This is a genomic window from Streptomyces sp. NPDC005496, assembly GCF_042872045.1.
Classification (GTDB): domain Bacteria; phylum Actinomycetota; class Actinomycetes; order Streptomycetales; family Streptomycetaceae; genus Streptomyces.
Genome location: NZ_JBIAJQ010000005.1, coordinates 112,534 through 170,204, shown reverse-complemented (window position 1 = coordinate 170,204; position 57,671 = coordinate 112,534). Strand labels below are relative to the sequence as shown.

At 71.4% G+C, this 57,671-nt stretch carries 43 protein-coding genes and 3 pseudogenes (2 of these 46 only partly in view); 31 read left to right on the top strand and 15 right to left on the bottom strand.

Annotated elements, in window-relative coordinates; translation table 11 throughout:
* A protein-coding gene (locus ACFYQQ_RS16800; RefSeq protein WP_355794705.1) for a GatB/YqeY domain-containing protein crosses the window boundary here: on the top strand, window positions 1-456 show its 3' portion. Its footprint begins 9 nt before the window's first position; 456 of the gene's 465 nt are visible here — the last part of the coding sequence; its start codon lies beyond the left edge, outside the window; its stop codon occupies window positions 454-456.
* Window positions 457-765: 309 nt separating this feature from the next.
* Here ACFYQQ_RS16800 and ACFYQQ_RS16795 read toward each other — a convergent pair whose 3' ends face one another.
* Window positions 766-3,063: a transglycosylase domain-containing protein gene (locus ACFYQQ_RS16795; RefSeq protein ID WP_356163798.1), complete on the bottom strand. Its 2,298-nt coding sequence runs from the start codon at window positions 3,061-3,063 to the stop codon at window positions 766-768.
* Between the two features lie 408 nt (window positions 3,064-3,471).
* Between ACFYQQ_RS16795 and wblA the strand changes: the two genes are divergently transcribed.
* A complete protein-coding gene (gene wblA, locus ACFYQQ_RS16790; protein WP_059133594.1) occupies window positions 3,472-3,810 on the top strand; it encodes a transcriptional regulator WblA in 339 nt (112 codons plus the stop codon).
* Between the two features lie 260 nt (window positions 3,811-4,070).
* On the opposite strand, the gene ACFYQQ_RS16785 is transcribed toward wblA, so the two are convergent.
* Window positions 4,071-5,573 carry an ArsA family ATPase gene (locus ACFYQQ_RS16785; RefSeq protein ID WP_355788815.1) on the bottom strand — a complete coding sequence of 501 codons (1,503 nt, stop codon included), beginning with the start codon at window positions 5,571-5,573 and terminating at the stop codon, window positions 4,071-4,073.
* A complete protein-coding gene (locus ACFYQQ_RS16780) occupies window positions 5,570-6,547 on the bottom strand; it encodes an ArsA-related P-loop ATPase (protein ID WP_356163799.1) in 978 nt (325 codons plus the stop codon). The genes ACFYQQ_RS16785 and ACFYQQ_RS16780 overlap by 4 nt, the downstream gene beginning before the upstream one ends.
* A gap of 72 nt (window positions 6,548-6,619) precedes the next feature.
* Here ACFYQQ_RS16780 and ACFYQQ_RS16775 point away from each other — a divergent pair, with 72 nt between their 5' ends.
* The 4 genes from ACFYQQ_RS16775 (at window position 6,620) to ACFYQQ_RS16760 (ending at window position 9,042) form a co-directional block, all read left to right on the top strand.
* On the top strand, window positions 6,620-6,781 hold the full coding sequence (locus ACFYQQ_RS16775) for a DUF4177 domain-containing protein (protein ID WP_010986011.1): 162 nt from the start codon (window positions 6,620-6,622) through the stop codon (window positions 6,779-6,781).
* Window positions 6,778-7,245, top strand: coding sequence for a RidA family protein (locus ACFYQQ_RS16770; protein ID WP_355791573.1), 468 nt, complete (start codon window positions 6,778-6,780; stop codon window positions 7,243-7,245). Before ACFYQQ_RS16775 ends, ACFYQQ_RS16770 begins: the two co-directional genes overlap by 4 nt.
* A 100-nt stretch (window positions 7,246-7,345) precedes the next feature.
* The gene (locus tag ACFYQQ_RS16765; protein ID WP_355791570.1) at window positions 7,346-8,215 is read left to right on the top strand and encodes an NUDIX hydrolase; all 870 of its coding nucleotides are present in this window, start codon (window positions 7,346-7,348) and stop codon (window positions 8,213-8,215) included.
* On the top strand, window positions 8,212-9,042 hold the full coding sequence (locus ACFYQQ_RS16760) for an MBL fold metallo-hydrolase (RefSeq protein ID WP_355791567.1): 831 nt from the start codon (window positions 8,212-8,214) through the stop codon (window positions 9,040-9,042). Before ACFYQQ_RS16765 ends, ACFYQQ_RS16760 begins: the two co-directional genes overlap by 4 nt.
* A gap of 17 nt (window positions 9,043-9,059) precedes the next feature.
* Here the strand turns inward: ACFYQQ_RS16760 and ACFYQQ_RS16755 are convergent, their stop codons facing one another.
* Together ACFYQQ_RS16755 and ACFYQQ_RS16750 are read right to left on the bottom strand one after the other, a co-directional pair.
* Window positions 9,060-9,878, bottom strand: a complete 819-nt coding sequence (locus tag ACFYQQ_RS16755) for a nucleotidyltransferase domain-containing protein (RefSeq protein ID WP_356163800.1) — start codon at window positions 9,876-9,878, stop codon at window positions 9,060-9,062.
* A gap of 120 nt (window positions 9,879-9,998) precedes the next feature.
* Window positions 9,999-10,673 carry a Crp/Fnr family transcriptional regulator gene (locus ACFYQQ_RS16750; RefSeq protein ID WP_016642758.1) on the bottom strand — a complete coding sequence of 225 codons (675 nt, stop codon included), beginning with the start codon at window positions 10,671-10,673 and terminating at the stop codon, window positions 9,999-10,001.
* 425 nt (window positions 10,674-11,098) lie between these two features.
* On the opposite strand from ACFYQQ_RS16750, the gene nth reads away from it, so the two are divergent.
* The 3 genes from nth (at window position 11,099) to ACFYQQ_RS16735 (ending at window position 14,118) form a co-directional block, all read left to right on the top strand.
* Window positions 11,099-12,094 carry an endonuclease III gene (gene nth / locus ACFYQQ_RS16745; protein WP_355788185.1) on the top strand — a complete coding sequence of 332 codons (996 nt, stop codon included), beginning with the start codon at window positions 11,099-11,101 and terminating at the stop codon, window positions 12,092-12,094.
* Window positions 12,095-12,227: 133 nt separating this feature from the next.
* Window positions 12,228-12,905, top strand: coding sequence for a CoA pyrophosphatase (locus ACFYQQ_RS16740; RefSeq protein ID WP_355788200.1), 678 nt, complete (start codon window positions 12,228-12,230; stop codon window positions 12,903-12,905).
* Between the two features lie 13 nt (window positions 12,906-12,918).
* A complete protein-coding gene (locus ACFYQQ_RS16735; protein WP_355788188.1) occupies window positions 12,919-14,118 on the top strand; it encodes a MarP family serine protease in 1,200 nt (399 codons plus the stop codon).
* 82 nt (window positions 14,119-14,200) lie between these two features.
* On the opposite strand, the gene ACFYQQ_RS16730 is transcribed toward ACFYQQ_RS16735, so the two are convergent.
* The 6 genes from ACFYQQ_RS16730 to ACFYQQ_RS16705 all read right to left on the bottom strand — a co-directional run bounded on the left by ACFYQQ_RS16730 (window position 14,201) and on the right by ACFYQQ_RS16705 (window position 22,480).
* Window positions 14,201-14,380 (bottom strand): hypothetical protein, encoded by a 180-nt coding sequence (locus tag ACFYQQ_RS16730; protein ID WP_355788191.1) that lies wholly within the window; start codon window positions 14,378-14,380, stop codon window positions 14,201-14,203.
* Between the two features lie 153 nt (window positions 14,381-14,533).
* Complete coding sequence (locus tag ACFYQQ_RS16725) at window positions 14,534-15,484, bottom strand: alpha/beta hydrolase (protein ID WP_355788194.1); 951 nt, start codon at window positions 15,482-15,484, stop codon at window positions 14,534-14,536.
* On the bottom strand, window positions 15,481-15,969 hold the full coding sequence (locus tag ACFYQQ_RS16720) for a phage holin family protein (protein ID WP_355788197.1): 489 nt from the start codon (window positions 15,967-15,969) through the stop codon (window positions 15,481-15,483). Before ACFYQQ_RS16720 ends, ACFYQQ_RS16725 begins: the two co-directional genes overlap by 4 nt.
* A gap of 43 nt (window positions 15,970-16,012) precedes the next feature.
* Entirely contained in the window at window positions 16,013-17,464 is a 1,452-nt protein-coding gene (gene nhaA / locus ACFYQQ_RS16715) for a Na+/H+ antiporter NhaA (protein ID WP_356163801.1), read from the bottom strand.
* A gap of 212 nt (window positions 17,465-17,676) precedes the next feature.
* Entirely contained in the window at window positions 17,677-19,677 is a 2,001-nt protein-coding gene (gene acs / locus ACFYQQ_RS16710; protein WP_355779574.1) for an acetate--CoA ligase, read from the bottom strand.
* Between the two features lie 403 nt (window positions 19,678-20,080).
* Complete coding sequence (locus tag ACFYQQ_RS16705) at window positions 20,081-22,480, bottom strand: bifunctional SulP family inorganic anion transporter/carbonic anhydrase (RefSeq protein ID WP_355779570.1); 2,400 nt, start codon at window positions 22,478-22,480, stop codon at window positions 20,081-20,083.
* Between the two features lie 339 nt (window positions 22,481-22,819).
* Between ACFYQQ_RS16705 and ACFYQQ_RS16700 the strand changes: the two genes are divergently transcribed.
* Window positions 22,820-24,091, top strand: coding sequence for a hypothetical protein (locus tag ACFYQQ_RS16700; RefSeq protein WP_355779567.1), 1,272 nt, complete (start codon window positions 22,820-22,822; stop codon window positions 24,089-24,091).
* Between the two features lie 3 nt (window positions 24,092-24,094).
* Here ACFYQQ_RS16700 and ACFYQQ_RS16695 read toward each other — a convergent pair whose 3' ends face one another.
* Window positions 24,095-25,096 (bottom strand): ATP-binding protein, encoded by a 1,002-nt coding sequence (locus ACFYQQ_RS16695; RefSeq protein ID WP_355779564.1) that lies wholly within the window; start codon window positions 25,094-25,096, stop codon window positions 24,095-24,097.
* Window positions 25,097-25,196: 100 nt separating this feature from the next.
* Here ACFYQQ_RS16695 and ACFYQQ_RS16690 point away from each other — a divergent pair, with 100 nt between their 5' ends.
* Window positions 25,197-26,021 (top strand): oxidoreductase, encoded by an 825-nt coding sequence (locus ACFYQQ_RS16690; RefSeq protein WP_355779561.1) that lies wholly within the window; start codon window positions 25,197-25,199, stop codon window positions 26,019-26,021.
* A 420-nt stretch (window positions 26,022-26,441) separates the two neighbouring features.
* Here ACFYQQ_RS16690 and ACFYQQ_RS16685 read toward each other — a convergent pair whose 3' ends face one another.
* Window positions 26,442-27,275, bottom strand: a complete 834-nt coding sequence (locus ACFYQQ_RS16685) for an HAD family hydrolase (protein WP_355779558.1) — start codon at window positions 27,273-27,275, stop codon at window positions 26,442-26,444.
* A gap of 572 nt (window positions 27,276-27,847) precedes the next feature.
* Here ACFYQQ_RS16685 and ssd point away from each other — a divergent pair.
* The 4 genes and pseudogenes from ssd (at window position 27,848) to ACFYQQ_RS16665 (ending at window position 33,847) form a co-directional block, all read left to right on the top strand.
* Window positions 27,848-28,942, top strand: a complete 1,095-nt coding sequence (gene ssd / locus ACFYQQ_RS16680) for a septum site-determining protein Ssd (RefSeq protein ID WP_355779556.1) — start codon at window positions 27,848-27,850, stop codon at window positions 28,940-28,942.
* A gap of 149 nt (window positions 28,943-29,091) precedes the next feature.
* Window positions 29,092-30,069: pseudogene (locus tag ACFYQQ_RS16675) on the top strand (TadA family conjugal transfer-associated ATPase); the annotation flags it as partial.
* A gap of 194 nt (window positions 30,070-30,263) precedes the next feature.
* Window positions 30,264-31,421: a site-specific integrase gene (locus ACFYQQ_RS16670; RefSeq protein WP_355779553.1), complete on the top strand. Its 1,158-nt coding sequence runs from the start codon at window positions 30,264-30,266 to the stop codon at window positions 31,419-31,421.
* Window positions 31,418-33,847, top strand: coding sequence for a site-specific integrase (locus tag ACFYQQ_RS16665; RefSeq protein WP_355779550.1), 2,430 nt, complete (start codon window positions 31,418-31,420; stop codon window positions 33,845-33,847). The genes ACFYQQ_RS16670 and ACFYQQ_RS16665 overlap by 4 nt, the downstream gene beginning before the upstream one ends.
* Before the next feature lie 62 nt (window positions 33,848-33,909).
* Here the strand turns inward: ACFYQQ_RS16665 and ACFYQQ_RS16660 are convergent, their stop codons facing one another.
* Entirely contained in the window at window positions 33,910-34,632 is a 723-nt protein-coding gene (locus tag ACFYQQ_RS16660) for a TIGR02391 family protein (RefSeq protein ID WP_355779547.1), read from the bottom strand.
* Between the two features lie 53 nt (window positions 34,633-34,685).
* Here ACFYQQ_RS16660 and ACFYQQ_RS16655 point away from each other — a divergent pair.
* The 6 genes and pseudogenes from ACFYQQ_RS16655 to ACFYQQ_RS16630 form a co-directional block, all read left to right on the top strand.
* Window positions 34,686-34,997 (top strand): annotated as a pseudogene (locus tag ACFYQQ_RS16655) (secretion protein); the annotation flags it as partial.
* 34 nt (window positions 34,998-35,031) lie between these two features.
* Window positions 35,032-35,910 carry a type II secretion system F family protein gene (locus ACFYQQ_RS16650; RefSeq protein WP_355779545.1) on the top strand — a complete coding sequence of 293 codons (879 nt, stop codon included), beginning with the start codon at window positions 35,032-35,034 and terminating at the stop codon, window positions 35,908-35,910.
* Window positions 35,907-36,689, top strand: coding sequence for a type II secretion system F family protein (locus tag ACFYQQ_RS16645; RefSeq protein WP_356163805.1), 783 nt, complete (start codon window positions 35,907-35,909; stop codon window positions 36,687-36,689). The genes ACFYQQ_RS16650 and ACFYQQ_RS16645 overlap by 4 nt, the downstream gene beginning before the upstream one ends.
* A 50-nt stretch (window positions 36,690-36,739) precedes the next feature.
* The gene (locus ACFYQQ_RS16640) at window positions 36,740-37,015 is read left to right on the top strand and encodes a DUF4244 domain-containing protein (RefSeq protein WP_388904807.1); all 276 of its coding nucleotides are present in this window, start codon (window positions 36,740-36,742) and stop codon (window positions 37,013-37,015) included.
* Between the two features lie 124 nt (window positions 37,016-37,139).
* Window positions 37,140-37,535 (top strand): TadE family type IV pilus minor pilin, encoded by a 396-nt coding sequence (locus tag ACFYQQ_RS16635; protein ID WP_355794678.1) that lies wholly within the window; start codon window positions 37,140-37,142, stop codon window positions 37,533-37,535.
* Between the two features lie 649 nt (window positions 37,536-38,184).
* Window positions 38,185-38,556 (top strand): annotated as a pseudogene (locus ACFYQQ_RS16630) (Rv3654c family TadE-like protein); the annotation flags it as partial.
* A gap of 46 nt (window positions 38,557-38,602) precedes the next feature.
* Here the strand turns inward: ACFYQQ_RS16630 and ACFYQQ_RS16625 are convergent.
* The gene (locus ACFYQQ_RS16625; protein WP_356238014.1) at window positions 38,603-41,203 is read right to left on the bottom strand and encodes a DEAD/DEAH box helicase; all 2,601 of its coding nucleotides are present in this window, start codon (window positions 41,201-41,203) and stop codon (window positions 38,603-38,605) included.
* Between the two features lie 81 nt (window positions 41,204-41,284).
* Here ACFYQQ_RS16625 and bldG point away from each other — a divergent pair, with 81 nt between their 5' ends.
* The 10 genes from bldG to ACFYQQ_RS16575 form a co-directional block, all read left to right on the top strand.
* Window positions 41,285-41,626, top strand: a complete 342-nt coding sequence (gene bldG / locus ACFYQQ_RS16620; protein ID WP_010986038.1) for an anti-sigma factor antagonist BldG — start codon at window positions 41,285-41,287, stop codon at window positions 41,624-41,626.
* Between the two features lie 129 nt (window positions 41,627-41,755).
* A complete protein-coding gene (locus tag ACFYQQ_RS16615) occupies window positions 41,756-42,199 on the top strand; it encodes an ATP-binding protein (RefSeq protein WP_355786702.1) in 444 nt (147 codons plus the stop codon).
* Between the two features lie 315 nt (window positions 42,200-42,514).
* A complete protein-coding gene (locus ACFYQQ_RS16610) occupies window positions 42,515-44,923 on the top strand; it encodes a sodium-translocating pyrophosphatase (protein ID WP_355786705.1) in 2,409 nt (802 codons plus the stop codon).
* 205 nt (window positions 44,924-45,128) lie between these two features.
* Window positions 45,129-45,719: a small secreted protein gene (locus ACFYQQ_RS16605; RefSeq protein ID WP_355786708.1), complete on the top strand. Its 591-nt coding sequence runs from the start codon at window positions 45,129-45,131 to the stop codon at window positions 45,717-45,719.
* 346 nt (window positions 45,720-46,065) lie between these two features.
* A complete protein-coding gene (locus tag ACFYQQ_RS16600) occupies window positions 46,066-47,583 on the top strand; it encodes a methyltransferase (RefSeq protein ID WP_355780762.1) in 1,518 nt (505 codons plus the stop codon).
* Between the two features lie 528 nt (window positions 47,584-48,111).
* Window positions 48,112-48,309 carry a hypothetical protein gene (locus ACFYQQ_RS16595; RefSeq protein ID WP_355780759.1) on the top strand — a complete coding sequence of 66 codons (198 nt, stop codon included), beginning with the start codon at window positions 48,112-48,114 and terminating at the stop codon, window positions 48,307-48,309.
* 259 nt (window positions 48,310-48,568) lie between these two features.
* On the top strand, window positions 48,569-51,382 hold the full coding sequence (gene topA / locus ACFYQQ_RS16590; RefSeq protein WP_355780756.1) for a type I DNA topoisomerase: 2,814 nt from the start codon (window positions 48,569-48,571) through the stop codon (window positions 51,380-51,382).
* A gap of 144 nt (window positions 51,383-51,526) precedes the next feature.
* Window positions 51,527-54,832 (top strand): dTMP kinase, encoded by a 3,306-nt coding sequence (tmk, locus tag ACFYQQ_RS16585; protein ID WP_388904806.1) that lies wholly within the window; start codon window positions 51,527-51,529, stop codon window positions 54,830-54,832.
* Window positions 54,833-55,148: 316 nt separating this feature from the next.
* Window positions 55,149-56,354 (top strand): DNA polymerase III subunit delta', encoded by a 1,206-nt coding sequence (locus tag ACFYQQ_RS16580; RefSeq protein ID WP_356238010.1) that lies wholly within the window; start codon window positions 55,149-55,151, stop codon window positions 56,352-56,354.
* Window positions 56,355-56,563: 209 nt separating this feature from the next.
* A protein-coding gene (locus ACFYQQ_RS16575) for an alpha/beta hydrolase (RefSeq protein ID WP_355790839.1) crosses the window boundary here: on the top strand, window positions 56,564-57,671 show its 5' portion. It continues 569 nt past the right edge of the window; the window shows 1,108 of its 1,677 coding nt (coding positions 1-1,108); its start codon is at window positions 56,564-56,566; the stop codon falls past the right edge of the window.

The window sequence follows — 57,671 nt, the reverse complement described above, 5'->3', positions numbered from 1 at the left end:
CTCAAGTCGAAGCTGCAGGAAGACCTCAACACCGCCATCAAGGAGCGCGACGAGCTCCGCTCCTCGACGCTCCGGCTGACCCTCGCCGCGATCACCAAGGAGGAGGTCGCGGGCAAGACGAAGCGCGAGCTCTCCGACGACGAGGTGCAGAAGGTGATCACCCGCGAGGCGAAGAAGCGCCGTGAGGCGGCGGACGCCTTCGCTCAGGGCGGGCGTCCCGAGTCGGCCGAGCGGGAGAAGGCGGAGGGCGAGGTCCTCGCCGCGTACCTGCCCAAGCAGCTGTCGGACGAGGAGCTCCAGCAGATCGTCGCCCAGGCGGTCGAGGAGGCCAAGGCGGCCGGTGCCGAGGGCCCGCGTGCCATGGGCCAGGTCATGAAGATCGTGAACCCGAAGGTGGCCGGTCAGGCCGAGGGCGGTCGCGTCGCCGCCGTCGTCAAGCAGCTCCTCGCCGGCTGAACCCCGGCGCCTCGGCTCCCGGACCAGCAGAGGCCCAGTACGCGCGGCCCGGCCACGGACGGAGTCCAGTACCCGAGCCTCGGCCACCGACGGAGTCCAGCCCACGAGCCCCGACTACCGACGGAGTCCGGTACACGAGCCCCGGCTTCAACGGAGCCCAGTACACGAAAAGGTGGGGGCGCCCCCGATCACCAGGGGCGCCCCCACCGCCGTACTCAAGGGGCGCACGACCCCCGACCGCTCGTTCAGCCGCCGAAGCCGAAGCCGAAGCCCAAGTCCGACCCCGGGCCCGCGCCCGAGCGCCCTCAGCTAACCCTTCCGGCCCCCAGGCCCGTTCCCGCCGTTGCCCTGGCCCTGGATGAAGCCCTCGGGGATCGAGAAGGACGGGGTCGGGAAGGTGCCGCCGTCGGTGCCGCCGTCCGTCGTCACGCCGCCGTCGGTGGTCATCCCGCCGTCACCGCCGCCCCCGTTGCCATGCCCGTTGCCGTGGCCCTTTCCGTCGTCGCCGTTTCCGCCGTCGTCGTTGCCCCGGTCGGGCTCGGGGTCCGGGATGTCGATGAGGTTGAAGTTCGGCGCGGGCTTGCCCTGGAGGGCGCCCGTCATCATGTCCCGCCAGATGGGGCCGGGGACCTCACCGCCGTAGACCTTGTCGCGGTAGACGCCGCCGATGGTGATGTTGGTCATCCGGCGCTTGTGGGCCGGGTCGCCGACCCAGACCGCGCCGGCCATGTTCGGCGTGTAGCCGACGAACCAGGCGGCGTAGCGGAAGTCCGTCGTACCGGTCTTGCCCGCGCTGGCGCGCCCGGAGAGCCCGGCCTCGGTACCCGTACCGTCCTCGACCACGCCCTTCAGCAGCGTGCTGATGGTGTCTGCGGTGGTCTCCGACATGGCCCGGGAGCAGGACGACTTGGGCACCCGAAGGGACTTCTTCTCGTCGCCGACGGTCTGGCTGATCGACTCGATCGCGATCGGCGTGCAGTACGTGCCGCGCGAGGCGAAGGTCGCGTACGCGTTCGCCATCGTCAGCGGGGACATCTCCTGCGTGCCGAGCGCGATGGACGGCGCCTGGGCGATCTTGCCGCCGTCGGCGCGGTTCACGCCCATCTTCTTCGCCATGTCGGTCACCGGGCAGATGCCGATGTCGCTGATCAGCTGCACGTAGTAGGTGTTGACCGACTTCGCGGTCGCTTCCTTCATGCCGTACGGGCCGCGCTCCGACTCGTTCTCGTTCGTGAGCTTCTCGTTCTGGAGGTTGGTCCAGTTCTTGCCGCCGCAGACGGAGACCGGGCTCGGGTACTCCATCTCGTACGGCGACGAGTACTGCTGCGTCGCCGACTTGCCGCCCTCGACCGCGGCCGCCGCCACGATCGGCTTGAACGTCGAACCGGGCTGGTAGCCGGCGCCGCCGCCCATCTCCTTGTCCACGGAGAGGTTTATCTGCGTCTCGTGCTTGCCGAAGCCGTACGGACGCGACTGGCCCATCGCGAGGATCTTGCCGGTGCCGGGCTCGACGATGGTGGCGGCGGTGGCCACGTCGTCGCTCTTGTTGACGTGCTCCTTGATCGACGCCTGGGCCGACTGCTGGGCCTGCGGGTCGAGCGTCGTGCGGATCGCCAGGCCGCCCTGGTTCCAGACCTTGGCGCGGGCCTCCTTGGTCTTCCCGAAGACCGGGTCGTTCAGGAAGACCTCGCGCACGTAGTCACAGAAGAAGCCGGCGCCCTTGACCGCGGTGATGCAGCCGTTCTTCGGCTTGCTGACGTGCAGTCCGAGCGGCTTCTTCTTGGCCTTCTCGGCCTCCTGCCGGGTGATGTCGTGCACCTCGGCCATGCGTGTGAGCACGGTGTTGCGCCGCTTGGTGGCCTCCGCCTCGTCGTTGACCGGGTCGTACCGGCTCGGCGACTGGACGATGCCCGCGAGCAGCGCGGACTCCTGGAGGTTCAGCTTCTTGGCGGACTTGGAGAAGTAGCGCTGGGCCGCGGCCTCGACGCCGTAGGCCTGCTCACCGAAGAAGGTGATGTTCAGGTAGTTCTCGAGGATGCGCTTCTTGCCGAGCTTCTCCTCGATCTGGATCGCGTACTTCAGCTCGCGGATCTTGCGGCCGAGCGTCTGCTGCGTGGCCTCGGCGACCTTGGTCGGGTCGTCGCCCGCCTCCTCGACGAAGACGTTCTTCACGTACTGCTGCGTCAGCGTGGAGGCGCCCTGGGCGACCCCGCCGCTCTGCGCGTTCTGGTTCACGGCGCGCAGGATGCCCTTGAGGTCCACGGCGCCGTGCTCGTAGAAGCGCGAGTCCTCGATGGCGACGATCGCCTTCTGCATGTACGGCGAGATGTCCTTGAGGTCGACCACCGTGCGGTCGCGCGAGTAGACCGAGGCGATCTGGCCGCCCTGGTTGTCCAGGATGGTCGTGCGCTGGCTCAGCGGGGGGCGCTTGAGATTGGCCGGGATCTCGTCGAAGCCTTCGACGGAACCCTTGGCCGCGAGACCGAGCGCGCCGGCCGCGGGCAGCGCGATTCCGGCCAGCACGGCTCCCGCGAGCACACTGACACCGAGGAACTTGGCGGCCTGCTGCGATGGGGACAGACCACCGCCCGAGCGCTTCTTTGGCATGAGGGCAGCCTACGTTCTCATTCGCCGGACACGCGTATATGCCTTGGCCTAAGCTGCTCTCAACTGTCACAGCAGCAGGGCCACGTATCAAGTACGTCCGGCGACCCCGAATCGTTCCGGAGGTCTCCCGATTATTTGTGGGGGGCGTGTCCGAATCCGCCTTGTGTGTCATCAGGCGTCCGTTGTGACTCAACTGAACTGTCCCGGTTGGCCGGGAAGCTCACGTATGTCCTCCGCTCACTCCCCCGGGTGATCTGCCGCTTACGCATAGTCCGTTCGGACCATTCAAGATTGGGCCCGAAGGGGGTGTTGCGCTGTGCCCACCTTCCGTAACGTCCTCAACTGGCGGCGGTGAATATGCCGCTGCCGCCGTGGGGGAGCCTCGATTCGGGAGAGGACGGCGCCGGTATGGGCTGGGTAACCGACTGGAGTGCGCAGGCGGCCTGCCGCACTACCGATCCGGATGAACTGTTCGTTCAAGGAGCAGCGCAGAACCGGGCGAAGGCGGTGTGCACCGGATGTCCGGTGCGCACGGAGTGCCTCGCCGACGCGCTGGACAACCGCGTCGAGTTCGGCGTGTGGGGTGGCATGACGGAGCGGGAGCGCCGCGCACTGTTGCGCAGGCGGCCGACCGTGACGTCCTGGCGCCGGCTGCTGGAGACCGCGCGTACGGAGTACGAGCGCGGGGCCGGACTGCTGCCCCTCGACGAGGAAGAGGTGTACGAGAACTACGCGGCGGTGGGCTGAGGGGACCGTCCCTCGGACCCGGACGCCGCCCCCTCGGGGCAGCGGCGGCGGGTCTGTCGAGTCCGTTCCCACCACCCCGCGGCACGAAGGGCGCGTCGCCCGTCGTGCACGCCAGGGGGTTTTGCAGGCGCGGGCGCAGGGCTTCGGGCAGACGCCGGCCCCCGTGCCGCTCGGCCGGGCCTTCGGCCACACGCGCCGCTTCCGGGCGGTGCAGGTCGGCCGGGGGGCCTGGAGGCGTGCGCCGCCGGCCGTGCCTCGTCTCAGACGTCTGCTTCGGGCAGCTCCGGCCGATGGGCCGCGAGCCGGTTCCCGATGTCCCGCAGCCCCGCGAGGTCGTGTACGTCGCCGGGCAGCGCGCCCACTTCGGCCACCGCCACCTCGGGGTGGCGTGCGGTGAAGCGGTCGCGCGTGCGCTGCTCGCGGGAGAGCAGCCGCATGCGCTCGGCGTGCAGCCTCAGCAGGCCTGCGGTGAGTTGTTCGACTGCTCCGTCCGGGGCGGGGGAGCCTGCGGCGGGAGCGGGATTCTGGCCGGCGGGAGTTTCTGAACTGCCGTACGTGTCGGGAGAGTTACGAAGTCCAGCTTTCCCGTCCCCCTGATCCACAATGCCGGTGCCGTCAAGATTTTCTACGGCCGTGGAGTCGCCGCCCTCCGCGACCGCCGGGGCCGCGTCCTGCGTGGTCGCCGGGCCGGTGTCCCGCGTGGTCGTGGCCCCGTCGTCGCCCGCGGCGAAGGAGCCGTCCTCGTCCGCGCCCTCGGGGGCGTGCTCAGCGGCGGCGAGGTCGAGGGTCTCCGCGGCGGCGAGGGCCCGCTCGGCGGACAGCTGGGCCGCGCCGCTGCCGTGCACGCGGTTCAGGACCAGGCCCGCCAGCGGCATGTTCTCGGCGGCCAGGCGCTCCACGAAGTACGCGGCCTCGCGCAGCGCGTCCCGCTCGGGGGCCGCCACCACCAGGAACGCCGTGCCGGGCGCCTGGAGCAGCCGGAACGTGGCGTCCGCGCGCGTGCGGAAGCCGCCGAACATGGTGTCCATGGCCGCCACGAACGTCTGGACGTCCTTGAGCAGCTGACCGCCCAGCACCTTGCCGAGGGTGCCCGTCATCATGGACATCCCGACGTTCAGGAACTTCATCCCCGCGCGTCCGCCGACCTTCGCCGGCGCCATCAGGACCCGGATCAGCTTGCCGTCCAGGAACGAGCCCAGCCGCTTCGGGGCGTCCAGGAAGTCCAGCGCCGAACGCGAGGGCGGCGTGTCGACGACGATCAGGTCCCACTCCTCGCGGGAGCGGAGCTGCCCGAGCTTCTCCATCGCCATGTACTCCTGCGTGCCCGCGAAGCCCGCCGAAAGCGACTGGTAGAAGGGGTTGTTCAGGATCGCGGCCGACCGATCGCGGTCCGCGTGCGCCTCGACGATCTCGTCGAAGGTGCGCTTCATGTCGAGCATCATGGCGTGCAGCTCGCCGTCGCCCTCGACGCCCTTCACGCGGCGGGGGGTGTTGTCCAGGGAGTCGATGCCCATCGACTGGGCGAGCCGGCGGGCCGGGTCGATGGTCAGCACGACCACCTTGCGGCCCCGCTCGGCGGCCCGCAGCCCGAGGGCGGCCGCCGTGGTCGTCTTGCCGACGCCGCCGGAGCCGCAGCACACCACGATGCGGGTCTTCGGGTCGTCGAGCAGCGGGTCGATGTCCAGGACGTGTGCGGAGTCGATCGCGCGGGCCGTTTCGTGTGCGGGGCCGTGGCCCTGGGTGCGTGCCGGGTCCGGACTCATGAGATCCCTTGCTGACGCAGTTCCTTGGCCAGTTCGTAGAGGCCCGCGAGGTCCATGCCCTCGGCGAGCAGCGGCAGTTCGTGCAGGGGCAGGCCGGACTCCTGGAGCACGGCGCGCTGTTCGTGCTCCAGGACGTGCCGCTCGGCGTACTCCTCGGCCTGCTGGAGCAGCGGCTCCACGAGCCGCTCGGCGAGTCCGCCGCGACGGGCGCCGCCGAGCCCGGCCGAGGAGAGCGCCTTGGCGAGGGCGGTGCGCGGGACGGCACCGGCGAACTCCAGGTCGGCCCCGTCCAGTACGGCGGGACGCACCATGTTCACGATGAGCCGGCCCACCGGCAGTCCGGCCGCGCGCAGTTCGGCGATGCCGTCGGCGGTCTCCTGGACGGGCATCTCCTCCAGGAGGGTCACCAGGTGGACGGCCGTCTCGGGGGACTTCAGGACGCGCATGACGGCCTGCGCCTGATTGTGTATCGGGCCGATCTTCGCCAGGCCGGCCACTTCGTCGTTCACGTTCAGGAAGCGGGTGATGCGGCCCGTCGGGGGCGCGTCCATCACCACGTAGTCGTAGGCGAAGCGCCCGCTCTTGTCCTTGCGGCGCACGGCCTCGCAGGCCTTGCCCGTCAGGAGGACGTCCCGGACGCCGGGCGCGACGGTGGTCGCGAAGTCGATGGCGCCGAGTTTCTTGAGGGCGCGTCCCGCGCCGCCGAGTTTGTAGAACATCTGGAGGTAGTCCAGAAGGGCCAGCTCGGCGTCGATGGCCAGTGCGTACACCTCCCCACCGCCGGGAGCGACGGCGATCTTCCGCTCCTCGTAGGGCAGCGCTTCTGTCTCGAAGAGCTGCGCGATGCCCTGTCTGCCCTCGACCTCGACGAGGAGGGCCCGCTTGCCCTCGGTCGCGAGGGCGAGCGCGAGGGCGGCGGCTACCGTGGTCTTGCCGGTACCGCCCTTGCCGCTGACGACCTGGAGCCTGCTCACGTCTTCGAGCCTAACCAGTCCGCGCCCGGGCTACGCGGGAGGCTGTGGATAACAGCGGATACAGTCGGCCACATGACCAAGTGGGAATACGCAACCGTGCCTCTGCTCGTCCATGCCACGAAGCAGATTCTGGACACCTGGGGCGAGGACGGCTGGGAGCTCGTCCAGGTCGTGCCCGGGCCGAACAACCCCGAGCAGCTGGTGGCCTACCTGAAGCGGGAGAGGCAGGCATGAGTGCCGTCGAGTCCAGGCTCCGGGAGCTCGGCCTGACGCTGCCGGCGGTCGTACCGCCGCTGGCCGCCTACCAGCCGGCCGTGCGCTCCGGCGTGTACGTCTACACGGCCGGCCAGCTGCCGATGGTGGACGGCAAGCTTCCGGTGACCGGCAAGGTCGGCGCCGAGGTCACGGCCGAGGAGGCCAAGAACCTGGCGCGAATCTGCGCGCTGAACGCCCTCGCCGCGGTCAAGTCCGTGGCGGGCGACCTGGACCGCGTCGCGCGTGTCGTGAAGGTCGTCGGCTTCGTCGCCTCCGCCTCGGACTTCACCGGCCAGCCGGGTGTCCTGAACGGCGCGAGCGAGCTGCTGGGCGAGGTCCTCGGCGACAAGGGCGTGCACGCCCGCAGCGCGGTCGGCGTGGCGGTCCTGCCGCTGGACGCGCCGGTCGAGGTCGAGATCCAGGTGGAGCTGACCGAGGCGTGACCTGCCGCCCCGGGGCGGGCGTCCGGTCCGGGCGCCACCCCCGGGGGGCGGCCCGACGGCCGCTCTCGAACATCAGCGCGCCACGGGATAGCCTCCCGCCATGGCGAATGGGCAGTGGTACCCACCGGAGTGGCCCGAGCGGATCCGTGCGCTCGCGGACGGCACCCTCACACCGGCCGCCCCGCGACGGGCGGCCACCGTCATGCTGCTCAAGGACACCGAAGGCGCCCCCGTGGTGCACATGCTGCGCAGACGCGCCTCCATGGCCTTCGCCGGGGGCGCGTACGCGTATCCGGGCGGCGGCGTGGACCACCGCGACGACGAGCGCCACATCCGCTGGGCGGGTCCCACGCGCGCGTGGTGGGCGGACCGGCTCGGCGTGGACGACACGTCCGCCCAGGCCGTCGTCTGCGCGGCGGTCCGGGAGACGTACGAGGAGGCCGGTGTCCTGCTCGCCGGGCCCACCCCGGACACCGTGGTCGGCGACACCACGGGCGAGGACTGGGAGGCGGACCGCGCGGCCCTCGTCGCCCGGGACCTGTCCTTCGCCGAGTTCCTGGACCGCAGGGGACTCGTCCTGAGGTCGGACCTGCTCGGCGCCTGGACCCGCTGGATCACCCCCGAGTTCGAGCCGCGCCGCTACGACACCTGGTTCTTCGTCGCCGCCCTCCCGGAGGGGCAGCGCACCCGCAACGCCTCCACGGAGGCCGACCGCACGGTGTGGATCACGCCCGCGGACGCGGCGGCGGGGTACGACAAGGGCGAGCTGCTCATGATGCCGCCGACCATCGCGACGCTGCGTCAGCTGCTCCCGTACGGCACGGCGGCCGAGGCCCTCGCCGCCGCGCCGGACCGCGACCTGACCCCCGTGCTGGCGCGGGCCCGCCTGGAGGGCGACGAGGTGGTCCTGTCCTGGCCGGGGCACGACGAGTTCACCAAGCACATCCCGACCGGTGGAGCCCCCGCATGACGGAAGCAGCAGCCCTTCCCGGACAGCCGCGCGGCGGGGTCCTGTCCGGCCCCGCCACCGAGCGCGCGGTGAACGTCCTGGCCCCCAACGCGTCCGCGATGACCCTGGACGGCACCAACACCTGGCTGCTGTCCGAGCCGGACTCCGACCTCGCGGTCGTCGTCGACCCGGGCCCCCTGGACGAAGGACACCTGCGGAACGTCGTGGACACGGCCCGGCGGGCCGGCAAGCGGATCGCGCTCACGCTGCTCACGCACGGCCATCCGGACCACGCGGAGGGCGCCGCGCGGTTCGCCGGGCTGACCGGCACGAAGGTGCGGGCGCTGGACCCGGCGCTGCGGCTCGGTGACGAGGGGCTCGCCCATGGGGACGTCATCACCGTCGGCGGCCTCGAACTGCGGGTCGTGCCGACGCCCGGGCACACCTCCGACTCGCTGTGCTTCCATCTCCCGGCCGACCGGGCCGTCCTGACCGGGGACACCGTGCTCGGTCGCGGCACGACCCTCGTGGCCCACCCCGACGGCCGCCTGGGGGACTATCTCGACTCCCTGCGGCGGCTGAGGTCCCTGACGGTCGACGACGGCGTCCACACCGTCCTGCCGGGCCACGGGCCCGTCCTGGAGGACGCCCAGGGCGCGGTCGAGTTCTACCTCGCCCACCGGGCCCACCGGCTGGCGCAGGTGGAGACGGCGGTCGAGAACGGCTTCCGTGCACCTGAAGAGGTCGTCGACCACGTGTACGCAGACGTCGACCGCTCGCTGTGGCCGGCGGCGGAGCTGTCGGTACGGGCCCAGCTGGACTACCTCCAGGAGCACGGTCTCATCTGACGTCCCCTCGGGGGTGCTCAGGGCCGGGGCGCTTTGACGCCGTGCACGCGCGCGTACTCCCCGGCCAGCCACGGCCCCAGGTCGTCGGTGTACGCCCGCAGGACGGCGAGGTCCCCGCGCGGCTCGTACCCGAGAAGGGCCGCCTCGCGCATCTGCGGGGCCCGCTCCGGGTGGTACGTGCCGAACGCCTCGGCCATCTCCCGCAGATCGCTCGTCCAGCCGTTCCAGCGCGGCATGACGAGCGTGAAGCCGGTGCGGACCAGACGGCGGGACATCCCCCGCACCAGCGGGCGCAGCGCCTCCTCGCGGTCGCCCGCCTCCCGGACGCGCTCACGCCAGCCGGGCAGCAGCAGCGCGAGGTCGCCGTTGGTCTCCCGGGCGAGCAGGGAATCGGGGCGGTAGCGCGGCAGATGTACGGCGAGATCCGCGCCGAGCAGGGGCGTGCACAGGCAGGCGAGGAACCAGCCGAGGTCGTGCCGCTCCAGATCGCTCACGGCCTGCACGCGGCTCACCAGCAGGGTCCCGGCACCGTCGATCTGGTCGAACTCCCGGTCGAGGGCCGCGTCGAGGAGCCGGGCGTCGGCCCGGTCCGCCTCGGTGGGCTCGTCGCGCAGCACGAGTAGCAGGTCCAGGTCGCTGCGGCCCGGGCGCGCGGTGCCGCGCGGGACGGAGCCGTACAGGTACGCGCTGTCCAGTCGAGCCCCGAAGACGTCGGCCACGCGCGTGCGTGCGGCGGCGACCAGGGGCCGGAAGGCGGGCGGGACCTTCGCGAGCGACCCCTCGCGGGCGATGTACCCCTGGGCGTCGAGCCCCCTGCGCCGCACACGTCCGTCCACGCCCCCACTCTGCCCGACCCCTCGGACGCCCGATCGGCGGAGGGCGGGAACGGGCGGCCACGACGACGACGGGGCCACGCCCGGAGGCGGGACCCCGTCGTCGTACGGCGGAAGAAGGCGTCAGCGCGAGCGCTTCGCGAGGCGCTCCACGTCCAGGAGGATCACGGCGCGGGCCTCCAGCCGGAGCCAGCCGCGGCCGGCGAAGTCGGCGAGTGCCTTGTTGACCGTCTCGCGCGAGGCGCCGACCAGCTGGGCCAGCTCCTCCTGCGTCAGGTCGTGCACGACGTGGATGCCCTCCTCCGACTGCACGCCGAAGCGGCGGGAGAGGTCGAGCAGCGCGCGGGCCACGCGGCCCGGCACGTCCGAGAAGACCAGGTCGGACATCTGGTCGTTGGTCTTGCGCAGGCGCCGGGCGACGGCGCGCAGCAGGGCGGCGGCCACCTCGGGCCGCGCGTTCAGCCAGGGCTGGAGGTCGCCGTGGCCGAGGCCGAGCAGCTTGACCTCGGTGAGCGCGCTGGCCGTGGCCGTACGCGGGCCCGGGTCGAACAGCGACAGCTCGCCGATCAGCTCACCGGGGCCGAGGACGGCCAGCATGTTCTCCCGGCCGTCGGGGGAGGTGCGGTGGAGCTTCACCTTGCCCTCGGTGACCACGTACAGCCGGTCCCCGGGGTCGCCCTCGTGGAACAGAGCGTCACCGCGCGCGAGGGTCACCTCACTCATGGAGGCGCGGAGCTCCGCGGCCTGCTCGTCATCGAGCGCCGCGAAGAGCGGGGCGCGCCGCAGAACGTCGTCCACGAGTTCTCTCCTTGTCGACCTGCTCAGGGGATCTTGCTCCCCCGTGTGCCAGGGGACCGTGTTCCCCATTTTGCCGGGCGGTCCAAACAGTGTGATCAGTCACAAGTCTGCCGCACCGGCGTCCTGGGGAGTGCGGCAGGGGGCCAATTGGGGGCCGATCTTCAGGGTCCGGGGCGGATGTCGGTGCCGGGCTTTAGGCTGGCCGGGTGTCCAAATCGCCGGTGAGAGCACAGGCCAAGGGGGCTGGGCGGGTGGTTGTACGTCGTGATTCCGCTGTGGGCGAACAGGCCACGGACGGAACCGGTAATCCGACAAATGCGGCGGCGTCGGTGCCGGCGCGGTCCGCCGCCGAGACGCCCGCCGCCGCTGCCGGCAGCCCTGCCACCGAGAAGCCAGAGAAGCCCGCGAAGAAGACGAAGGCCACTGTGAAGAAGCCGGCGCCCGCCGAGAAGACCACCGCCCCGACGGGGGCCGCAGCGAAGAAGGCGGCCGCCGAGCCCCGGACCGCCGCCGCGAAGAAGGCGGCCCCCGCCAAGAAGGCGACGAAGGCCGCGAAGGCGCCGGTCGCGAAGACGCCGGCCAAAAAGGCGACCGCCAAGAAGGTCCCGGCCGGCAAGGCGCCCGCCGCCAAGAAGACCCCGCCGCCGGCCAAGCCCGACCCCGCACTCGTCCGCCGGGCCCGCCGCATCAACCGCGAGCTCGCCGAGGTGTACCCGTACGCCCACCCGGAGCTGGACTTCGAGAACGCGTTCCAGCTGGTGATCGCCACCGTGCTGTCCGCGCAGACGACCGACCTGCGGGTGAACCAGACGACCCCGGCGCTCTTCGCGAAGTACCCCACCCCCGAGGACCTGGCCGCCGCCAACCCCGAGGAGGTCGAGGAGATCCTGCGGCCCACCGGGTTCTTCCGGGCCAAGACCAAGTCGGTCATAGGGCTCTCCAAGGCCATTCGGGACGACTTCGGGGGCGAGGTCCCCGGCCGTCTGGAGGACCTGGTCAAGCTGCCCGGAGTCGGCCGCAAGACCGCCTTCGTGGTGCTGGGCAACGCCTTCGGACGGCCCGGGATCACCGTGGACACCCACTTCGGGCGGCTCGTGCGCCGCTGGCAGTGGACCGAGGAGACCGACCCGGACAAGGTCGAGGCGGCGGTCGGCGCCCTCTTCCCGAAGAGCGACTGGACGATGCTCTCGCACCACGTGATCTTCCACGGCCGCCGCATCTGCCACGCCCGCAAGCCCGCCTGCGGCGCCTGCCCCATCGCCCCGCTCTGCCCGGCGTACGGGGAGGGCGAGACGGACCCCGAGAAGGCGAGGAAGCTCCTGAAGTACGAGAAGGGCGGCTTCCCGGGCCAGCGGCTCAAGCCCCCGCAGGCCTACCTGGACGCGGGTGGCATCGCGGCACCGCCCCTGGGCACCGGATGACCTGCGGCGCGGAACGATCCGCGGCCCCGCACGCGTTGAGACCGGCAGAACGGGGGTGGCGATGACGCACGCGAGTCATACGCACCAGGGCCACGACACACACCAGGGCCACAACGCGCGGCACGGACACGGCATGCCCGCCGACCCGATCGCGCTGAGCAAGGACGGCCTGCCCGGCTGGCTGGAGCCGGTGGCGCGCGCCGCGGAGACGGTCAAGCCGCTCCAGCTGAGCCGCTTCCTGCCGCCCGCCGACGGCGCGGGCCGCCAGTCCGCCGTGCTGGTCCTCTTCGGCGAGGGGGAGCGCGGCCCGGAGCTGCTGCTCATGGAGCGCGCCAGCTCGCTGAGATCGCACGCGGGCCAGCCGTCGTTCCCCGGCGGCGCCCTGGACCCGGAGGACGGCGACCCCGAGGGCGACGGCCCGCTGCGGGCCGCGCTGCGCGAGGCCGAGGAGGAGACCGGCCTCGACCCGAGCGGCGTGCAGCTCTTCGGCGTGCTGCCCCGCCTCTACATCCCGGTGAGCCACTTCGTGGTGACACCGGTGCTCGGCTGGTGGCGCCGCCCCACCCCGGTCGACGCGGTCGATCCCGCCGAGACCGCCCGCGTCTTCACGGTCCCCGTGGCGGATCTCACGGACCCCGCCAACCGGGCGACGACGGTTCATCCGAGCGGCCACCGCGGCCCGGCATTCCTGGTCGAATCGGCCCTCGTGTGGGGCTTCACGGCCGGCATCATCGACAGGATCCTGCACTACGCGGGCTGGGAGCTGCCCTGGGACCGGGAGAAGCAGGTCCCGCTCGACTGGCGCGCATGACAGGGTGGCCTCCGTGAATGTGCTGGACATCCTGTTGCTGGTCGCCGCCGTGTGGTTCGCGATCGTGGGCTATCGCCAGGGCTTCGTCGTCGGCATCCTGTCGGTGATCGGCTTCCTGGGCGGCGGGCTCGTCGCGGTCTATCTGCTCCCGGTGGTCTGGGGCGCCATGACCGACGACTCCGAAGTCAGTACGTCGGCGGCCGTCGTGGCGGTGATCGTCGTGATCGTCTGCGCCTCCGTCGGCCAGGCCCTCACCACCCACCTCGGCAACAAGCTGCGCCGGTACATCACCTGGTCGCCCGCCCGCGCCCTGGACGCGACGGGCGGCGCCCTGGTCAACGTGGTGGCGATGCTGCTCGTGGCCTGGCTCATCGGCTCGGCCCTCGCGGGCACGACGCTGCCGACGCTCGGCAAGGAGGTCCGCAACTCCAAGGTGCTGCTGGGCGTCTCGCGGGCGCTGCCCGCCCAGGCGGACACCTGGTTCGCCGACTTCTCCTCGGTCCTCGCGCAGAACGGCTTCCCGCAGGTCTTCAGCCCGTTCGCGAACGAGCCGATCACCGAGGTCCAGCCCCCGGACCCGGCCCTCGCCAAGAGCGCGGTGGCCACCCGCGCGAAGAAGTCCATCGTCAAGGTCATGGGCACCGCGCAGAGTTGCGGGAAGGTCCTCGAAGGCACCGGCTTCGTCTTCGGCGAGCGCCGCGTGATGACCAACGCGCACGTGGTCGGCGGAGTCGACGAGCCCACCGTCCAGATAGGCGGCGAGGGCCGGCGCTACGACGCGACGGTCGTGCTCTACGACTGGGAGCGCGACATCGCCGTACTGGACGTGCCGAACCTGCGCGCGCCGGCCCTGCGGTTCACGTCCGACGACGCGACCAGGGACGACGGTGCGATCGTCGCCGGCTTCCCGCAGAACGGCTCGTACAACGTGCAGCCCGCGCGCGTGCGCGGCCGGCTCACCGCCAACGGCCCGGACATCTACCACCGCGGCACGGTCCGGCGCGACGTCTACTCGCTGTACGCGATCGTCCGCCAGGGCAACTCCGGCGGCCCGCTGCTCACCCCGGACGGCAAGGTGTACGGCGTGGTCTTCGCGAAGTCGCTCGACAACGACGAGACCGGCTACGCGCTCACCGCGGACGAGGTCCGTGAGGATGTCACCAAGGGACGCAGGGCCAACCAGCAGGTCGACAGCGACAGCTGCGCGCTCTGACGCGGAGTCTGTCCGAGGAGGAGCGGTCCGCGGGGTACGGCGAGCCGCCCGGCCGGAAGTGCCCTGACGCCCCGGCGGCGGGTCAGCCGCGGGTGTGACGGAGCCGCGCCGAGACCCAGCGGGCCCGGCGGCGCAGAATGTGCGGGATCCCCAACCTGAGGTCCGTGCCCGGCAGCTGCGGGGCACCCCTCTGGTGGGAGCTCAGGCCCGTGGCCGAGCGACGGGTGCGTGCTGCGTCACTGTAGTCGTGCGTCCAGCCCATACCCCGACGTCTGCCCGGGCCTCATGGTCGGTAACCGCCTCCCGGGCCCCCAATTGGCCTATGCGCGGGGCATTTGGCTGTTCGAAGGACAGGCGTTCGCCGACGGGTGCCGAACGTGTCCAAACGGTCACCGACCGGACGCGCGCGGGGAGTTCACCGGTCGGGTTCGGGGTCCTGCAGCCAGTTGATGAGCTCGGTGGAGAACGCCGTCGGGTCCTCCTCGTGCGGGAAGTGCCCGAGCCCGTCGAACAGCCGCCAGCGGTACGGGGCTTCGACGTACTGCCCGGAACCGGCCGCGCTGCGCGTGCGCATCACGGGGTCCAGCGAACCGTGCAGATGCAGCGTCGGCACCCGCAGCGGCCGCTTCATCCGCCGGTTGAACTGGATACCGTCCGGACGGGCCATCGAGCGCACCATCCAGCGGTACGGTTCGATCGCGCAGTGCGCCGTCGAGGGGATGCACATGGCACGCCGGTACGCGTCCACGGCCTCGTCCTCCGGCGGGCGCGGCCCCGACCATTCGCGCATCAGACGGCCCACCAGAGCGGCGTCGTCGGCCACGAGTTGGCGCTCGGGGACCCAGGGCCGCTGGAACCCCCAGATGTAGGAACCCGCGGCCGTCTGCCTGACGTCCGAGAGCATCGCCGACCGCCAGCGCCGGGGGTGCGGCATCGAGGACACCGCGAGCCGGCGGACGAGCTTGGGCCGCATCACGGCCGCCGTCCACGCCAGGTAGCCGCCGAGGTCGTGGCCGACCAGCGCGGCGTCGGGCTCGCCCAGGGAACGGACGACGCCGGTGATGTCGAGCGCCAGGTTCGCCGGGTCGTAACCGCGCGGGGTGCGGTCGCTGCCGCCGACTCCCCGCAGGTCCATGGCGACGGCGCGGAAGCCCGCGTCGGCGAGGGCGACCATCTGGTGGCGCCAGGCCCACCAGAACTGCGGGAAGCCGTGCAGCAGCAGGACCAGCGGCCCGTCACCGAGCTCCGCGATGTGGAAGCGCGCGCCGTTGGCCGCGACGTCCCGGTGGACGACCTCTTTCCCGCCGGGCACGTCGAGTCGTACGGCCGAGGCGGGTTGAGCCGAAGGTGTGGCGGGGTCCGTCATGAGGATGAGCGTGCCACAGCCTCGATGGCCTCCGGGACACGCTGCTGCGCCGCCACCTCACGGGGGTGGGGCTTGGCGTTCTGCAGGACGCCCGCCGACTCCTTCATCGAGGCGGCGACCTTCTGCGGGCCCTTGCCCTTCTTGGCCTTCTTCGCGAAGACCGTGCCGATCAGCGCGAGCACCCCGGCGACCAGCACGTTCGCGGCGAAGGAGAGCAGGAAGCAGACCGCGAGGTTCCAGTCGCTCCAGGTCCGGATGCCGTACGCCAGGGCGAAGCTCAGCATCGGCAGGGAGAAGATCAGCACCGCGCCTGCCGCGGAGAACGCCCCGCCGCTGGCCGCCCCGCGCTTGACGTCATGCTTGAGCTGCGCCTTCGCCAGTGCGATCTCGTCGTGCACCAGTGCGGACATCTCGGTCGTCGCCGAGGCGAACAGCTGGCCGATGCTGCGTTCGGCGCCGACCGGGCTGCCGTCGGGTGCGCTCATCGCGATCTCCCTCTTCTGCGTGTGATCGTGCGGTCCTGTCAGATCATGCCGGACCGGCGTTCTCCTCGCCTGCCCCGCCCGTCACTTCGGCAAGCGCGCGTCGCTCGGCCTCCATCTCCGCGGCCAGCCTGCGGTGCTCGGCTGCCTTCCCCTCGTGGATGGCGGCCATGCGCAAGTGGTACTCCGGGTTGTCCAGTTCGTAGATGTCGGGGATGCCGTCCTGGTCCTCGTCGCGGTCCTCCTCCTCGCACAGCCCGCGGTACTTGGCATTCCGCAGCTTCAGCAGGACGGAGGCGAGTACGGCCGCGATGAGCGAGCCGAAGAGGACGGCCGCCTTGACCTCGTCGGCCAGCACCGGGTGGCCCTTGAAGGCCAGTTCGTCGATGAGCAGCGAGACGGTGAAGCCGATGCCGGCGAGGGAGGAGACCGCGAAGACGTCCGGCCAGGCCAGGTCCTCGCTCAGGGAGGCCCGGGTGAAGCGGGCCGTCAGCCAGGTCCCGCCGAAGATGCCGACCGCCTTGCCGACGACGAGGCCGAGGATCACGCCGAGCGTCTCGGGCCGGGTGAAGACGTCGCCCAGCGCGCCCCCGGAGATCGCGACACCGGCGCTGAACAGGGCGAACAGCGGGACGGCGAGCCCTGCCGACAGCGGGCGCACCAGGTGTTCGACACGCTCGCCGGGGGACTGCTCCTCGGGCTTTCCGCCCGGTCCGTCCTCGCGCCGGTGGCAGCGCAGCATCAGGCCCATGGCGACACCGGCGATGGTGGCGTGGATGCCGCTGTTGTACATCAGGCCCCACACGACGAGGGCCAGCGGGACGTACACGTACCAGCCGCGTACGCCCTTGCGCAGCAGCAGCCAGAAGACGGCGAGGGCGGCGACGGCGCCGCCGAGCGCCGCGAAGTTCAGCCGGTCGGTGAAGAAGACCGCGATGATCAGGATGGCGAACAGGTCGTCGACGACGGCGAGCGTCAGCAGGAAGGCTCGCAGGGCGGACGGCAGGGACGTGCCGATGACGGCGAGGACGGCCAGCGCGAAGGCGATGTCGGTCGCGGTCGGCACCGCCCAGCCCTGGAGGGAGCCGCCGCCGGTGACGTTGACCAGGGTGTAGACGAGCGCCGGTACGGCCATGCCGCAGATCGCGGCGACGACGGGCAGCAGCGCGGCTTTCGGGTCCCGCAGGTCGCCCGCGACGAGCTCGCGCTTGAGTTCGATGCCGGCGACGAAGAAGAAGACGGCGAGCAGGCCGTCGGCCGCCCAGTGTTCGACGGACAGGTCGAGCCCCAGGGCGGAGGGCCCGAGGTGGAAGTCGCGGACGCTCTCGTAGCTGTCCTGGAGCGCGGGTACGTTCGCCCAGACCAGCGCGGCGATCGCGGCGACGAGCAACAGGACGCCGCCGACGGTCTCGGCGCGCAGCGCGTTCGCGACGAAGTTCCGCTCGGGCAGGGAGAGGCGGCCGAGGAACTTGCGGGTGGCGGTGCTGGGCGCGGTCACGGGGGAGACCTCCGGTCGGTAGGCAGGGCAGAGCACATGCCGACCAGACTTCCCGGCGCACCTAGGTCCACGTATCACGATGTTGACGTGTTCTTTAGCTTACCTAAGGTGCCGCGGGACGGATCCGGTGATCGTCACAATAATGACAAAAAGGGCAACCGGCGCGCGCTGCCGGTTGCCCTTCCCGTGTCCCGCGGCCCTCGGGCCCGGACTCAGTCCTCGCTCGGCGCCGCAGGGAGCTTCTGCTGGATGAGGTCCATCACCGTCGAGTCGGTGAGCGTGGTGACGTCACCGAGCTCGCGGTTCTCGGCGACGTCGCGCAGGAGCCGGCGCATGATCTTGCCGGAGCGGGTCTTGGGCAGCTCCGCGACCGGCAGGATCCGCTTCGGCTTGGCGATCGGGCCGAGCGCGGTGCCCACGTGGTTGCGCAGGCCGGCGACGAGTCCCTCGTCCTCGGCGGACGCCGTCCCGCGCAGGATGACGAACGCGACGATGGCCTGGCCGGTGGTCTCGTCCGCGGCGCCGACGACGGCGGCCTCGGCGACCGAGGGGTGCGAGACGAGCGCCGACTCGACCTCGGTGGTCGAGATGTTGTGCCCGGACACCAGCATCACGTCGTCGACCCGGCCGAGCAGCCAGATGTCGCCGTCGTCGTCCTTCTTCGCGCCGTCCCCGGCGAAGTACCTGCCCTCGAAGCGCGACCAGTACGTGTCGAGGAAGCGCTGGTCGTCGCCCCAGATGGTGCGCAGCATCGACGGCCACGGCTCGGTGAGGACCAGATAACCGCCGCCGCCGTTCGGGACCTCGTTGGCCTCGTCGTCGACGACGGTCGCGGAGATGCCCGGCAGGGCGCGCTGGGCGGAGCCCGGCTTGGTCTCGGTGACCCCGGGCAGCGGCGCGATCATCATCGCGCCGGTCTCGGTCTGCCACCAGGTGTCCACGATCGGGGTGCGGTCGCCGCCGATGTGCTTGCGGTACCAGATCCACGCCTCGGGGTTGATCGGCTCGCCGACGGAACCGAGGACACGCAGCGAGGACAGGTCGAACTTCGCGGGGATGTCGTCGCCCCACTTCATGAACGTGCGGATCGCGGTCGGCGCCGTGTAGAGGATCGTCACCCCGTACTTCTGGACGATCTCCCAGAAGCGGCCCTGGTGCGGGGTGTCCGGAGTGCCCTCGTACATGACCTGCGTCGCGCCGTTGGAGAGCGGCCCGTAGGTGATATAGGAGTGCCCGGTGACCCAGCCGATGTCGGCCGTGCACCAGTAGACGTCGGTCTCCGGCTTGAGGTCGAAGACGGCGTGGTGGGTGTACGACGCCTGGGTGAGGTAGCCGCCGGACGTGTGCAGGATGCCCTTGGGCTTACCCGTCGTCCCCGACGTGTACAGGATGAACAGCGGGTGCTCGGCGTCGAAGGCCTCGGGGGTGTGCTCGGTGGACTGCTCGGCGGTGATCTCGTGCCACCAGACGTCCCGGCCCTCGGTCCAGGCGACGTCCTGGCCGGTGCGGCGCACGACCAGGACCTTCTCGACGGCGTCGGTGCGGCCGACGGCGTCGTCCACGGCCGGCTTCAGGGCGGAGGGCTTGCCGCGCCGGTAGCCGCCGTCCGCGGTGATGACGAGTTTGGCGTCGGCGTCCGCGATCCGGGCCGCGATCGCGTCCGCGGAGAACCCGCCGAAGACGACCGAGTGCGCGGCGCCGATACGGGCGCACGCGAGCATCGCGACGACCGCCTCGGGGATCATCGGCAGGTAGACGGCGACCCGGTCGCCCTTTCGGACGCCCAGTTCGGTCAGCGCGTTGGCCGCCTTGGACACCTCGTCCTTGAGCTCGGCGTAGGTGATCGCGCGGCTGTCACCCGGCTCGCCCTCGAAGTGGATGGCGACCCGGTCGCCGTGACCTGCCTCCACGTGGCGGTCCACGCAGTTGTACGCGACGTTGAGCTTGCCGTCCTTGAACCACTTGGCGAACGGCGGGTTCGACCAGTCGAGGGTCTCGGTGGGCTCGGTGGCCCAGGTCAGCCGACGGGCCTGCTCGGCCCAGAAGCCGAGCCTGTCAGCCTTGGCCTGCTCATACGCCTCCGCGGTGACATTGGCGTTCGCGGCCAGGTCGGCGGGCGGCGCGAACCTGCGCTCTTCCTTCAGCAGGTTGGCCAGGCTTTCGTTGCTCACGACATCTCCCTTTCCCAGGGTGTCCGTTGTGTCCCAGGCCACAGCTCATCAGACCGGGGGGCCCGATGACAAGGGCCGATCCCAAATTGGTTTAGACCTATTCAGGTGCTGTGGGGTCACTCAGGGGCACGGACGGACGGGCGGCCGGGTTCAGTCTGCGCCGCGCCGGCCGCACCGGGCCGACGGCGCCGCGGAGAACCCCGGTCGATCTCGCCCGGTGGCACCGACGCGACGGCGCCGACCGGGCGGTGCTCAGGGAAGGGGTGTCGTCGCGGAGAGGGCGAAGGGGAGGCCGGGGCGCGGACGCCTTGGCCGTACGGGGATTGGGCCCCTACGGGGTCGGGTCCGTACGGGGTCGAGGTCACGCCCGTACGAGCGTCGAGGCGAGGCTGTGGCGAGCGGGGTGCGGCCGGGTCGGTCCAGGCGGCTGCACCCCGCGCCGAGGTCACGCGGGACTGCGCAGGTCCTCCGGGGCGTCGACGTGGTCGAACAGTTCGGTCCCGTCGGAGCCCGAACCGGCGTCCGCACCGGTCAGCAGGTACGACTGCGCCTCGCCCACGTGGAAGTACATCCCGTGCAGCTCCAGCGCTCCCGCCTCCAGGGCGCGGCGCACGGACTCGTGCGCCCGCAGATGCTCCAACTGCTGCACCACGTTGGTCAGGCAGAGCTGCTCCACCGCGTCCGCCGGGGCCCGGCCGGCGAGCCGGGGCCAGGGCCGCTCGGCCGTGGCCATCCGCTCCAGGCTGGGCGTTCCGTGCCGCAGCCAGCGCTTCAGGGGCGTCTGCGCCCCGCCCGGTTCGGAGTTCAACAGGGCCTGCATGGCGCCGCACCCGGAGTGCCCGCACACCGTGATGGACCGCACCTTCAGCACGTCCACCGCGTACTCGATGGCGGCCGCCACCGAATCGTCCCCGCTCTCCTCGCCGGGCGGGGGCACGAGGTTGCCCACGTTGCGCACGACGAAGAGGTCGCCGGGGCCGCTGGACGTGATCATCGACGTGACGAGCCGTGAGTCGGCGCAGGTCAGGAAGAGCTGCGACGGCCGCTGTCCCTCCCGCGCGAGGCGGGCCAGCTCACTGCGCATCAGGGGCGCGGTGTTGCGCTGGAACGCGCTGATGCCACGGGCCAGTTGGTGCTGGCTGCGACGAGGGGAGCCGGCCGCCGCGCCCGTGTCTCCCGGGCTGTCCGGGTGCCCGTCGGCCGCCATGGCCTGCGGGCTCGTGCCGGGCTCGCAGTGGTGGTTGCGCCAAGGGGTCCAGGGACGGCACCGGCAGTGGGAGCCGTCCGTGGGCTCGGCGATCCGGGTCCCGGGCCGCCGCCCGGCGATCTCGACCTTGCCGCCCTGGGCGAGATGCGTGTTCTGCCAGTCGTGGAGCGACTCGTAGGCCGCGTGGTCCATGAAGGAGCCGTCCAGCTCCACGACGACCGAGGAGCCGCGGGGCACCAGATGCAGGGTTCGGCTGAGCCGCGGCACGGCGAGGAACGTCAACTGCCCGCGCACACCGACGTGATGGACGCCCTCCCTCTCCTCGTGCGTGATCCGGGTGCGGGCGAGGCGGTGCAGGGCGACACCGACGGCCACGGCGACTCCGATCGCCACGCCTTCCAGGACGCCGAAGCCCACGACGCCGAGCGTGGTGAAGACGTACACCAGCACTTCGCGGTGGCGCGTGACCGTGCGGATGTGGTGCAGGGACACCATCTGGACGCCGACGGCCATCACCAGGGCGGCGAGCGAGGCGAGCGGGATCAGCTCCAGGAACGGGACGAGCAGCAACGCGGCGATCACTACGAGAACGCCGTGCAGCATCGTGGAGTTCCGGCTGACGGCACCGGCGTTGACATTGGCCGAACTGCGTACGGCGACTCCGGCGACCGGCAGTCCGCCGAGTGCTCCGGACACCACGTTGGCGGCGCCTTGTCCGAGCAGTTCACGGTCGAGGTCCGACCGGCCGACGTGGGCGTGCCCGTCCCCTCGCCCGGCCACCAGCTTGTCCACGGCGACGGCGCCCAGCAGCGACTGCACGCTGCACACCAGGGTCACGGTGAGGACGGCGGCGGCGAGACCGAGGACCGGACCCTCGGGCATCCCGGCCAGCGCGTGGCTGCTCCAGGACGGCAGGTCGACCATGGGCAGGCGCAGCCCGGCGAGTGAGGCGGTGACGGTGGCCCCGGCGACGGCGACGAGCGCGGCGGGGACTTTGCGCAGGGCGCTCCCGACCCGCCCGGGCAGCCGGGGCCAGGCCAGCAGCAGAACCAGCGTCAGGGCACTCACCGACACGGCCGCGGGCTGCAGCTGAGCCAACTGCGCGGGCAGCGCGATCAGGTTGGCCGGGACCGAGCTCTGCGGGGTGCCGCCGAGCACGATGTGCAGCTGCGCGACGGCGATGGTCAGGCCGATGCCGGCGAGCATGCCGTGGACGACGGCGGGGCTGACGGCGAGCGCGGTGCGTGCCACGCGCAGGCAGCCGAGGGCCAGTTGGGCCACGCCCGCGAGGACGGTGATGGCGCAGGTCGTACGCCATCCGTAGCGGTGGATGAGCTCGGCGGTGACCACCGTGAGGCCGGCGGCCGGGCCGCTCACCTGGAGCGGGGAGCCGCCGAACCGTCCGGCGACGAGCCCGCCGACTGCCGCGGCGACGAGTCCCGCCTGGAGCGGCGCGTCGGTGGCGAGGGCGATGCCCAGGGACAGGGGGAGGGCGATCAGGAAGACCGCGATGGAGGCCGACACGTCGGCGCCGGCGATACGGAACCGGCGGGGCGGGGTCGGCGGGGGGCTGTGGGACTGGTGGGGGTGCGCGGGCCGAGTCGGGTCGGCGGCGCGGGTGGGGACGCAGGCAGACATGTTTCCCGTCTCCTCCGGGGCAGCGCGGTCGCGGAACAGGTGGTCCCCCGCTCGGTGGCGGGGGGCGGGTCGCGGCCGTGGGTCACGGCGTGCAGCGGCGGGATGATTCAACGCTCGGTAAATGGATCGTAATGCTAAGTAAAGGGCACGTGTGGGCGATACCGGCAAATGGGGCAGTAAATCACTCACGCGAGTGAATGCTGATTTTCATCGGCTTGTCATACAAATCTCCCCGGAAGTCCGTGCGACCTTGACGGCGCTGACGGCACGCCCCTGCACGTCACCCCGAGAACGCCCTGAGCAGCGTTGCCCTGACTGAAGGAAGAAGGTGGGCGGAAGATGGCCACCACCCAGAGGATCGCCGCGGGTGTCGCGCTCGCCGCGGCCTGCGCCACGGCACTCGCCGGCTGCGCCACCGGCACCACCGGTTCCGAGGAAGGCGCGCACGGTGCCAGGAAGCCCGCCGCGGCCCCGGCGCCCAAGAAGGCGTTCCGCCTGATCGGCGACGGCTCGACCGCGTACACCGGAGCGCAGCCGCACCTGCCCAGACCCGAGCGGCTGAAGCCCGGCCAGAAGCCCCCGCAGTTCGTGGTCTTCTCCTGGGACGGCGCCGGGGAGGACAGCCAGAAGCTGTTCTCGCACTTCCGCGAGGTCGCCAAGGACAACAACGCGACGATGACGTACTTCCTGAGCGGCGTGTACATGCTGCCGGAGGACAAGGCCGACCTCTACAGGCCCCCGCAGCACTCGCCGGGCCGCTCCGACATCGGGTTCAACGACGAGCGGGGCATCAAGGAGACCGTGAAGCAGCTGCGCCAGGCGTGGCTGGAGGGCAACGAGATCGGGACCCACTTCAACGGCCACTTCTGCGGCAGCGGAGGCGGGGTCGGCGAGTGGTCGGTCAAGGAGTGGAAGAGCGAGATCGCCCAGGCGAAGTCGTTCGTGAAGTCGTGGAAGACCAACACCGGTCTGATGAAGGCCGCCCCGCTGCCCTTCGACTACGACAAGGAGCTCATCGGCGCCCGCACCCCCTGCCTGGAGGGGCAGAAGAACTTCATGCGCGCCGCCCGCCAGCTGGGCTTCCGCTACGACACCAGCGGCGTCAACGACCAGGTCTGGCCGAAGAAGAAGGAGGGGCTGTGGGACCTGTCGATGCAGCTCGTCCCGGTCCCGGGCCGTGGCTTCGAGACGCTCACCATGGACTACAACTTCATGGTGAACCAGTCGGGCACCACGACCCAGGGCGACCCCGCCAAGCAGGAGTACTGGGGCGACCAGATGCGTGACGGGCTGCTCCAGGGCTTCGAGCGCGCCTACAACGGCAACCGCGCCCCCCTTGTGATCGGCAACCACTTCGAGTCCTGGAACGGCGGCACGTACATGCGCGCCCTGGACCAGGTCATCGAGGGCGTGTGCACCAGGTCCGAGGTGCGCTGCGTGTCCTTCCGGCAGCTGGCCGACTGGCTCGACGCGCAGGACCCGGCGACGCTGGAGAAGCTGCGCGGCCTCAAGGTCGGCGAGGCCCCGAAGGAGAGCTGGGCCTCGTACCTCTCGGGCAGCCCGGCCCCGGCTCCCAAGGGAGTCCCCGGGGCCCCCGCCTTCCAGCCGTAACGGCTACACGGTCGCGTCGAGGGCCGGAACGGCCGCCACCGCGTCCTCACTCAGGACGAAGCCGGGATCGACCTGCGCCGCCAGGTCCGTCCCGGTCTTCGCGTTGCCCCAGGAGCCGGCGTTCTTCAGATGGAAGTGCACCATCTGGCGCGTGTAGCGCTCCGGGTCACGGAGCTCGTACGTGGCGTCCGCGGCGGTCCGCAGGGTGCGCAGCGCGCGCTGGTTGACGTCCTCCAGGAGCTTGAACCGGGGCGGCCGGCCCTTCTCCATGGCCCGCACCCAGTCGGAGTGCCCGACGGCGACCAGGAGGTCGTCGCCGACCTCGGCGCGGAGGAAGTCGACGTCGTCCGGGCCCTGCACCTTGTTGCCGACGACCTTCAGGGTGACGCCGTAGTCGCGGGCGTACTCCTTGTACTGGCGGTAGACGGAGACCCCCTTACGGGTCGGCTCGGCGACGAGGAACGTCATGTCGAAGCGGGTGAACATGCCGGAGGCGAAGGAGTCCGAGCCCGCCGTCATGTCGACCACCACGTACTCGTCGCGGCCGTCGACCAGGTGGTTCAGGCACAGCTCGACCGCGCCCGTCTTGGAGTGGTAGCACGCGACCCCGAGGTCGGCTTCGGTGAAGGGGCCGGTGACCATCAAACGGACCGTGCCGCCGTCGAGTTCCACCGGCCGCGCGCAGGCGTCGTACACCGGGTTGTCCTCGCGCACCCGCAGCAGCCGGGAGCCCTCCCCGGGCGGCGTCGTCTTGATCATCACCTCGGAGGAGCCGATCCGAGGGTTGGAGCCGCGCAGCCAGTCCTTGATCAGCGGCAGGTGCGCGCCCAGCGCGGGCAGGCCCGCCGCCACGTCCTCGTCGAGCCCGAGCGCGGCCCCGAGGTGCTGGTTGATGTCGGCGTCCACGGCGACGACGGGGGCGCCGGCGGCCGCCAGGTGGCGGACGAAGAGGGAGGACAACGTGGTCTTGCCGCTGCCACCCTTCCCAACGAAAGCAATTTTCATGTTCAGGAAGATAGTGCGGAGAGGGGTCCCACGCGCGCGTGGACGTGAAGAAGACCACTCCTTCGTGGGGAGGGCGGCCGGGGTGCGTAGGGTCGTACTCATGAGTACGACAGGCGCGACCGCAGATCCGCTCGCGGCCCTTGGCTCGCTGCCCGGAGTGGCCGAGTCCGTGGAGTCCGTGCGCAAGGCCGTGGACCGGGTCTACGGACACCGGATCATGCGACGCCGCAGCAACGAGATCACGTCCGAGGCGGCACTGCGCGCCGCGCGCGGTTCCGCGGCGCTCTCCGGAGCCGACTGGGCCCTCGAGGAGGTGCGGCGGCGTACCGACTTCAGCGGGGACGGCGAGGCCCGCACCGTCGGCTCGGCCCTGCGGCTGACGGCCGAGGCGGGCCAGCTCCTCTCCATCTGGCGCCAGTCGCCCCTGCGGGTGCTGGCCCGGCTGCACCTGGTGGCCGCCGCCGACAACGCCGACGAGGTGGGGCGGCCCCGCAAGGACGGCGAGCCGGTCGACGAGCCGCTGGTCGAGCTGCCGCTGCCGGACGCGAACGAGGTCGCGGGCCGCCTCGAAGGACTCTCCCGGCTGGTCATCGCCGGAGGCTCGGCGCCCGCCCTGGTGACGGCGGCCGTCGTCCACGGCGAGCTGCTGGCCCTGCGGCCGTTCGGCTCGCACAACGGCCTGGTGGCGCGGGCAGCGGAACGCATCGTCCTGATCAACAGCGGCCTGGACCCGAAATCCGTGTGCCCGGCCGAGGTCGGCCACGGCGAACTGGGCCGGGCCGCCTATGTGGCGGCCCTCGACGGCTACGCATCCGGCACCCCGGAGGGCATGGCGGCCTGGATCGCGCACTGCGGCAAGGCGGTCGAACTCGGCGCCCGCGAGTCCACCGCGGTGTGCGAGGCGCTGCAGCGCGGCGCGGCCTAGGAGTCGCGGCACATGAAAAACGCCCTCCCTGGGAGGGCGGAAAACTACCCGGACAGGGTTGCGGCGGTACGAGTTCTCGTACCGCCGCTGGCATGTTCACCGGGTTACCAAGCGTCCTCGAGTGTTGCCCATCAGGTCGGGAACTCTTGCCCGTCACCTGGTGCGGCTGGCCCGTAATCGACGGGTCGACGTCGCGTGGGTGCCTGGTGTCCATGCTCGGTCCGTGGGGCCTTGGTGCGTTCTAAGGTGATCCTCTCGGATGTCCTTGGTCTCGCGGGCCGTTAACTTCTTTGTACTCCAGGTTCGGAGGAAGCGGAACCCCTGGCCGTACTTCTTTACTTTTAGCCCTAAAGCGGTGTGAATGGGGCGGCGTTTCGCGAGCCGCAACTCCCGTACCTCGTCGCCTGCTGGTCGCCGCCGTCACACGGCGGGCGTCCGGCGCCGGCTCGCGTACCAGACCAGCCCCGCCGTGGCCGCGGCGCCGCCGATCGCGGCCATGGCGACGAGCGCCGGGCGCGGCGGCACCGACAGGGCCGGCAGGCGCTTCTTCAGCCGGACCGGACGGTGGAAGTCCAGGATCGGCCAGCCCCGGGCGACCGCCTCGCGCCGCAGCGTGCGGTCCGGGTTCACCGCGTGGGGGTGGCCGACGGAGCCGAGCATCGGCAGGTCGGTCGCCGAGTCGCTGTAGGCGTAGCAGCGGGACAGGTCGTACCCCTCGGACGCGGCCAGCTCCTTGATCGCCTCCGCCTTGGTGGGGCCGTACGCGTAGTACTCCACCTCGCCGGTGAAGCAGCCGTCGTCGCCCACGACCATGCGGGTCGCCACCACGCGGTCGGCACCGAGCAGTTCGCCGATCGGCTCGACCACCTCCGCGCCCGACGTGGACACGATGACGACGTCGCGCCCCGCCGTGTGGTGCTCCTCGATGAGGGACGCGGCCTCGTCGTAGATGATCGGGTCGATCAGCCCGTGCAGTGTCTCGGCGACGATCTCCTTGACCTGCTGGACGTTCCAGCCGCGGCACATGGCGGACAGGTACTTCCGCATCCGCTCCATCTGGTCGTGGTCGGCGCCGCCCGCCAGGAACACGAACTGGGCATAGGCGGTGCGCAGGGCGGCCCTTCGGTTGATCAGCCCGCCTTGGTAGAACGACTTGCTGAACGTGAGGGTGCTCGACTTCGCAATGACCGTCTTGTCCAGGTCAAAGAAGGCAGCTGTACGGGGCAAGGAGTGGTTTTCCACGAGGCAGAGCATAGGCGCCCACCATTCGGCGTAGTGTGGGGCGCGTGGGTTTGCCTGAGAGGGCTCTCGGGTACACCATGGAAGTCACGGATCGTTCGCGACCGTGCTAACCCGGCCCGACTCCTCCCCCCCCGAGTCGGCCGTGGGGACGACCCCCGCTCTCCCCCCCGGCGGGGGTCGTCGCATGTCCGGGTGGGTTTCTCCCTTTACGTTCGCAGTCTGTCCGCATCCGGGCCCACTTCTCGGGCCTGTCGACGCGTGCCCATGATCCGTTACTGCGCGTAGTCGTACCACTGCTCTGCGGAAGTCGTACAGAGGTCACCTATGAGAGTGACGGCGATATTCACAGCCTCTGAGTTGTCCACAGTTATCCACCAAGATCCACAAGATTTCCGTGTTCGTTGCACCGTGATTCCAGCGCGACCACTCGCGGCGAGTTCATGGCCGGTTCCGTTTGTCGGACGCGTTTTGGCCGGTTCGTATCGGCCGTTCATATGGAGGCCGGTTGCCGGCTCTTCACACATGAAGGAATCGCGGGGCCGTTCCACGCCCCGCCGAGGCAGCATCGAAGGGGGCTGGAGATCGTGGCCGGAGCCATCACCCACGGCCGGCCGCCCACCGCCGAGGGGCGGCAGGGCGGACCGTTGATCGTCACGGAGGACGTCGAACTGCTGGACGACCTGCTGCGCCTGTGCGCGGCGGCGGGCGCCCGGCCCGAAGTCCACCCGGGGGTACCGGAGCGCGGCGGCGGATGGGAAGCGGCTCCGCTTGTCCTCGTCGGGGACGACGCGGCGGCCCGGGTGCGCGGAGCCGCCCGCAGAAGGGGCGTGGTGCTGGTCGGGCGGGATCAGGACGATTCCGGGGTCTGGCAGCGGGCCGTGGAGATCGGCGCCGACCACGTCCTGATGCTTCCGGACGGGGAGCGGTGGCTGGTCGACCGCATCGCCGACGTGGCCGAGGGCGTCGGCAGGCCCGCGCTCACCGTCGGCGTGATCGGCGGCCGGGGCGGTGCCGGGGCTTCCACACTGGCCTGCGCCCTCGCGGTCACCTCCGCGCGGCAAGGACGGCGCACGCTGCTGGTCGACGCCGACCCGCTGGGCGGCGGACTGGACGTGCTCCTCGGCGGAGAGACGGCCGAGGGCCTGCGCTGGCCGGCCTTCGCCGCCTCCCGCGGCCGGGTCGGCGGCGGAGCCCTGGAGGAGTCGCTGCCCGAGCTGCACGCCCTGCGGGTCCTCAGCTGGGACCGCGGCGACGCGGTGACCGTCCCGCCCCCGGCGGTCCGGGCCGTCCTCGCCGCGGCCAGGCGGCGCGGCGGCGCGGTCGTCGTCGACCTGCCGCGAAGGATCGACGAGGGCGCCGCGGAGGCACTCGCCCAACTGGACCTGGGAGTACTGGTCGTCCCCGCCGAGCTGCGCGCGATCGCGTCGGCCGGACGGGTGGCGTCGGCGGTCGGCATGGTGCTGCGCGACCTGCGCGTCGCGGTGCGCGGGCCGTACGCACCCGGACTGGACGACCGCGAGGTGGCCCGCCTGCTGGGACTTCCCCTGGTCGGCGAGGTCCCCGCCGAGCACCCCCGTCCGGACGGCGGCGTACCGCCGGGTGGCGCCGCACGAGGCCCGCTCGCCCGCTTCTGCACGGCCTTCTGGGAGCGCGTGCCGGCCGAAAGGGGTGCCGTATGAGCCGGCCTCAGAGGATCGGCGAGCGTAAGCGGCTCGGGGCGTACGGGGTCTCCGGTACGGGGCACCGGGTGCGCGGGGTCGCGGACGGCTCGGGCGTGGGACCGGGAGTCGGAGGGGCGGCGAGTGCCGGTTCCGGAGGGATGCCGGGCATGAGCGCGGGCCCGACCATCGGCCGGGGGAGGGGCACGGGAGTCGATACCGGTCCCGGTGGTGGGGCGGGCGCGTACGTGGCGGCGGGTCCCGGTGGTGGCGCGGGCGCGGGCGGGTCAGCGCGGCTGCTGGACGGCGTGCGGCAGTGGCTCGCCGAGAGCGGGGGCGAGCCGACACCCGCGCGGGTGGCCCAGGCGCTGCGCGCACAGGGGCAGGTCCTCGGAGACACGGAAGTACTGGGCGCCGCACACGAGTTGCGCTCCGAACTGGTCGGCAGCGGCCCCCTGGATCCGCTGCTCGCGGACCCGTCGGTGACCGACGTCCTCGTCTCGGCGCCGGACCGGGTGTGGGTCGATCGTGGCGGGGGCCTGGAGCTGACGACCGTCTCCTTCCGGGACGCGGCGGCGGTACGGCGCCTCGCCCAGCGACTGGCGGCGGTGGCCGGCCGACGGCTCGACGACGCCCGTCCCTGGGTGGACGCCCGGCTGCCCGACGGCACCCGGCTGCACGCGGTCCTGCCACCGGTCGCCGTCGGCTCCACCTGCCTCTCGCTGCGGGTCGTCCGCCCGCGTGCCTTCACGCTCGACGAGCTGGTGGCGGCGGGGACGGTCCCACCCGGCGGCGACCGGGTGCTCCGGGCCCTGCTGGACGCCCGGTTGTCGTTCCTGATCAGCGGGGGGACGGGGACGGGCAAGACGACGCTGCTCAGTGCCCTGCTGGGGCTGGTCGGCCCCGGTGAGCGGATCGTGCTCGCCGAGGACTCGGCCGAACTGCGGCCCGACCATCCGCACGTGGTCCGTCTCGAAGGGCGGCCCGCGAACCAGGAGGGCGTGGGCCAGGTCGAGTTGCCGGATCTGGTGCGGCAGGCGCTGCGCATGCGACCGGACCGGCTGGTCGTCGGAGAAGTGCGGGGCCCCGAAGTGGTGTCCCTGCTGGCCGCGTTGAACACGGGGCATGAAGGCGGGTGCGGTGTGTTGACTGAACTAGTTTCTGTATTTGCGCAGGTCAGATGGGTTTCTGCTAGCGTCCGGGCATGGAGCGAGGGGTGGGTCCTGAGAGAGACCTGAGACGTCTTGTCGTGCCGGAGTTAGGTCGGCTGGAGGAGACTAGAGATCCTTGGGAGCCGTACCGGCTGCTGGATGCCTCCGGCACCGGGATCCAGCCTGTCGCGGTGTATTTGAAGGACCTCTTGGCTGCGGACAGCCCCGCGACCACGCTGCGGTCGTACGGGCATGATCTCCTGCGATGGTGGAGGTTCCTGTGGGCTCTGGGCCTGGAGTGGGACCGAGCTGAGCGCGAGGACGCTCGTGACTTCATGCTGTGGATGCAGCTGGCCGACAAGCCGGTACGAAGGCACTGGCGTCACCGGGCAACGGCCGTAGACGGCAGAGTGCCAGCTCCGCGAATCGCCTCGGACAAGCCTGCGCCGGGGACACCAAACCCGATCACAGGAAAGCCGACCATCGGGACGAAGTACGCCGCCAGCACCCGGGCCCACTGCGAGACCGTGCTGCGGGCGTTCTACGACTTCCACCTCGACATCAATACCGGTTCACTTCTGGTCAATCCCTTCCCTCTAGACCGCTCCCGCCGTCGTGGCCGGCCGCACGCACACCACAATCCGATGGAGGAGTTCAAGCACGAGCGGACGGGCCGTTACCGGCCAAAGGTCCCCGAGCGGATCCCCCGTCGCATTCCCGATGACAAGTACACCGAGGTCTTCGCCGGCCTGCGCTCGCACCGAGACCGCGCTCTGCTGGCTTTCTGGATCGCCACCGGCGCCCGAGCGAGCGAGCTCCTCACCTCCACACAATGTGACGCAATCCCTGGCGAACAGGTGATCGGGGTCATCCGGAAAGGCACGCGTGACTACCAGCACCTACCGGCTACCCGGGACGCTTTCGTATGGTTGCGGCTCTACCAGGAGGAGGCCTGGCGGAAGGGCGTCCCGCGAGGGCGTCACCAGTCGTTGTGGTGGACGCTGCGGCGGCCCTGGCGACCGCTGAACTACCACGCGGCCCGCGCCATGTTTGTTCGCGCTAATGAACTGCTGGGCTCGAACTGGACACTCCACGATCTCCGGCACACGGCCACGTTCTTGATGCTGGACGACCCGGACATGCCGCCTGCCTACGTGCAGCACATCCTCGGCCACAAGTACCTGTCGACACTCGAGATCTACAACCGTCCCAGCAGAGACGACGTCATCGCGGCAGGGCTCGCGCACCAGGCCCGCCGGGAGTTGCGCAAAAGCAACCCACCACCGGCACCGACTGCACCTGCCTACAACCCCGAGTCCCTGTCGATCCTGTTTGGAGGGACTCCGTGACGCTGCTGAGTAACGCGGCTCCACCGATGGGGCGGTCTTTGGCTGGCACCGAGGTCGACATGCTGATGGAGCGCTTCCCCGCCCGTTCACGGCCGACGTCCTGGCCAGCCACACGGGAGACACGGGAGCAGATCATCAGTCGGCTCCGGCATCCTCCGCTGAAGTCGCCGACGCAGTCCCAAGGCGCCCGCATGGCTGGGGTGACGGTTCTTCTCCCGTGGCTTGAGACCTTCCCTGGCGAGACCTGGCAGGAGCGTTGGCAGGCCAGCCCTGCCGCAGGGGCGGTGGAGAGCTGGCTTGAGCAGATTCAGCAGTGGGCCCAAGGGGCGGGCAGGAAGCCGTCCGGGGCCACAATGCATGCCGCGCTGCTGGCCTTGATCTGCGCGGATGTGATTCGCCCCGACTGGCCGTGGACGATCGCGAAACCGTCCCGGTTCCTGCGTCCGGCCATCCAGGCCACTCGTGATCCCGAGGGGTTTGCAAAGGTGGAGGCAGTCGTCCCGCCTGGCCTTCTCGGCACTCGCTATGGGTCCGAGGGGCTAAAGGTGATCGCCGAGTTCATCGTCGTTTACGGCGGCCGGGTTCGAGACATTACGGTCGGCGACTTCCTCGCCAGGCTCCAATCGACCGAGTCTCGACGCACACATGCTGTCCGTCTCGCCTATGGCTGGCTCCGGGACCTCCGGCAATTCCCTGCCGATGCCCCACCGACCCTCAGGAACATCACGACCCGGGCGGGCCAGGCGAGCTCGGCCTCGCTAGTGGACCGCTATCAGCTGAAATGCCGCCCCGTCCGCGACCTCCTGGTCGCCTACCTCGACGAGCGCAGACCCGCTCTCGACTACAACACCCTCAAAGGCCTCTCAGCGGCACTCGCGAAGAACTTCTGGGCCGATCTCGAACACCACCACCCTGGCATCGACTCCCTGCATCTACCCGCCGAGGTGAGCGCGGACTGGAAGAAGCGCCTCGCCATGAAGACGGTGCGCAGACGACAGCCCGACGGCACATCCGTCGAGGTCACTGAGCCCCGGCACAACGTCACCAACATCAAGTCCCTGGTCCGGGCCTTCTACCTCGACATCGCGCAGTGGGCCTTGGAGGAGCCCGAACGCTGGGGAGTGTGGGCGGCACCCTGCCCGATCAGAGAGACGGAGTGCTCGGACAAGAAGAATGAGAAGCGGCAAAAGTCCGAATCCGACCAGCGGACACGCGAACGCCTGCCCGTCCTGCCCGCGCTGGTGCGTGTTGCCAGCCGCCGTCTAAGCGAGGCAAGGGCTCGCCTCGACGCCGCGGACGCCGCCCCGCTCGGCTCGACCTTCACCGTGCTAGGCGAGGCGTTCACTGTCCCATCCCAGACTTCGCGAGCCGACGGACGCCCGACCCGAATCCGCGACGCTTCACAGCAAGTTCGTGACCTGGCCGCCGAGGAGCGCAACGCTTTCTTCGCTTGGGCGGCCATCGAAATCCTTCGGTACACCGGGGTGCGGATCGAGGAGCTCCTGGAACTGGGCCACCACAGCATCATCAGCTACAAGCTCCCCACTACCGAGGAGATCGTTCCCCTACTCCAGATCGCCCCTTCCAAAACAGACCGGGAACGTCTCCTGCTGGTCACCCCAGAGCTCGCCGACGTGCTCAGCGCGGTCGTCTCCAGGGTCCGCAGCCAGGACGGGACCGTGCCGGCGATTCCCTCCTACGACGGTCACGAACGGGTCTGGAACGAACCCTTGCCCCTGCTGTTTCAATACCAGTCGGGATACGAACGCCGACGCATGACGTTCAACTTCATCCGCAGGGCACTGGACGACACCCTCGCCGCTTCGGGACTTACCGACGGCTCGGGCAAACCGCTCAAATTCCAGCCGCACGACTTCCGCAGAATCTTCATCACGGACGCCATCCTCAACGGCCTCCCACCCCACATCGCGCAGGTCATCGCAGGCCACAAGAACATCAACACCACCATGGGCTACGCCGCGATCTATCCAAAGGACGCCATCGAGTCTCACCGCGCGTTCATCGCCCGCAGGCGGGCGCTTCGACCAGCTGAAGAGTATCGGGCCGTCACGCCTGAAGAGTGGCAGGAATTCCTCGGGCACTTCGAACGCCGGAAGCTCGCCCTCGGCGACTGCGGACGTGCCTACGGGACCGACTGCGTCCACGAGCATGCTTGCGTCAGGTGCCCCGTCCTCATCGTGGACCCCAACGAACGAGGCCGACTCGTCGAAATCCGCGAAAATCTCGACGCTCGGATCGCCGAAGCGGAACATGAGGGATGGTTGGGCGAGGTTGAAGGGCTGTCGGTCAGCAGGGATGCCGCAGAGGAGAAGATCGCCCAACTAGATGCTCGACAAGAGAAGAAGGATTCACCCGTCTTCCTAGGAGTCCCCAGCTTCAGCCAGATCGCTATTCGTGCGAACTAGGAATAACCATGGATCCGCACCTGGCACCAGTAAATGATGCGGGCCATCGGCCCGCCCATCATCTACTGGTCGTGCAACCTTTCGCCATGCTGATGGCGGAGCTGGGACAAGATTAGACTCCCCAGCCCAAGAACTCCGAACGCGTATCGCTTTGCGTCGTCGCGCTTTTGGATGTTGTGACGGTCCACATTGCTCAGCGCCTGGGCAAAACCCATTCCCAGCCCTCGCCAACCTTCCCACTCCCCGGGCTCCTTGCCGAGTCGATACTGGGCATCAGTAGCGAATACGGCGGCAAAAAGACCTTTGCCGACCAATGCCTGACCGTTGTTGCCCCGGGGATTTCCACACCATCTCCGAACGCAGTCTTCGACATAGATGGCGGTCTGGCTGGCGACAGTCTGCCAGTCCTCATTTTGAACATGTCCCTGAACATGCGACCACAAATCCGGGTCAAACGCCGTCTCATCCACTACGTCGTCGCTGGTTCCGCCTTCCTGCAACTCGAAGATAGCGGCCTCGATGATGCCACTGGCCTTCCGTAGACCCCCCAGAAAGGCCCGCTCAAAGGATGAGTCGGGAGTTCCATTAGTGAATGCCATCAGCGAGTACCGGACATTCTCAAAGTCGGTCAGCAGGTGATGATCTTTCCCGAGTGCTCGAATGAGGGTGGACCTCACTCGCCCTTTCCAGGAAGCGAATTCACCGGACGGTCGAAGTTCTACTCCCCGCCGGTCTGCTTCTTCCTTGAGCCCTGTCAGGACCTCGATGGCTCGTCGAGCGTTCATCGGTACAAGGTATCGACCGCTCGCAGGCTTGGCCTAACGGTTAGTTCAGAGAAGGCACGGTGCACGCGAACGCCGCGGCCCAGGTGCCGGCCCGGCTGGAGGCGTTGGGCACGGCTGCCGGACTCGACCGGGCGGCGCTGCACAGCCAGTTGGCGGCTGCTCTCGCGGTGGTGCTGCATCTCGTGCGCGACCGGGCCGGAAGACGCCGGATCGCCGAGGTGCACGTCCTGGAGCGGGATTCGGCGGGCTGGGTGGTGACGGTGCCCGCGCTGCGGTGGAGCGCGGAGGCGTTCGCGTACGAGCGGGGATGGGAGCGGCTGCGGGGGCTGCTCCGGTCCGGGACCGAGGGGAGTCAGGCGTGGTGACGGGGGAGCGGCGGGACGTGGGCGGAGGCACGGGATGACGGCGACCGTCGGTTCGGGCGAGGTGGCGATGAGTGGGGCCATGGCCTGTGCGGGAGTGGCGGCCTGGCTGCTGGCCGAGCGGAATGCGGAGGTGAAGCGGGCCCGGGTGCTGTGCGCGGAGGACGGGGCCTTGGAGGTCGGGCCGCCGGCGTGGGAGCGGGCGTTCGTCGAAGCGCGGCGGCTGTGGGGACGGCTGACGCCGGAATGGTGGTCATTGGCCGCCGGGTTGCTGGTCGCGGTGTTGGGAGCGTCGGTACTGCCCTTGCTGGCCGGTGCCGCCGGTGTGCCGCTGTTGCGGCGTGCGCGGCGGGCTCGGGAGAGACGTCGGGAGGGCGAGCGGCGGGGCGACGCGGTCATCGCCCTGTGCGGGGCGCTCGCCGGAGAGGTGCGGGCCGGACGGCAGCCGGGGGAGGCGCTGCTGCGTGCCGCGGCCGACTCGGACGGGCTCGGCGAGGCGCAGGGGCTGGTGCTGTCTGCGGCGCGGTTCGGCGGGGATGTGCCGGGCGCCCTCGTCGTCGCGGCCGGGGAACCAGGGGCCGAAGGACTGTCGGGGCTGGCGGCGTGCTGGCGGGTGGCCGTGGACCGGGGCGCAGGGCTCGCGACGGGCCTCGACCGCCTCGAAGGAGCCCTGCGAGCTGAGCGGGACCAACGCGCCGACCTGAGATCCCAGTTGGCCGGGGCCCGTTCCACGGCGGTGATGCTCGCCGGGCTGCCCGTGCTCGGGCTGCTCCTGGGCACGGCTCTCGGCGCCGACCCGCTGCACGTGATCCTGCACACAGGGCCGGGCCTCGGCTGCCTGCTCGTCGGTGCGGTGCTGGAGGCCGTGGGGCTGTGGTGGGCGCTGCGGATCGTGCGGGGAGCTGAGGCGGTATGAGCGCGGAGGTTGTCCACAGGCTGGGGGTTGTCCTGTGCGTGGTGTCCGTCCTCGGATGGCTGGTCGGCGCGGCGGGACGGAAACGAAGGGCACGACGGAGACTCGCAGCAGTGCTGTGCTTGGAGAGGGTGGCGGCCCAGAGGCGCGACCTGGACGTGCGCGTGCGCCATGCGGTGCGGCGGTGGCTGCCGGTGGCGGGAGCGGTCGGTGCCGGCTGGGTGCTGATCGGGGGTGTCGCGGGCCTTCTGGTCGGACTCGCCGCCGGGTTGGGGGTGTGGCGCCGGTGGCTCAGAAAGGGGGCGGGTTCGCCACCCGAGTACGACGCGGCTCTCGCCGCCCGGCAACTCCCGCTCGCAGCCGACCTGCTGGCGGCGTGCATCGCGGCCGGCGCGAGCCCCGTCGCGGCCGCTCGTGCGGTGGGAGAGGCCCTGCGCGGACCGGTGGGGGAGCGGTTGGCGAGAGGCGCTGCCGAGGTCCGCCTGGGCGGTGAACCGGCCGACTCCTGGCGGGCGCTCGCGTCGATGCCCGGAGCCGCCGGGCTGGCCCGGCTGCTGGAACGCGCGGGCGAATCCGGGGTACCGGCGGCGACGCCCGTCGCCCGCATCGCCGCGGAGGCCCGCGCCGAGTGGGGCCGCGCCGCCGAGGCCGGCGCGCGCCGGGCCGGGGTCATGGTGACCGCCCCGGTCGGGCTGTGTTTTCTGCCCGCGTTCATCGCGGTCGGAGTGCTCCCGGTGGTGATCGGCCTGGCGGAAGGCGCGTTGGGAGGTGCGGGCGGATGACAGGAGCGCGGACGGCGTGACGGCGGTGGCGTCGACGGTGACGAAGACGAATGGCAACGAGTGCGGACCTCACGGGGGTTGAGATGAACAAGGCGGTACGGGTGGTACGGGCGGGGCTGACGGCCCTGGTGGACGGGCTGCGTGCCAAGCACGGGAACCTGGTGCGGGCGGCGCGGAGGGACACGGGGATGGTCACGTCCGAGTACGCGATGGGCATCATCGCGGCGGTGGGATTCGCCGCCGTGCTCTACAAGGTGCTGACCAGCGGGCAGGTCAGCGGGGAGTTGCAGGACATCGTGGGGCGAGCGCTCGATGTCCGGATGTGAGGCGGGCGGGGCGGGCCGTCCATCGGGAGTTCGCCGGCAAACGGGGGCGCGGCGGGCGTGGGGCCGGGGTTCGGCCGGGCAGGGGCGGTTGGAGTTCCGGGACGGCTCGGATCATGCCCCGCGAATGACGCGGGACCGGGGATTCGTGACGGCGGAGACCGCGGTGGTGCTGCCCGCCCTGGTGCTGTTCGCGATGGCCCTCGTCTGGGCGCTGCTGGCCGCGTCCGCGCAGATCCAGTGCGTGGACGCGGCGAGGGCGGGAGCCCGGGCAGCGGCTCGCCAGGACCCGCCCGAAGCGGTGGCGGCGGTGGCACGCCGGGCGGCACCCGGGGGAGCGCGGGTGACGGTGCGCCGTGAGGGCGACTTGGTCCGCGTGACGGTCGCGGCCCACCCGCCGGGCCCGGACGGCCTGACCCTCGAACTGCACCACGAGGCAGTGGCGTTGGCGGAGGAGACGGTGGGGGCGTTCGGGTCGAGTGGGGTGGTTGCGGCGACTGGGGTGACCCGGACGGCTGGGTGACCGAAACGGGTGGGGTGGCTGGGAGCGATGGGGCGCCTGGGATGACGGGAGCGTCCGGAGTGACGGGGATGACAGGGGAGTCAGACGTGACGGGGGTGACGAGGTGAGGAGTACGAGGCGCGGCGGGGCGGAGACGGGGGTTGAGAGGGGGCAGTCGGCGGTTTTGACGGGCGGCCGCCTGAACCGGGAGCGGAACGGCGGGTCGCTCGCGCTGGTTCGGTCCGGCAGCGGCAGCGGCAGCGGCAGTGGCTCTGGCGGAGGCCGAGGCCGCGGTCCTGGAAGTGGCGGCAGCACCGGCACGGGCACGGGCACCGGCCTCACCACGGACACCGGCCCCACCACGGGCACCGGCCCCAGCCCCAGCCCCGGCCTCAGCCCCAGTCCCGGTCCCGGCACGGACCTGAACCCCAGCCCCAGCCCCAGCAGTGACCGCGAAAGTGGCGGCGGCCTGGACCGTCCGCCCGCTGCCCTGTCCGGCGTATTCCTGGCGCGAACCCGGCCCGGTACGGTCACGTCACCCACTCGGCCTAGCCGGGCCTACCTGCCCTTGTCGTCTGGCAGAGCGCCGGCGCCTGTCCAGCTCCGTGGGCGGTCCGTGCCCTTGGACAGGCGCCGACCACCCGTTCGGCCGAGTACGGCTTCCCCGTTCATGTCGTCGCGCAGTGGCCCGGCGCCCGTCCAGCTCCCCCGGGTCTGCGAGCCGTCGGACATCCGCAGGGCACCCGTTCGGCGCAATCAGGCGGCATCTGTTCGGACGGCCGGAGCGTCCGACCAGGGATCCGCGTCCGTCTGGGTGGTCGGGGCCGTCGCCGTGCTCTGTGCTGTGTTCGGGGTCGTGCTGGGCGTGGGGCAGGCCGCGGTGACCAGGCATCGGGCGGCCGCCGCGGCCGACCTCGCGGCGCTCGCGGCGGCGGACCACTGGGCGAAGGGCGGCACGCCGGCCTGTGCTGGCGCGGAGCGGGTGGCACGGGTGCAGGGCGCCCGCCTCGTGCGGTGCGACCTCGTGGGCGAGGTCTCGGACGTCACGGCGGCGACCGGCCGGGGGCTGTTCGCCACCGAGGTGCGGTCTAGAGCGGGGCCTGCGGGTCTCCCCGTTCCTCGGGGTCGCCCAGGCCCACCGGTGCAGGCGGACCCAGGGGATCCGGCCGGTCCTGCGGGTCCCTCGGGTCGGACGGGGCCTGTTCCGACGGACCCTGCGCCGGGCGGTCGGACGCCTCCGGCTCGGGGGCGCCCTGGAGCAGCACCGTGAGCAGCCGCACGGCACCCCGCTTGTGCAGCGGATCGTTGCCGTTGCCGCACTTGGGGGACTGGATGCAGGACGGGCAGCCGGCGTCGCACTCGCAGGAGGCGATGGCCTGGCGGGTGGCGGTCAGCCAGGCGCGGGCGGTGTGGAAGGCGCGCTCCGCGAAGCCCGCACCGCCCGGGTGGCCGTCGTAGACGAAGACCGTCGGCAGGAGGGTGTCGGGGTGCAGCGGCACGGAGACGCCGCCGATGTCCCAGCGGTCGCAGGTGGCGAACAGCGGCAGCATGCCGATCGAGGCGTGCTCGGCGGCGTGCAGGGCGCCACCGAGGATCTCCGGGTTCACCCGGGCGGCGTCCAGCTGGTCCTCGGTGACCGTCCACCAGACGGCGCGGGTGCGCAGCGTACGGGGAGGGAGGTCGAGTTTGGTCTCGCCGAGCACTTCGCCGGTGATGAGCCGGCGGCGCAGGAAGGAGACGACCTGGTTGGTGACCTCGACGGAGCCGTAGCAGAGCCGGCCGTCGCCCCAGGGGACTTCGACGTCCGTCTCCAGGACGGAGATGGAGGTCGTGTCGCGGGCGACCGTCGAGTACGGCGGAGCGGCTTCCTCGACCAGGGCGACGGAGTCCTCGAGGTCCAGTTTCCGGACGAGGTACGTGCGGCCCTGGTGGAGGTGGACGGCGCCCTCGTGCACGGCCGTGTGCGCGGCGCCCTCGTCGACGGTGCCGAGGAGCCGGCCGGTCCCGGACTCGACGACCTGGACGGGGCTGCCCCCGCCGCCGCGGATGTCGGTGAGGTCCGCGGCGCGTTCCCGGCGGGTCCAGTGCCAGGCCTTCGTGCGGCGGCGCAACAGCTTCGCGGCCTCCAGCTGCGGCAGCAGATCCGTCGCCGCGGGTCCGAAGAGTTCCAGGTCCTCGTCGGTGAGGGGTATCTCGGCGGCGGCGGCGCACAGGTGGGGGGCGAGGACGTAGGGGTTGTCGGGGTCGAGGACCGTGGACTCGACGGGCTGGTCGAAGAGCGCCTCGGGGTGGTGGACGAGGAAGGTGTCCAGCGGGTCGTCGCGGGCGACCAGGATGGCCAGCGCGCCCTGCCCGGAGCGTCCGGCGCGGCCCGCCTGCTGCCACAGGGAGGCACGGGTGCCGGGGTAGCCGGCGATGACGACGGCGTCGAGGCCGGAGATGTCGACGCCGAGTTCGAGGGCGGTGGTGGCGGCGAGGCCGAGGAGCTCGCCGGAGTGGAGGGCGCGTTCGAGGGCGCGGCGTTCCTCGGGGAGGTAGCCGCCCCGGTACGCCGCGACACGCCGGACCAGGGAACGGTCTGTCTCGGCGAGCCGCTCCTGGGTGATGACCGCGATCAGCTCGGCGCCGCGGCGGGAGCGCACGAAGGCGACGGAGCGCACGCCCTGGAGGGTCAGGTCGGTGAGGAGGTCCGCGGTCTCGGCGGTGGCGGTACGCCGTACGGGTGCGCCCTTCTCGCCGTGCAGCTCGGTCAGCGGGGGCTCCCACAGCGCGAACACCAGCTCGCCGCGGGGGGAGGCGTCGTCGGCGACCTCGACCACGGGGAGGCCGGTGAGGCGGCCCGCGGCGACGGAGGGTTCGGCGGCGGTGGCGGAGGCCAGCAGGAAGACCGGGGAGGAGCCGTAGCGGGCGCAGAGGCGGCGCAGGCGGCGCAGTACCTGGGCGACGTGCGAGCCGAAGACGCCGCGGTAGGTGTGGCACTCGTCGATGACGACATAGCGCAGGGAGCGCAGGAAGGAGGACCAGCGGGGGTGGGAGGGCAGTATCCCGCGGTGCAGCATGTCGGGGTTGGTCAGGACGTAGTTGGCGTACTGACGTACCCATTCGCGTTCCTCGACCGGCGTGTCGCCGTCGTAGACCGCGGCGCGCACGGCGTTTCCCAGCGGTTGTGAAAGTTCCTTCACGGATCGGCACTGGTCCGCCGCCAGGGCCTTGGTGGGGGCCAGGTACAGGGCGGTGGCACCGCGGCCGTTCGGGGCCTCGGCGCCGTCCAGGAGGGCCGTGAGGACGGGCGCGAGGTACGCCAGGGACTTGCCGGAGGCGGTGCCTGTGGCGACGATCACCGACTCGCCGTCCAGGGCGTGCTCGGCGGCGCGTGCCTGGTGGGCCCACGGGTGTTCGATGCCGGCGGCCTGCACGGCTGCGATGACCTCGGATCGGATCCGGTCGGGCCAGACGGCATGGCGACCCGCACGCGGGGGCAAGTGCTCCGTATGAGTGATGCGCGAAGCCCGGCTCGGCCCCGAGGCGAGCCGGTCCAGGACCGTGCCCGGCGAGGGGCTGGAAGCGGTGTCCGTCCGGGTGTGATCGGATCGGTGATTCTTGGCCATCGGGACCGAGTGTGTCACTGGCGTGACGGACAATGGAGCCAAGGCGTCGTGCACGCCTGCCGGTAAGTGATTGAATGCCATCGCGGCTGGCGAACCGTCCCGGGGGCTCTGCCGAGGTGTCCCTTGGGATGACCGCTCGATTAGCAAGGTGCTGGAGGATCCGTGGACCTGTCCCTGTCGACCCGTACCGTCGGCGATCGTACGGTCGTCGAGGTCGGTGGCGAAATCGATGTATATACCGCGCCCAAGCTGCGCGAACAGCTGGTCGAGCTGGTGAACGACGGCAATTTCCATCTTGTCGTCGACATGGAGGGCGTGGACTTCCTCGACTCCACCGGGCTCGGCGTGCTGGTCGGCGGCCTGAAGCGTGTGCGTGCCCATGAGGGCTCGCTGCGGCTGGTCTGCAACCAGGAGCGCATTCTGAAGATCTTCCGTATCACCGGCCTCACCAAGGTGTTCCCCATCCACACCTCCGTCGAGGAAGCGGTGGCGGCCACCGACTGACCCCGTCCCGGGGCCCGCGTGCCACAGGACGGCAGCAGTCGCGCGCCCAGGACGGCAGAAGCAACGCGGGGGGACGGGTCTCGGCGGCCCGGCCCCCTGACAGCACGCCCGTAGTTCTTAGGGGGATGCATGGCCACCGTTGAACTCCGCTTCAGCGCGCTGCCCGAGCACGTCAGGACCGCCCGACTGGTGGCGGCAGCGGTGGCGCGCAGGGCCGGAGTGGACGAGGCCGTACTCGACGAGGTCCGACTCGCCGTGGGCGAGGCCTGCACCCGTGCCGTCGGACTGCATCAGAGCAGCGGTACGTCGGCGCCGGTCCGGGTGTCACTGATCGAGGACGAGAAGCAGTTCTCCATCGAGGTCGGTGACGAGGCGCCGCGTGCGGCTCCGGGCGACCGGGTGCCCGGCGCTCGTGGCGCGTCCGACGAGCCGGACGTGGAGACCGAGGAGGACGAGATGGGCCTCGCGGTCATCAGCGGTCTGGTCGACGACGTCGAGGTGACCGCCGGTGAGAACGGCGGACTGATCAGGATGAGCTGGCCGACCACGCCGCCCGCCGCGCTCATCCCGTAACGCCTTCGGCGTAACCCCGTAGGACACAGACGTTCCATCCGTAGTACCTCAAGGGCCCTGCTCAGCGGGGCCCTTTTTGGTGCGCCGTGCGGTGGGGTGCCTTTTCGTGAATGCATTCACGATCAGTTCCGGGCCGGGGAACTCGGGCGTCAACGCTTTTGGGCCATTACCACTTTCGGGTTCCGTGTTCACAGGCGATCATTTACCGAAGGGCCTGTGAAGGCCAATTCTGTTTGCCGCACACTGTTTTGATCAGGTTCCGGTACCTACAATCCGTCCACATCTTGAGCTCAGCCCAAGCGTCAAGGAGGACGAATGGCGGGGCTTTCTACCCCTCATGAGTTTGACCACCCCACAACCCTCGCAGCCGCGGTACTGACGGACGACAACCGCATCATCGTGATGGTGATCGGGGTCGTCGCGCTCGCGGCACTCGTGGTCGCCGGAATCCTGGTGCGCCAGGTCCTCGCCGCGGGCGAGGGCACCGACAGCATGAAGGAGATCGCGAAGGCGATCCAGGAGGGCGCCAATGCCTACCTGGGGCGGCAGATGAAGACACTCGGCGTATTCGCCGCCGTGGTGTTCTTCCTGCTCATGCTGCTGCCCGCGGACGACTGGAATCAGCGGGCGGGCCGATCGATCTTCTTCCTGATCGGCGCGGCGTTCTCGGCGGCCACCGGTTATATCGGCATGTGGCTCGCTGTACGCAGCAATGTCCGTGTGGCCGCCGCCGCACGGGAAGCGACTCCGGCGGAGGGTGAGCCCGAAAAGGATCTCACCGCCGTCTCGCACAAAGCCATGAAGATCGCTTTCCGCACGGGCGGCGTCGTCGGCATGTTCACGGTGGGGCTCGGTCTGCTGGGCGCCTCCTGCGTGGTGCTGGTGTACGCGGCCGACGCGCCGAAGGTCCTGGAGGGCTTCGGCCTCGGTGCCGCGCTGATCGCGATGTTCATGCGTGTCGGCGGCGGCATCTTCACCAAGGCCGCCGACGTCGGCGCCGACCTGGTCGGCAAGGTCGAGCAGGGCATTCCGGAGGACGATCCGCGCAATGCCGCGACCATCGCCGACAACGTGGGCGACAACGTCGGCGACTGTGCCGGTATGGCCGCGGACCTGTTCGAGTCGTACGCGGTGACGCTCGTCGCCGCGCTGATCCTCGGCAAGGCCGCGTTCGGCGACTCCGGGCTGGCGTTCCCGCTGATCGTCCCGGCGATCGGCGTCGTCACGGCGATGATCGGCATCTTCGCGGTGGCGCCGCGCCGGGCGGACCGCAGCGGGATGAGCGCCATCAACCGCGGCTTCTTCATCTCCGCGGTGATCTCGCTGGCCCTGGTGGCGCTGGCCGTCTTCACCTATCTCCCGTCGTCGTACGCCGATCTGGACGGGGTCACCGACTCGGCCATCCAGGGCAAGGGCGGCGATCCGCGGATCCTCGCGCTCATCGCCGTCGCGATCGGCATCGTGCTGGCCGCGCTGATCCAGCAACTGACCGGCTACTTCACGGAGACGACCCGCCGGCCCGTGCGGGACATCGGCAAGAGCTCACTCACCGGCGCGGCCACCGTCGTCCTCGCCGGCATCTCCATCGGTCTCGAATCGGCCGTCTACACCGCCCTGTTGATCGGCCTCGGCGTGTACGGGGCGTTCCTGCTCGGCGGTACGTCGATCATGCTGGCGCTGTTCGCGGTGGCGCTCGCCGGTACGGGGCTGCTGACCACGGTCGGTGTGATCGTGGCGATGGACACCTTCGGCCCGGTCTCCGACAACGCGCAGGGCATCGCCGAGATGTCCGGCGACGTCGAGGGCGCCGGCGCCCAGGTGCTCACCGACCTGGACGCGGTGGGCAACACCACCAAGGCCATCACCAAGGGCATCGCCATCGCCACCGCCGTCCTCGCGGCCTCGGCGCTCTTCGGCTCGTACCGGGACGCGATCACCACGGCCGCGGACGAGGTGGGCGAGAAGGTCTCCGGCAACGGGGCGCCGCTCAACCTGATGATGGACATCTCGCAGCCCAACAACCTGGTCGGGCTCATCGCCGGCGCCGCGGTCGTCTTCCTCTTCTCGGGGCTGGCGATCAACGCGGTGTCCCGGTCGGCGGGGGCCGTGGTCTACGAGGTGCGGCGGCAGTTCCGCGAGCACCCCGGGATCATGGACTACAGCGAGAAACCCGAGTACGGACGCGTCGTCGACATCTGCACCAAGGACGCGTTGCGCGAACTCGCCACGCCCGGGCTGCTCGCCGTGCTGACGCCGATCGCGATCGGGTTCACGCTCGGGGTCGGGGCGCTCGGCTCGTTCCTCGCGGGCGCGATCGGTACCGGCACGCTGATGGCGGTCTTCCTCGCCAACTCGGGCGGCGCCTGGGACAACGCGAAGAAACTCGTCGAGGACGGTCACCACGGCGGCAAGGGCAGCGAGGCCCATGCCGCGACCGTGATCGGCGACACGGTCGGCGACCCCTTCAAGGACACCGCGGGACCCGCGATCAACCCGCTGCTGAAGGTGATGAACCTGGTGGCGCTGCTGATCGCGCCCGCGGTCGTCAAGTTCTCGTACGGCGACGACAAGAGCGTCGGCATGCGGGTACTGATCGCGGTGTTGTCGTTCCTCGTGATCGTGGGCGCGGTCTACATCTCGAAGCGGCGCGGGATCGCCATGGGCGACGAGGACGACCAGGCGGAGCGGTCCGCCAAGTCGCCTGATCCGGCGGTGGTTTCGTAGATCCGGGAATCCCACGCCGGGCCGGGTGTCGGTCAACGGGCGGGCGGGCGGCGCGCATTGACGTGCCGTCCGCCCGCCCGTGTCCGTTCACGCTGTCGTCGTGAGCCTTATCTCGCTTGGTGCAAATGGCTGCAATAACGGATCAAGCGGACGTTCGTCACGCGGTTGTCCCCCACTTGGCGTGTATGTTCCGGGGCCGAGAGCCATGGAAGGGACCAATCCGGTGAACAAGAAGCTCGCGGCCGCGGTGTCCGGCGGTGCGGTACTGGTGATGGCGCTGTCGGGATGCAGCAGCGACGACGGCAACAAGGAGCTGGACTCCTGGGCCAAGAAGGTCTGTGACGCGGTGAAACCGCAGGCGCAGAAGATCGAGGCCGCCAACGCCGCGATCCAGAAGGAGACCTCGGACAACAGCACGCCGAAGGCGGTGCAGTCGACCGACTCCAAGGCGTTCCAGGACATGTCCGACGCCTACAAGGCGATCGGCACCGCCGTGGACAAGGCCGGTCCGCCGAACGTCGACGACGGCGAGAAGAAGCAGACCGACGCGGTCAAGGAACTCAACGGGATCTCCGCTTCGTACGCCGACCTCAAGAAGCAGGTCGACGGGCTGAACACCAAGGACCAGGCGAAGTTCGCCGACGGTCTCAAGGACATCGCCACCGAACTCGACAAGCTGAGCAAGAGCGGGAACGACGCTCTGAAGAAGCTCGAGGAGGGTGACGTGGGCAAGGCCATGGCCCAGCAGGAGAGCTGCAAGAGCGCCTCCGGCTCGCCCGAGGTCACCAAGGGCTGAGCCTCCCGGCCCGCCTGACCCTGACACGCCTGATCCCGGCCCGCCTGACCCCGGCCCGCCTGACATCGACCGGGCCGGGGTGCGGCGCCTGCCCACCCACGGCGCCCTCGCCTGACAGGGGGCCGGGTGTCCGGCGTGCGCCCGCTGTGTCGTCGCCCTTTGGGGGTGCGGGCTGCCGCCCACCGCACCGTCGCCTCGTAGGGACGCGCGTGCCAGGGTCGCCCGCGGCGCCGTCGCCCCGTACCGGCGCGTGTGCCGGCGCTCACCGCGGCCCCGGGCCGGTCGCCGGCGCTGGTGAGCGTGCCCGGCACAGCGCCTTCCGGGGCTCGCGGGTCACAATGGGGTGGTGAGCCACACCACCCTGTCACCGCTGCCCTCGTCCGACCGTCCCGACGTCGCCGCCCGGCTGCGGGACGCCCTGCTGCGGGCGTCCTACACCGCCGACGGGATGCTCGACCTGCTCGGAGCTCCCGCGTACGCGGCGCTGGCGCGCAGCGAGACCGTGCCCGCGCTCCGGGCGACCCGTGGGGACACGCCGCTGGAGGCGCTCGTACGGCTGTTCCTGTTGCAGCAGCCCGTGCCGCACGCGCGCGTGGCGGACGTCCTGCCGGTCGCCGAGTGCCTCGACAGCGGCTGGCTGACCCCGGTCGGCGGCGACGAGGTGGCCGCGACCGTGGACATCCGGCCGTACGGCGGGACCGACGGCGAGGACTGGTTCATCGTGTCCGACCTCGGGTGCGCGGTCGGCGGAGCCGGCGGCATCGGCAGCCGCGAGGAAGGCGTCGTGCTCGGCGTCGGCGGGGCGTCCACCACGCTCGCCGGCATCACCGTGCGCACGCCCGTCGCCTCCGCGCTCGACCTCGGCACCGGCTCCGGGATCCAGGCGCTGCACACCGCCCAGCACGCCACGCACGTGACGGCGACCGACCTCAACCCCCGCGCCCTGCACATCACCGCGCTCACCCTGGCGCTGTCCGGCGCCCCGGCGGCCGAGCTGCGCGAGGGCTCCCTGTTCGAGCCGGTCGGCGACCGGACGTACGACCTGATCGTGTCGAACCCTCCCTTCGTGATCTCGCCCGGCGCCCGGCTGACCTACCGGGACGGCGGGATGGGCGGGGACGATCTGTGCCGCACGCTCGTTCAGGAGGCGGGGGAGCGGCTGAACGACGGGGGGTACGCGCAGTTCCTCGCCAACTGGCAGCACGTGGAGGGGGAGGACTGGCAGGACCGGCTCCGCTCGTGGGTGCCGCGCGGTTGCGACGCGTGGATCGTGCAGCGCGAGGTGCAGGACGTCATGCAGTACGCCGAGTTGTGGCTGCGCGACGCGGGCGACCACCGCAGCGATCCCGCCGAGTACCAGGCGCGGTACGACGCCTGGCTCGACGAGTTCGAGGCGCGCAAGGTGAGGGCCGTCGGCTTCGGGTGGATCACGCTCCGCAAGACCGGCGCCGCCGAGCCCTCGATCACGGTCGAGGAATGGCCGCATCCGGTCGAACAACCGCTCGGGGACGCGGTGCGGGCGCACTTCGAGCGCGTCGACTTCCTGCGTGAGCACGACGACGCGGCCCTGCTCGCCGGCCACTTCCGGCTCGTGGCCGAGGTCGTCCAGGAGCAGGTCGGACTGCCCGGCGCCGAAGACCCCGAGCACGTGGTGCTCCGTCAGCACCGGGGGATGCGCCGGGCCACCAAGGTGGACACGGTCGGCGCGGGTTTCGCGGGCGTGTGCGACGGCACGCTGAGCGCGGGCCGCATTCTGGACGCCATCGCGCAGTTGGTCGGCGAGGACCCGGTCCTGCTGCGGGACCGCACTCCCGAGCAGATCCGGCTGCTGGTGGAACAGGGATTCCTCGAACCGGCACAGTGACGGGGCCGCCCCGGCCGGGTGCAAGCGCGGCCGGGAGCCTGGCCCGCCCAGGCGGGATGGAAGCGTGCCGGGTGTCGGGATGGAAGTCTGGCCGCCCCGTCCGAGTGGAAGCGTGGCCAAGCTCCGGGATGGATGCTCGGCCCGCCCCGGCCGGGCGGAGGCGGCGCCTCGCACCGGGTTGGAAGTCGGTCCGCCCCGGCCGGGTGCAAGCGACGCCGCGCGCCGCGATGGAAGCGTGGCCCGGCCGACGGGATGAAAGCGTGCCGCGATGGAAGCGGGCCCCGCGTCGGGGCGGGACCTTGCCAGGTGTGCGGACTCGGGAGTCCCGCGAGCTTCCGGTGAAGACGGATTCGACACACCGGCGTGGGGGCGGCGGCTCCCGCTCCCCGGTGGCGACCCACCGCCGCCGGTCCCCGCGGGGCCGGCCGGACCCGCCCTCCGCTCCCCGTTCACCGTGGGTTTCCCCGCTCGCCGTCCGGGCGTGCCAGCCTCCCGAGCCTGGACCACCGGGGCGGGAAGGACACAGCGATGGAGAGCGGACCGGCGATCTTCGCGGGGACGGCGTTCGCCCTGTTCGGAGGCGGACTGCTGGCCTGGACCGCGGTACGGCTGCGGCACCGCGAGCCCGTCGCCCTCGGTGTGAACCCCGTCGCATCGGCGACGCTCGCGAGCCTCGCCGCGGTCGGCGCGCTGGTGCTCGGCGTGTGGTGCTTCACGCGCGCGTAGGGAAGGGCTCTCCGGCCTCCGGGCGGCCGTCCGCCAGTAATTGAGAGGTCACGCTCCGGATGGGGCCGAAACAGCTGGTCGCCACTCCGGGCGGCAGGAATGGCGGTAGTCGGGTTACCGTTCGAGTGGCCGTTGCGGGCTTTTCCCGTTTGACACGGGGGCGGGATGTACCGTCACACTCCGCAGCGTCAGCACGACACGACCCCCGGGAGCAAGGCCTGGGGAGACCCCCCGCGTCGATCCGGAGAGAAGAGCGAAGTTGTCCCCGACCAGCGACACCGCACACGGCGGCCGCCGACTCGTCATCGTCGAGTCGCCTGCCAAGGCGAAGACGATCAAGGGCTACCTCGGCCCCGGCTACGTCGTCGAAGCGAGCGTCGGGCACATCCGCGACCTCCCGAACGGCGCCGCGGAGGTGCCCGAGAAGTACACCGGTGAGGTGCGCCGCCTCGGTGTCGACGTCGAGCACGACTTCCAGCCCATCTATGTCGTCAACGCGGACAAGAAGGCGCAGGTCAAGAAGCTCAAGGACCTGCTGAAGGACTCCGACGAACTCTTCCTCGCCACCGATGAGGACCGCGAGGGCGAAGCCATCGCGTGGCACCTGCTCGAAGTCCTGAAGCCCAAGGTCCCGGTCCACCGGATGGTCTTCCACGAGATCACCAAGGACGCGATCCGCAGCGCCGTCGCCAACCCGCGCGAGCTCAACAAGCGCATGGTCGACGCCCAGGAGACCCGCCGCATCCTCGACCGCCTCTACGGCTACGAGGTCTCGCCGGTCCTGTGGAAGAAGGTCATGCCGCGGCTGTCGGCGGGCCGTGTGCAGTCCGTGGCCACCCGCCTCGTCGTCGAGCGGGAGCGCGAGCGCATCGCCTTCCGCTCCGCCGAGTACTGGGACCTGACCGGCACCTTCGGCACCGGCCGCGCCGGTGACGCCTCCGACCCGTCGACGCTGATCGCCCGCCTGACGGCGGTCGACGGCAAGCGCGTCGCCCAGGGCCGCGACTTCGACTCCCTCGGGCAGATCAAGAGCCCGAACACGCTCCACCTGGACGAGACGAACGCCCGCGCCCTCGCCGCCGCCCTCCAGGACACCGCCTTCGCGGTCCGCTCGGTCGAGTCCAAGCCGTACCGCCGCTCGCCGTACGCCCCCTTCCGTACGACGACGCTCCAGCAGGAGGCCTCGCGCAAGCTCGGCTTCGGCGCGAAGGCGACCATGCAGGTGGCCCAGAAGCTGTACGAGAACGGCTTCATCACCTACATGCGTACGGACTCCACCACGCTGTCGGACACGGCGGTCGGTGCCGCCCGTGCCCAGGTCACGCAGCTGTACGGGGCCGACTACCTGCCGGCCCAGCCGCGCACGTACGCCGGGAAGGTCAAGAACGCACAGGAGGCGCACGAGGCGATCCGTCCCTCGGGTGATCGTTTCCGCACCCCGGCCGAGACGGGTCTGACCGGCGACCAGTTCCGCCTGTACGAGCTGATCTGGAAGCGGACCGTCGCCTCCCAGATGAAGGACGCGGTCGGCAACTCCGTCACCGTCAAGATCGCCGGCCGGGCCTCCGACGGCCGCGACGCCGAGTTCAGCGCGTCCGGCAAGACCATCACCTTCCACGGCTTCCTCAAGGCGTACGTCGAGGGCGCGGACGACCCGAACGCGGAGCTGGACGACCGCGAGCGCCGGCTGCCGCAGGTCGGCGAGGGCGACGCGCTCTCCGTCGAGGAGATCACCGTCGACGGCCACGCCACCAAGCCCCCGGCCCGCTACACCGAGGCCAGCCTCGTCAAGGAGCTGGAAGAGCGCGAGATCGGCCGCCCGTCGACGTACGCGTCGATCATCGGCACGATCCTCGACCGCGGATACGTCTTCAAGAAGGGCACGGCGCTCGTCCCGTCGTTCCTCTCCTTCGCCGTGGTCAACCTCCTGGAGAAGCACTTCGGGCGGCTCGTCGACTACGACTTCACCGCCAAGATGGAGGACGACCTCGACCGCATCGCGCGGGGCGAGGCGCAGTCCGTGCCGTGGCTGAAGCGGTTCTACTTCGGCGAGGGCGAGGCCACCGGCGCCGCGGAGGCGGGCAACGGAGACGGCGACCACCTCGGCGGCCTCAAGGAACTCGTCACCGACCTGGGCGCCATCGACGCCCGCGATGTGTCCTCCTTCCCGGTCGGCAACGACATCGTGCTGCGCGTCGGCCGCTATGGGCCCTACGTCGAGCGCGGGGAGAAGGACGCCGAGAACCACCAGCGCGCCGACGTCCCCGAGGATCTGGCCCCCGACGAGCTGGACGTCGAGTACGCGGAGGAGCTGCTCGCCAAGCCCAGCGGCGACTTCGAGCTCGGCGCCGACCCGGCGACCGGCCACCAGATCATCGCCAGGGACGGCCGCTACGGCCCGTACGTCACCGAGGTGCTCCCCGAGGGCACCCCGAAGACGGGCAAGAACGCCGTGAAGCCGCGTACGGCCTCGCTGTTCAAGACGATGTCGCTGGACACGGTGACGCTCGACGACGCCCTCAAGCTGATGTCGCTGCCGCGGATCGTCGGCAAGGACGCCGAGGGCGTGGAGATCACCGCGCAGAACGGCCGCTACGGCCCGTACCTGAAGAAGGGCACGGACTCGCGGTCGCTGACCTCCGAGGACCAGCTCTTCACCATCACGCTCGACGAGGCGCTCGCGATCTACGCGCAGCCCAAGCAGCGTGGACGCGCGGCCGCCAAGCCGCCGCTCAAGGAGCTCGGCGAGGACCCGGTCAGCCAGAAGCCGGTCGTGGTGAAGGACGGCCGCTTCGGCCCGTACGTCACCGACGGCGAGACCAACGCGACCCTGCGGTCCGGCGACAGCGTCGAGGAGATCACCCCGGAGCGCGGCTACGAGCTGCTCGCCGAGAAGCGCGCCAAGGGGCCGGCCAAGAAGACCGCGAAGAAGGCGCCGGCCAAGAAGGCCGCCACCAAGAAGGCCCCGGCCAAGAAGACCGCCGCGAAGAAGACGACGGCTTCGAAGACGACCGCCAAGAAGGCTCCGGCCAAGAAGGCCACCGCCAAGAAGACGGCCGCCTCGGAGGGCTGAGACCGCCCGCCGGACCCCACCGGCACCCGGCTGGAACCGACTTCGGCTACCCGCCGGCGAGCGCCCCTACACCTTCCGGTGTGGGGGCGTTTGTATGTTCGGCCGCCCCTTCGGGGAGCTGGCCCCTCCGGATAGGCTGTCAGGATGACGCGAGCCGAGCAGCCAACGGCCCACCACCGGGCCCCCGACGACGCCCTGGTCGCAGATTCCCGGGAGCGCGCCGTGCGCGCACTCCTGCGGCGACCCCAGTTGAAACGGCTGTGGAGCGCACAGCTCGTCAGCGGTGTGGGCGATGCCCTGGCCCTGCTGGTCCTGGTCGTGCTGGCCCTCCAGGCCGCCATAGCCGAGGGCTCCTTCGGCGGCGGCTACCGCGGGGTGAGCATCGCCGTCGCGGCCGTCTTCGGCACGCGCATCCTCGCGACGCTCCTCTTCGGGGCCGTACTCCTCGGGCCGCTGGGCTCCCTCACCTCCCAGGAGGGGCCGCTCGACCGCCGCTGGACGATGGTCGGCGCGGACGGCGTGCGCGCCGCGCTGCTGATCGTCGCGCCGCTGTGGATCGACTGGACCCCGGACGACGCGCTGGCCGCCCTCCTGGTGACCGCCTTCGTGACCGGGGTCGCCGAGCGCTTTTGGACCGTGTGCCGCGAGAGCGCGGCGCCCGCACTGCTGCCCGCGCCGCCCCTGGAGGGCGCCACGGTGCGCCCGCTGCCGGACCACATGGACGCCCTGCGGCGCCTGTCGCTGCGTACGGCCTTCGTGACGGTGCCGCTCGCGGCCGCCGCGCTCGTCGTGGTCTCCCTGTTCAACAACCTGCTGGGCGCGGGGATCGACTGGTTCGAGCAGCACCAGGCGGCCCTCGCCTCGTACGTGGCCGCCGGACTGTTCGCCGCCTCGCTGTCGGTGCTCGTCTTCCTGGAGCTGCCCGACACGCGGACGCCCCGCGCGCGCTCCCCGCTGGAGGGGCTGCGCCGGCCCAAGACGGGCACCGGCGTCGACAAGGGCCGCACCGGAGCCGTACCGCTGCTGGTGCCGGCCTGCGCCGCGGTCGCCGGAGCCGTCGCGGCGGCCGTCGCCGTCTTCGTGCTGCACGCCAAGGACCTCGGCGGCGGGCCGGTCACCTACGGGCTGCTGGTGCTCGCGCTGACCGGCGGCGTCGTGCTCGGCATCCGTACGGCCCCGTCCCTGCTGCCCGCCCTGTCGCGGCGCCGCCTGCTCGCCCTGGCCATCGCCTTCACCGGCGTCGCGCTGCTCGCCGCCGGACTCGTGCCGGACGTCACCTCGGTGCTGCTGATAGTGGGCCTCGCGGGAGTCGGCGCGGGCGTCGCCGCCAACACCGGGCACACGCTGCTCGACCAGGAGACCGAGGAGTACCGCCGGCCCCGGACGACCGAGCACCTGCACGCCGTCGTACGGGTGTTCGTGGCGCTCGGTGTGCTGATCGCCCCGCTCGTGGCCGCCGCCATCGGGCCGCACCGCCTGGAGAACGGCAAGTTCGTCTTCGCGCACGGCGGTGCCGCCTTCACCCTGATGCTGGTCGGCGCCCTGCTGCTGCCGGTGGCCGCGCTGGTGCTCGCCAAGGTCGACGACCGCTCCGGCGTCCCGCTGCGGCACGACCTGCGGGACGCGCTGCGCGGCGGGGACGACCCCGCCCAGGCGCCCGCCGCCGCCGGCTTCTTCATCGCGCTGGAGGGCGGTGACGGCGCCGGAAAGTCCACGCAGGCCGAGGCGCTCGCGGAGTGGATCCGCGCCAAGGGCCACGAGGTCGTGGTCACCCGCGAGCCGGGGGCCACGCCCGTCGGCAAGCGGCTGCGCTCGATCCTGCTGGACGTGTCCTCCGCCGGCCTCTCGCACCGCGCGGAGGCCCTCCTCTACGCCGCCGACCGCGCCGAGCACGTGGACACCGTGGTGCGCCCGGCGCTCGAACGCGGTGCCGTCGTCATCTCCGACCGCTACATCGACTCCTCGGTCGCCTACCAGGGAGCCGGCCGCGACCTGTCGCCGACCGAGATCGCCCGGATCTCGCGGTGGGCGACGGACGGGCTCGTGCCGCATCTCACGGTGCTGCTCGACGTCTCCCCGGAGACCGCCCGCGAGCGGTTCACCGAGGCGCCCGACCGCCTGGAGTCCGAGCCGGCCGAGTTCCACGCGCGCGTGCGGTCCGGTTTCCTGACCCTGGCCGCCGCCGACCCCGGGCGCTACCTGATCGTCGACGCGGGCCAGGAGCCCGAGGCGGTCACCACGGTCGTCCGGCACCGGCTCGACATGATGCTGCCCCTCTCCGAGGCCGAGGTGAAGGCCCAGGAGGAGGCGCGGCGCAAGGCCGAGGAGGAGGCCCGGCGCAGGGCCGAGGAGGAGGCCGCGCGCAAGGCGGAGGAGGAGCGCCTGGAGCGGGAGCGCCAGGAGCAGCTCGCCAGGCTGCGCGCCGAGGAGGAGGAGCGCAAGCAGCGCGAGCTGGAGGAGGCGCAGCGCCGCGAGGCCGAGCGTCAGGCCGAGGAGGCCCGGCAGCGTGCCGAGGAGGCCCGCCGCCGCGCCGAGGAGGAGCGCGTCCGCAAGCTCGCCGAGGAGCAGGCGCGAGCCGCCGAGGAGGAGCGCAGGCGCAGGCAGGCCGAGGAGGAGGCCCGACTGCGGGCCGAGGCCGAGGAGCGGCGCCTGGAGAAGCAGCGCAAGGCCGAGGAGGCTTTGATGCGGGCGGAGCAGGCCCGCCGGGCGGCGGCGGAGGCCGCGGCGGCCGCGGTGAGCGCCGCCGCGTCGCTCGGCTCGGCTCCCGCGACCCCCGCGCGGTCGGCGTCGGACGACGACCTGACCGTGCCGACGCCGGTCGTGACCCCGTCGAACGCCACGGGAGGCCCGGCGGACGAGACCGCGGTGCTGCCGCCCGTGCGGCCCGGTGAGCCCGGTGAGCGGGACGCCGGTGCGCGCCGGGACGGCGGGTCCCGCTCCGGTGGCGGATCGCGTCCGGACGTCGAGGAGACGGCCAGGCTGCCGAAGCCGCCCGCGCCGCCCTCCGCGGCGGAGGAGACCGCCGTACTGCCCCCGGTGGCGCCCGGCGCCGCGGACGAGACGGCCGTGCTGCCTCCGGTACGCGCGGACCGCCCGGCCGACGAGACCGAGGTGCTGCCGCCCGTACGTGACGCCGGCGGGCCTCCCGCGCGCGGCACCGCGGCCGACCCCTCGGACCGTGTGCCGCCGGGCTTCTTCCGCGACGAGCCTTCCGCGGGCGACGGACGCCGGCGGAACGCGGGCGGGGACGCGGGCGAGAACGGCAACGAACGCACGCGTGAGCTGCCGCAGATCGACGAGACGGGCACCCCGCGCCGCCCGCGCTCCGACTGGGCCGAGGAGACTCCGCTGGACGACCTCCCGACCCTCGCGGACGAACTGCTGGGCCCGCGCGACGACGAGGACCGGGACGAGGGCCGCGGCGGGCGCCGGGGACGACGGGGGCGCTGACCCGGCGTGACGCGCCCCGCGTCCGGCGTCGGGTGGTTCCGGCGGGGGACGCGGGGCGCCGTACTGCTCGGCGCCGACGCGGGCGAGTCCCGAGCGGTGTGTGAGGCGGGGAGCCCGGTGGGCTCCCCGCCTTCGTCGTCTCCGGGCGGGGGACGGGTGGGGGCCGGGGGTGTCGCCGGGCGAGGCCGGGTGAAGTCGTTCGGGGGCCGGGCGATGTCGGGGTGGCCGTCGCGCACCTGCGCCCGGCGGGAATGTCAGTCCGCTCCCGCACAATGGGACGCGGCAAGGCGACGTGTGACGAAAGGGCGGTGCTCCCATGCCCGTGTGGGACGACCTTGTGGGCCAGCAGAAGGTGACCGTGCAGCTCGTCGGCGCCGCCCGGGACGCCGACGCCCTGGTGACGGCGACCGCCGAGGACACGGCGCCGCCGGAGGCGTCGAAGATGACGCACGCCTGGCTGTTCACGGGGCCGCCCGGCTCGGGCCGGTCCACCGCGGCTCGGGCGTTCGCCGCGGCGCTCCAGTGCGTCAGTCCCGACCGCGCCCTGGGCGGAGTCCCCGGCTGCGGGTTCTGCGACGGCTGCCATACGAGCCTGGTGGGCACCCACGCCGACGTGCAGATCGTCCGCACCGACCTGCTCTCCATCGGCGTGAAGGAGACCCGGGACCTGGTCCGCCGCGCCCAGATGTCGCCGGCGACCGGCCGCTGGCAGGTCATCGTCCTGGAGGACGCCGACCGCCTCACGGAGGGCGCGGGCAACGTCATCCTGAAGGCGGTCGAGGAGCCGGCCCCCCGGACGGTCTGGCTGCTGTGCGCCCCGTCCATCGAGGACGTCCTGCCCACCATCCGCTCCCGCTGCCGCCTCCTCACCCTGCGCACCCCGCCTGTGGACGCGGTCGCCGACATCCTCGTGCGCCGTGACGGCATCGAGCCGACGGTCGCGGCGGCCGTCGCCCGGGCCACCCAGGGGCACATCGGCCGGGCCCGCAGGCTCGCCACGGACGAGCGGGCCCGCGCGCGCCGGGCCGCCGTCCTCAAGCTGCCCCTGCGGATCGACGACGTCGGCGGCTGCCTCAAGGCGGCCCAGGAGCTGATCGACACGGCCTCGGAGGACGCCAAGCAGCTCGCCGAGGAGGTCGACGTGAAGGAGACCGACGACCTCAAGGCGGCGCTCGGCGCGAGCCAGGGCGGCCGGATGCCGCGCGGCACCGCCGGGGTCATGAAGGACCTGGAGGACAAGCAGAAGCGGCGGCGGACGCGTACGCAGCGCGACAGCCTCGACCTCGCGCTGATCGATCTCACCGGGTTCTACCGCGACGTCCTCGCCCTCCAGCTCGGCTCCCGCGTGGCCATCGCCAACACCGAGGTGCAGGACAGCCTGGAGCGCATCGCGCGCGGCAGCTCGCCGGAGGCGACCCTGCGCCGGATCGACGCGATCGCCGCGTGCCGCGAGGCCCTCGACCGGAACGTGGCCCCGCTCCTCGCGGTGGAGGCGATGGCGGTCACCCTGAGAGCGGGCTGACCGGCCGTCGTCGGTGACGACCTGGGGTGGGGCGGGCGCCGATGCCGAGCCGGCGTCGGACCGTCGCCGGCGGTGGCTTGGGGTGGGACCGGGGCGTCGGTCGTGGCCCGGTGTCGACGTCCTGTCGGGACCTGTTGACGGGGTCACTCGTACGAGGCGGTTCCGCCACTGATGGTGACCGATTCGTCGCGCAAGGTTACGCTCGCGGGATGCACCTCAGGCGCTTCCCGCGGCCGTCGCGGTCCCTCCGGCCGACCTGGTCCCTCCGGCCGACCTGGTCCCTCCGTTCCGCTTCCGCCCGGTTCCCCCGCCCGGCCCGGTCCACGGGCGTCACGGGCCCTCTGCGCACGGGCGGCACGCTGCTCGCCGTCACGGCCCTGCTGGTCTCCGCGTGCTCCTCCGGCGGCTCGACGTCGGCGTCGACGGCGGACGTGGCGCTGGCGGCGCTCCCCACGGCCACACCCTCGGCCCTCTCCCCGTACTACGGGCAGAAGCTGACCTGGCGCGAGTGCGGTGTCCCCGGCTTCCAGTGCGCCACGATGAAGGCGCCGCTCGACTACGACAAGCCCGGCGCGGGGGACATCAAGCTGGCCGTCGCCCGCAAGAAGGCCACGGGCCCGGGGAAGCGGATCGGCTCGCTGCTGGTGAACCCTGGCGGGCCGGGCGGCTCGGCGATCGGCTACCTGCAGCAGTACGCGGGCGTCGGCTACCCGGCGGAGGTCCGGGCGCGCTACGACATGGTGGCGGTCGACCCGCGCGGCGTGGCCCGCAGCGAGCCGGTCACCTGCCTCATCGGCCCCCGGATGGACGCGTACACGCAGACCGACGTCACCCCGGACGACCAGAAGGAGCAGGGGCAACTGGTCGCCGCGTACAAGGAGTTCGCGGAGGGCTGCGGCCGGCGCTCGCCCAAGCTGCTGCGGCACGTGTCGACGGTCGAGGCGGCCCGGGACATGGACGTGCTGCGCGCCGTGCTCGGCGACGAGAAGCTGCACTACGTCGGCGCCTCCTACGGCACGTTCCTGGGGGCGACGTACGCCGGGCTCCACCCCGACCGGGTGGGGCGGCTCGTGCTGGACGGCGCGATGGACCCCTCGCTCTCCGCCCGCAGGCTGAACGAGGACCAGACGGCTGGGTTCGAGACGGCGTTCCAGTCCTTCGCGAAGGACTGCGTGGCGCAGAGCGACTGCCCCCTGGGCGGCTCGGGCACCAGCACGGCACAGGCCGGCAAGAACCTGCGGGCCTTCTTCGACGGGCTCGACCGGACGCCCATCCCGGCGGGCGACGCCGACGGCCGGATGCTCGGCGAGGCGCTGG

Bases quoted from the DNA above. Each gene is read 5' to 3' on its own strand.
- ACFYQQ_RS16795 (WP_356163798.1), bottom strand. From the start codon at position 3,063: ATGCCAAAGAAGCGCTCGGGCGGTGGTCTGTCCCCATCGCAGCAGGCC.
- wblA (WP_059133594.1), top strand. From the start codon at position 3,472: ATGGGCTGGGTAACCGACTGGAGTGCGCAGGCGGCCTGCCGCACTACC.
- ACFYQQ_RS16785 (WP_355788815.1), bottom strand. From the start codon at position 5,573: ATGAGTCCGGACCCGGCACGCACCCAGGGCCACGGCCCCGCACACGAA.
- ACFYQQ_RS16775 (WP_010986011.1), top strand. From the start codon at position 6,620: ATGACCAAGTGGGAATACGCAACCGTGCCTCTGCTCGTCCATGCCACG.
- ACFYQQ_RS16770 (WP_355791573.1), top strand. From the start codon at position 6,778: ATGAGTGCCGTCGAGTCCAGGCTCCGGGAGCTCGGCCTGACGCTGCCG.
- ACFYQQ_RS16765 (WP_355791570.1), top strand. From the start codon at position 7,346: ATGGCGAATGGGCAGTGGTACCCACCGGAGTGGCCCGAGCGGATCCGT.
- ACFYQQ_RS16760 (WP_355791567.1), top strand. From the start codon at position 8,212: ATGACGGAAGCAGCAGCCCTTCCCGGACAGCCGCGCGGCGGGGTCCTG.
- ACFYQQ_RS16740 (WP_355788200.1), top strand. From the start codon at position 12,228: ATGCCCGCCGACCCGATCGCGCTGAGCAAGGACGGCCTGCCCGGCTGG.
- ACFYQQ_RS16730 (WP_355788191.1), bottom strand. From the start codon at position 14,380: ATGGGCTGGACGCACGACTACAGTGACGCAGCACGCACCCGTCGCTCG.
- ACFYQQ_RS16725 (WP_355788194.1), bottom strand. From the start codon at position 15,484: ATGACGGACCCCGCCACACCTTCGGCTCAACCCGCCTCGGCCGTACGA.
- ACFYQQ_RS16720 (WP_355788197.1), bottom strand. From the start codon at position 15,969: ATGAGCGCACCCGACGGCAGCCCGGTCGGCGCCGAACGCAGCATCGGC.
- ACFYQQ_RS16705 (WP_355779570.1), bottom strand. From the start codon at position 22,480: ATGTCTGCCTGCGTCCCCACCCGCGCCGCCGACCCGACTCGGCCCGCG.
- ACFYQQ_RS16700 (WP_355779567.1), top strand. From the start codon at position 22,820: ATGGCCACCACCCAGAGGATCGCCGCGGGTGTCGCGCTCGCCGCGGCC.
- ACFYQQ_RS16695 (WP_355779564.1), bottom strand. From the start codon at position 25,096: ATGAAAATTGCTTTCGTTGGGAAGGGTGGCAGCGGCAAGACCACGTTG.
- ACFYQQ_RS16690 (WP_355779561.1), top strand. From the start codon at position 25,197: ATGAGTACGACAGGCGCGACCGCAGATCCGCTCGCGGCCCTTGGCTCG.
- ACFYQQ_RS16685 (WP_355779558.1), bottom strand. From the start codon at position 27,275: ATGCTCTGCCTCGTGGAAAACCACTCCTTGCCCCGTACAGCTGCCTTC.
- ACFYQQ_RS16660 (WP_355779547.1), bottom strand. From the start codon at position 34,632: ATGAACGCTCGACGAGCCATCGAGGTCCTGACAGGGCTCAAGGAAGAA.
- ACFYQQ_RS16650 (WP_355779545.1), top strand. From the start codon at position 35,032: ATGACGGCGACCGTCGGTTCGGGCGAGGTGGCGATGAGTGGGGCCATG.
- ACFYQQ_RS16645 (WP_356163805.1), top strand. From the start codon at position 35,907: ATGAGCGCGGAGGTTGTCCACAGGCTGGGGGTTGTCCTGTGCGTGGTG.
- ACFYQQ_RS16640 (WP_388904807.1), top strand. From the start codon at position 36,740: ATGGCAACGAGTGCGGACCTCACGGGGGTTGAGATGAACAAGGCGGTA.
- ACFYQQ_RS16635 (WP_355794678.1), top strand. From the start codon at position 37,140: ATGACGCGGGACCGGGGATTCGTGACGGCGGAGACCGCGGTGGTGCTG.
- ACFYQQ_RS16625 (WP_356238014.1), bottom strand. From the start codon at position 41,203: ATGGCATTCAATCACTTACCGGCAGGCGTGCACGACGCCTTGGCTCCA.
- ACFYQQ_RS16615 (WP_355786702.1), top strand. From the start codon at position 41,756: ATGGCCACCGTTGAACTCCGCTTCAGCGCGCTGCCCGAGCACGTCAGG.
- ACFYQQ_RS16610 (WP_355786705.1), top strand. From the start codon at position 42,515: ATGGCGGGGCTTTCTACCCCTCATGAGTTTGACCACCCCACAACCCTC.
- ACFYQQ_RS16605 (WP_355786708.1), top strand. From the start codon at position 45,129: ATGGAAGGGACCAATCCGGTGAACAAGAAGCTCGCGGCCGCGGTGTCC.
- ACFYQQ_RS16595 (WP_355780759.1), top strand. From the start codon at position 48,112: ATGGAGAGCGGACCGGCGATCTTCGCGGGGACGGCGTTCGCCCTGTTC.
- tmk (WP_388904806.1), top strand. From the start codon at position 51,527: ATGACGCGAGCCGAGCAGCCAACGGCCCACCACCGGGCCCCCGACGAC.
- ACFYQQ_RS16580 (WP_356238010.1), top strand. From the start codon at position 55,149: ATGCCCGTGTGGGACGACCTTGTGGGCCAGCAGAAGGTGACCGTGCAG.